Source organism: Kitasatospora albolonga, assembly GCA_002082585.1.
GTDB classification, from domain to species: domain Bacteria; phylum Actinomycetota; class Actinomycetes; order Streptomycetales; family Streptomycetaceae; genus Streptomyces; species Streptomyces stephensoniae.
Map to the genome: position 1 here is coordinate 3,158,797 of CP020563.1, position 56,453 is coordinate 3,215,249.

54 protein-coding genes, 1 pseudogene and 2 CRISPR repeat arrays (2 of these 57 only partly in view) are annotated in these 56,453 nt (G+C 71.4%); of the genes and pseudogenes, 25 read left to right on the forward strand and 30 right to left on the reverse strand.

From position 1 onward, the window contains the following. Positions 1-660 carry the 3' portion of an NADPH-dependent ferric siderophore reductase gene (locus B7C62_13625; protein ID ARF73192.1) on the forward strand. Its footprint begins 69 nt before the window's first position, so 660 of the gene's 729 nt are visible here — the last part of the coding sequence; its start codon lies off the left edge, out of view; it ends in the stop codon at positions 658-660. A 57-nt stretch (positions 661-717) separates the two neighbouring features. On the opposite strand, the gene B7C62_13630 is transcribed toward B7C62_13625, so the two are convergent. From B7C62_13630 to B7C62_13660, 7 genes are all read right to left on the reverse strand, one after another. Then, positions 718-1,086 carry a hypothetical protein gene (locus B7C62_13630; protein ARF77147.1) on the reverse strand — a complete coding sequence of 123 codons (369 nt, stop codon included), beginning with the start codon at positions 1,084-1,086 and terminating at the stop codon, positions 718-720. A 401-nt stretch (positions 1,087-1,487) separates the two neighbouring features. Then, positions 1,488-2,369: a hypothetical protein gene (locus B7C62_13635; GenBank protein ID ARF73193.1), complete on the reverse strand. Its 882-nt coding sequence runs from the start codon at positions 2,367-2,369 to the stop codon at positions 1,488-1,490. Between the two features lie 536 nt (positions 2,370-2,905). After that, a complete protein-coding gene (locus tag B7C62_13640) occupies positions 2,906-4,372 on the reverse strand; it encodes an aldehyde dehydrogenase (protein ID ARF73194.1) in 1,467 nt (488 codons plus the stop codon). After that, entirely contained in the window at positions 4,369-6,108 is a 1,740-nt protein-coding gene (locus B7C62_13645; GenBank protein ID ARF73195.1) for an aminoacylase, read from the reverse strand. The genes B7C62_13640 and B7C62_13645 overlap by 4 nt, the downstream gene beginning before the upstream one ends. A gap of 236 nt (positions 6,109-6,344) precedes the next feature. Beyond that, positions 6,345-7,478, reverse strand: a complete 1,134-nt coding sequence (locus B7C62_13650; GenBank protein ID ARF73196.1) for a luciferase — start codon at positions 7,476-7,478, stop codon at positions 6,345-6,347. A gap of 147 nt (positions 7,479-7,625) precedes the next feature. Beyond that, positions 7,626-8,423 (reverse strand): short-chain dehydrogenase, encoded by a 798-nt coding sequence (locus tag B7C62_13655; GenBank protein ARF73197.1) that lies wholly within the window; start codon positions 8,421-8,423, stop codon positions 7,626-7,628. 13 nt (positions 8,424-8,436) lie between these two features. Continuing rightward, positions 8,437-9,384 carry an LLM class F420-dependent oxidoreductase gene (locus B7C62_13660; protein ID ARF77148.1) on the reverse strand — a complete coding sequence of 316 codons (948 nt, stop codon included), beginning with the start codon at positions 9,382-9,384 and terminating at the stop codon, positions 8,437-8,439. Positions 9,385-9,788: 404 nt separating this feature from the next. Between B7C62_13660 and B7C62_13665 the strand changes: the two genes are divergently transcribed. Next, positions 9,789-11,150, forward strand: coding sequence for a peptidase (locus tag B7C62_13665; protein ARF73198.1), 1,362 nt, complete (start codon positions 9,789-9,791; stop codon positions 11,148-11,150). A 137-nt stretch (positions 11,151-11,287) separates the two neighbouring features. Here the strand turns inward: B7C62_13665 and B7C62_13670 are convergent, their stop codons facing one another. Together B7C62_13670 and B7C62_13675 are read right to left on the reverse strand one after the other, a co-directional pair. After that, the gene (locus B7C62_13670) at positions 11,288-11,497 is read right to left on the reverse strand and encodes a hypothetical protein (GenBank protein ARF73199.1); all 210 of its coding nucleotides are present in this window, start codon (positions 11,495-11,497) and stop codon (positions 11,288-11,290) included. 32 nt (positions 11,498-11,529) lie between these two features. Then, a complete protein-coding gene (locus B7C62_13675) occupies positions 11,530-12,135 on the reverse strand; it encodes a TetR family transcriptional regulator (protein ID ARF73200.1) in 606 nt (201 codons plus the stop codon). 149 nt (positions 12,136-12,284) lie between these two features. On the opposite strand from B7C62_13675, the gene B7C62_13680 reads away from it, so the two are divergent. Both B7C62_13680 and B7C62_13685 read left to right on the forward strand, forming a co-directional pair. Next, positions 12,285-12,923 (forward strand): NADPH-dependent FMN reductase, encoded by a 639-nt coding sequence (locus B7C62_13680; GenBank protein ID ARF73201.1) that lies wholly within the window; start codon positions 12,285-12,287, stop codon positions 12,921-12,923. Next, complete coding sequence (locus B7C62_13685) at positions 12,920-14,017, forward strand: 2-nitropropane dioxygenase (GenBank protein ARF73202.1); 1,098 nt, start codon at positions 12,920-12,922, stop codon at positions 14,015-14,017. The genes B7C62_13680 and B7C62_13685 overlap by 4 nt, the downstream gene beginning before the upstream one ends. 68 nt (positions 14,018-14,085) lie before the next feature. Here the strand turns inward: B7C62_13685 and B7C62_13690 are convergent, their stop codons facing one another. Further along, a complete protein-coding gene (locus B7C62_13690; protein ARF73203.1) occupies positions 14,086-15,066 on the reverse strand; it encodes a hypothetical protein in 981 nt (326 codons plus the stop codon). Positions 15,067-15,111: 45 nt separating this feature from the next. Here B7C62_13690 and B7C62_13695 point away from each other — a divergent pair, with 45 nt between their 5' ends. Together B7C62_13695 and B7C62_13700 are read left to right on the forward strand one after the other, a co-directional pair. Then, entirely contained in the window at positions 15,112-15,549 is a 438-nt protein-coding gene (locus tag B7C62_13695) for a hypothetical protein (protein ID ARF73204.1), read from the forward strand. A 98-nt stretch (positions 15,550-15,647) separates the two neighbouring features. Beyond that, complete coding sequence (locus B7C62_13700) at positions 15,648-16,298, forward strand: gamma-butyrolactone-binding protein (GenBank protein ID ARF73205.1); 651 nt, start codon at positions 15,648-15,650, stop codon at positions 16,296-16,298. On the opposite strand, the gene B7C62_13705 is transcribed toward B7C62_13700, so the two are convergent. Then, positions 16,234-17,466 (reverse strand): hypothetical protein, encoded by a 1,233-nt coding sequence (locus B7C62_13705; GenBank protein ARF73206.1) that lies wholly within the window; start codon positions 17,464-17,466, stop codon positions 16,234-16,236. The two genes, B7C62_13700 and B7C62_13705, sit on opposite strands and share 65 nt — an antisense overlap. Before the next feature lie 146 nt (positions 17,467-17,612). On the opposite strand from B7C62_13705, the gene B7C62_13710 reads away from it, so the two are divergent. Genes B7C62_13710 through B7C62_13720 form a run of 3 tightly spaced genes read left to right on the forward strand, consistent with a single transcriptional unit; the run spans position 17,613 to position 18,949 of the window. Then, positions 17,613-18,089 carry a hypothetical protein gene (locus B7C62_13710; protein ID ARF73207.1) on the forward strand — a complete coding sequence of 159 codons (477 nt, stop codon included), beginning with the start codon at positions 17,613-17,615 and terminating at the stop codon, positions 18,087-18,089. A 7-nt stretch (positions 18,090-18,096) separates the two neighbouring features. Then, complete coding sequence (locus B7C62_13715) at positions 18,097-18,594, forward strand: hypothetical protein (GenBank protein ID ARF73208.1); 498 nt, start codon at positions 18,097-18,099, stop codon at positions 18,592-18,594. Between the two features lie 52 nt (positions 18,595-18,646). After that, positions 18,647-18,949 carry a hypothetical protein gene (locus tag B7C62_13720; protein ID ARF73209.1) on the forward strand — a complete coding sequence of 101 codons (303 nt, stop codon included), beginning with the start codon at positions 18,647-18,649 and terminating at the stop codon, positions 18,947-18,949. An 89-nt stretch (positions 18,950-19,038) separates the two neighbouring features. On the opposite strand, the gene B7C62_13725 is transcribed toward B7C62_13720, so the two are convergent. Continuing rightward, positions 19,039-19,371, reverse strand: a complete 333-nt coding sequence (locus tag B7C62_13725) for a hypothetical protein (GenBank protein ID ARF73210.1) — start codon at positions 19,369-19,371, stop codon at positions 19,039-19,041. Positions 19,372-19,704: 333 nt separating this feature from the next. On the opposite strand from B7C62_13725, the gene B7C62_13730 reads away from it, so the two are divergent. The 6 genes from B7C62_13730 (at position 19,705) to B7C62_13755 (ending at position 23,536) form a co-directional block, all read left to right on the forward strand. Next, complete coding sequence (locus B7C62_13730) at positions 19,705-20,271, forward strand: RNA polymerase (GenBank protein ARF77149.1); 567 nt, start codon at positions 19,705-19,707, stop codon at positions 20,269-20,271. Beyond that, complete coding sequence (locus tag B7C62_13735) at positions 20,205-21,158, forward strand: hypothetical protein (GenBank protein ARF77150.1); 954 nt, start codon at positions 20,205-20,207, stop codon at positions 21,156-21,158. The genes B7C62_13730 and B7C62_13735 overlap by 67 nt, the downstream gene beginning before the upstream one ends. A gap of 396 nt (positions 21,159-21,554) precedes the next feature. Then, positions 21,555-21,782, forward strand: a complete 228-nt coding sequence (locus B7C62_13740) for an antitoxin (GenBank protein ID ARF73211.1) — start codon at positions 21,555-21,557, stop codon at positions 21,780-21,782. Beyond that, on the forward strand, positions 21,779-22,207 hold the full coding sequence (locus B7C62_13745) for a VapC toxin family PIN domain ribonuclease (protein ID ARF73212.1): 429 nt from the start codon (positions 21,779-21,781) through the stop codon (positions 22,205-22,207). The genes B7C62_13740 and B7C62_13745 overlap by 4 nt, the downstream gene beginning before the upstream one ends. Before the next feature lie 151 nt (positions 22,208-22,358). Beyond that, positions 22,359-23,018 (forward strand): pyridoxamine 5'-phosphate oxidase, encoded by a 660-nt coding sequence (locus tag B7C62_13750; GenBank protein ID ARF73213.1) that lies wholly within the window; start codon positions 22,359-22,361, stop codon positions 23,016-23,018. 89 nt (positions 23,019-23,107) lie between these two features. Continuing rightward, on the forward strand, positions 23,108-23,536 hold the full coding sequence (locus B7C62_13755) for a hypothetical protein (protein ARF73214.1): 429 nt from the start codon (positions 23,108-23,110) through the stop codon (positions 23,534-23,536). A gap of 62 nt (positions 23,537-23,598) precedes the next feature. Here B7C62_13755 and B7C62_13760 read toward each other — a convergent pair whose 3' ends face one another. After that, positions 23,599-23,823, reverse strand: a complete 225-nt coding sequence (locus B7C62_13760) for a DUF397 domain-containing protein (GenBank protein ARF73215.1) — start codon at positions 23,821-23,823, stop codon at positions 23,599-23,601. Between the two features lie 209 nt (positions 23,824-24,032). On the opposite strand from B7C62_13760, the gene B7C62_13765 reads away from it, so the two are divergent. Beyond that, a complete protein-coding gene (locus B7C62_13765; GenBank protein ID ARF77151.1) occupies positions 24,033-24,410 on the forward strand; it encodes a hypothetical protein in 378 nt (125 codons plus the stop codon). A gap of 116 nt (positions 24,411-24,526) precedes the next feature. Here the strand turns inward: B7C62_13765 and B7C62_13770 are convergent, their stop codons facing one another. Together B7C62_13770 and B7C62_13775 are read right to left on the reverse strand one after the other, a co-directional pair. Next, positions 24,527-24,748, reverse strand: coding sequence for a DUF397 domain-containing protein (locus B7C62_13770; GenBank protein ARF73216.1), 222 nt, complete (start codon positions 24,746-24,748; stop codon positions 24,527-24,529). Further along, positions 24,745-25,599 carry a transcriptional regulator gene (locus B7C62_13775; GenBank protein ID ARF73217.1) on the reverse strand — a complete coding sequence of 285 codons (855 nt, stop codon included), beginning with the start codon at positions 25,597-25,599 and terminating at the stop codon, positions 24,745-24,747. Before B7C62_13775 ends, B7C62_13770 begins: the two co-directional genes overlap by 4 nt. 194 nt (positions 25,600-25,793) lie before the next feature. On the opposite strand from B7C62_13775, the gene B7C62_13780 reads away from it, so the two are divergent. The 3 genes from B7C62_13780 to B7C62_13790 all read left to right on the forward strand — a co-directional run bounded on the left by B7C62_13780 (position 25,794) and on the right by B7C62_13790 (position 27,084). After that, positions 25,794-26,210 (forward strand): ATP-binding protein, encoded by a 417-nt coding sequence (locus tag B7C62_13780; protein ARF73218.1) that lies wholly within the window; start codon positions 25,794-25,796, stop codon positions 26,208-26,210. A gap of 143 nt (positions 26,211-26,353) precedes the next feature. Further along, positions 26,354-26,578, forward strand: a complete 225-nt coding sequence (locus B7C62_13785; GenBank protein ID ARF77152.1) for a hypothetical protein — start codon at positions 26,354-26,356, stop codon at positions 26,576-26,578. Continuing rightward, complete coding sequence (locus B7C62_13790; GenBank protein ID ARF73219.1) at positions 26,575-27,084, forward strand: hypothetical protein; 510 nt, start codon at positions 26,575-26,577, stop codon at positions 27,082-27,084. Before B7C62_13785 ends, B7C62_13790 begins: the two co-directional genes overlap by 4 nt. A 93-nt stretch (positions 27,085-27,177) precedes the next feature. Here B7C62_13790 and B7C62_13795 read toward each other — a convergent pair whose 3' ends face one another. Both B7C62_13795 and B7C62_13800 read right to left on the reverse strand, forming a co-directional pair. Beyond that, positions 27,178-28,032 (reverse strand): peptidase M23, encoded by an 855-nt coding sequence (locus tag B7C62_13795; GenBank protein ARF73220.1) that lies wholly within the window; start codon positions 28,030-28,032, stop codon positions 27,178-27,180. Positions 28,033-28,180: 148 nt separating this feature from the next. After that, complete coding sequence (locus B7C62_13800; protein ID ARF73221.1) at positions 28,181-28,801, reverse strand: hypothetical protein; 621 nt, start codon at positions 28,799-28,801, stop codon at positions 28,181-28,183. A gap of 246 nt (positions 28,802-29,047) precedes the next feature. Here B7C62_13800 and B7C62_13805 point away from each other — a divergent pair, with 246 nt between their 5' ends. Then, positions 29,048-29,707: a hypothetical protein gene (locus B7C62_13805; GenBank protein ARF73222.1), complete on the forward strand. Its 660-nt coding sequence runs from the start codon at positions 29,048-29,050 to the stop codon at positions 29,705-29,707. A 118-nt stretch (positions 29,708-29,825) separates the two neighbouring features. Here B7C62_13805 and B7C62_13810 read toward each other — a convergent pair whose 3' ends face one another. The 3 genes from B7C62_13810 to B7C62_13820 form a co-directional block, all read right to left on the reverse strand. Then, entirely contained in the window at positions 29,826-30,578 is a 753-nt protein-coding gene (locus B7C62_13810; GenBank protein ARF77153.1) for a site-specific DNA-methyltransferase, read from the reverse strand. A 270-nt stretch (positions 30,579-30,848) separates the two neighbouring features. Next, positions 30,849-31,550: direct repeats of the CRISPR family, unit length 29 nt; unit sequence GGGACCACCCCCGCGTGCGCGGGGACGAC. Positions 31,551-31,880: 330 nt separating this feature from the next. Beyond that, on the reverse strand, positions 31,881-32,912 hold the full coding sequence (locus B7C62_13815; GenBank protein ID ARF73223.1) for a MarR family transcriptional regulator: 1,032 nt from the start codon (positions 32,910-32,912) through the stop codon (positions 31,881-31,883). Positions 32,913-33,846: 934 nt separating this feature from the next. Beyond that, on the reverse strand, positions 33,847-34,638 hold the full coding sequence (locus tag B7C62_13820) for a hypothetical protein (protein ID ARF73224.1): 792 nt from the start codon (positions 34,636-34,638) through the stop codon (positions 33,847-33,849). A gap of 927 nt (positions 34,639-35,565) precedes the next feature. After that, a CRISPR array of direct repeats spans positions 35,566-36,753; the repeat unit is 29 nt; unit sequence GGGACCACCCCCGCACGCGCGGGGAGCAC. 420 nt (positions 36,754-37,173) lie between these two features. On the opposite strand from B7C62_13820, the gene B7C62_13825 reads away from it, so the two are divergent. Beyond that, a complete protein-coding gene (locus tag B7C62_13825) occupies positions 37,174-37,464 on the forward strand; it encodes a hypothetical protein (protein ARF73225.1) in 291 nt (96 codons plus the stop codon). Positions 37,465-37,472: 8 nt separating this feature from the next. Here B7C62_13825 and B7C62_13830 read toward each other — a convergent pair whose 3' ends face one another. Further along, positions 37,473-38,243 (reverse strand): IS5/IS1182 family transposase, encoded by a 771-nt coding sequence (locus B7C62_13830; GenBank protein ID ARF73226.1) that lies wholly within the window; start codon positions 38,241-38,243, stop codon positions 37,473-37,475. Positions 38,244-38,782: 539 nt separating this feature from the next. On the opposite strand from B7C62_13830, the gene B7C62_13835 reads away from it, so the two are divergent. Beyond that, a complete protein-coding gene (locus B7C62_13835; GenBank protein ARF73227.1) occupies positions 38,783-39,379 on the forward strand; it encodes a deaminase in 597 nt (198 codons plus the stop codon). A 202-nt stretch (positions 39,380-39,581) separates the two neighbouring features. Here the strand turns inward: B7C62_13835 and B7C62_13840 are convergent, their stop codons facing one another. Further along, entirely contained in the window at positions 39,582-41,510 is a 1,929-nt protein-coding gene (locus tag B7C62_13840; GenBank protein ARF73228.1) for a long-chain fatty acid--CoA ligase, read from the reverse strand. Positions 41,511-41,867: 357 nt separating this feature from the next. Between B7C62_13840 and B7C62_13845 the strand changes: the two genes are divergently transcribed. The 3 genes from B7C62_13845 to B7C62_13855 all read left to right on the forward strand — a co-directional run bounded on the left by B7C62_13845 (position 41,868) and on the right by B7C62_13855 (position 45,103). Further along, positions 41,868-43,220, forward strand: a complete 1,353-nt coding sequence (locus tag B7C62_13845) for a 3-oxoacyl-ACP reductase (GenBank protein ARF73229.1) — start codon at positions 41,868-41,870, stop codon at positions 43,218-43,220. Positions 43,221-43,225: 5 nt separating this feature from the next. Then, complete coding sequence (locus tag B7C62_13850; GenBank protein ID ARF73230.1) at positions 43,226-44,098, forward strand: hypothetical protein; 873 nt, start codon at positions 43,226-43,228, stop codon at positions 44,096-44,098. Between the two features lie 102 nt (positions 44,099-44,200). Then, positions 44,201-45,103 (forward strand): phosphotransferase, encoded by a 903-nt coding sequence (locus B7C62_13855; GenBank protein ID ARF73231.1) that lies wholly within the window; start codon positions 44,201-44,203, stop codon positions 45,101-45,103. A gap of 80 nt (positions 45,104-45,183) precedes the next feature. On the opposite strand, the gene B7C62_13860 is transcribed toward B7C62_13855, so the two are convergent. The 8 genes and pseudogenes from B7C62_13860 to B7C62_13895 form a co-directional block, all read right to left on the reverse strand. Beyond that, positions 45,184-45,837, reverse strand: coding sequence for a TetR family transcriptional regulator (locus B7C62_13860; protein ARF77154.1), 654 nt, complete (start codon positions 45,835-45,837; stop codon positions 45,184-45,186). Between the two features lie 120 nt (positions 45,838-45,957). Next, on the reverse strand, positions 45,958-48,063 hold the full coding sequence (locus B7C62_13865) for a hypothetical protein (GenBank protein ID ARF73232.1): 2,106 nt from the start codon (positions 48,061-48,063) through the stop codon (positions 45,958-45,960). Next, positions 48,060-49,517 (reverse strand): non-ribosomal peptide synthetase condensation domain protein, encoded by a 1,458-nt coding sequence (locus tag B7C62_13870; protein ARF73233.1) that lies wholly within the window; start codon positions 49,515-49,517, stop codon positions 48,060-48,062. The genes B7C62_13865 and B7C62_13870 overlap by 4 nt, the downstream gene beginning before the upstream one ends. Beyond that, the gene (locus tag B7C62_13875; GenBank protein ID ARF73234.1) at positions 49,510-49,794 is read right to left on the reverse strand and encodes a hypothetical protein; all 285 of its coding nucleotides are present in this window, start codon (positions 49,792-49,794) and stop codon (positions 49,510-49,512) included. Before B7C62_13875 ends, B7C62_13870 begins: the two co-directional genes overlap by 8 nt. Continuing rightward, on the reverse strand, positions 49,791-50,024 hold the full coding sequence (locus tag B7C62_13880) for an MbtH protein (GenBank protein ARF73235.1): 234 nt from the start codon (positions 50,022-50,024) through the stop codon (positions 49,791-49,793). The genes B7C62_13875 and B7C62_13880 overlap by 4 nt, the downstream gene beginning before the upstream one ends. Next, on the reverse strand, positions 50,021-53,161 hold the full coding sequence (locus B7C62_13885; GenBank protein ID ARF73236.1) for a non-ribosomal peptide synthetase: 3,141 nt from the start codon (positions 53,159-53,161) through the stop codon (positions 50,021-50,023). Before B7C62_13885 ends, B7C62_13880 begins: the two co-directional genes overlap by 4 nt. Further along, positions 53,158-54,708: an AMP-dependent synthetase gene (locus B7C62_13890; GenBank protein ID ARF73237.1), complete on the reverse strand. Its 1,551-nt coding sequence runs from the start codon at positions 54,706-54,708 to the stop codon at positions 53,158-53,160. The genes B7C62_13885 and B7C62_13890 overlap by 4 nt, the downstream gene beginning before the upstream one ends. A gap of 161 nt (positions 54,709-54,869) precedes the next feature. After that, positions 54,870-56,453 (reverse strand): annotated as a pseudogene (locus tag B7C62_13895) (non-ribosomal peptide synthetase) (it continues 4,119 nt past the right edge of the window).

Consider the following 56,453-nt stretch of genomic DNA (forward strand, 5'->3'; position numbering starts at 1 on the left):
GGCGCGGAGCAAGTCACCGACCGGTTCCGGCGGGTCCACCTGACCGACGGAGGGCTGCTCGCCGCGACCGGCGGGGCGCATCCGACGATGTGGGTGCGGCTCTGGTTCGAGAAGGCCGGCAAACCGCATCAGCGCGCCTACACCCTGGTGGACCCGGACCCCGAGGCCGGGACCTTCAGTCTGGAATTCGCCCTTCACGAGGGCCCCGCCTGCGACTGGGCGCGGGCCGTGAAGCCCGGTGACACGGTCGACGCGACGCTCCAGGGCACCGGCTTCACCCTGCCCGACCCGGCGCCGAAGCGGCTCTTCGTGATCGGTGACCCGGCGGCGCTCCCCGCCATCAACTCGCTGCTGGACGCGATCCCGGAGACCCCGGCGACGATCTGGTTCGAGACCTCGGACGAGGACGACCGGAAACTTCCGTTCCGGCTCGACGAGGCCCACCACACCCTCCACCACGTGGAGCGCCGCGAGGGCGGGGCGCACCTGGTGGCCGAGGTGAAGGCGGCCCTGCCGGGGCTGCTGGGGGACGACCGCTCGGACGCGTACGTCTGGGTCGCCTGCGACACATCGACCACCCGGACCCTGTCGACGTACCTCCGCAAGGAGCTGGGCCTGCCCAAGGACCGGGTGAACGCGCTGGGTTACTGGCGGCCGTAGAACCCGGAAACGGGTGAACGGGTAGGGGCCCCGGCGCGCGCCGGGGCCCCTACCCGTTCACCCGTTTCCGGACCGCAGCGACCTGCGCAGCAGGACCCCGCCGATGCCCACCAGGCTCGGGAAGCCGCCCTTCGGCATGGCGACCGTGCCCACCGCCCCGACGGCGGTCAGGACGACGCCCGCCGCGCGCTGGGCCGGGAGGTCCCCGTGCTCCTCCGCCGACCGCAGCAGCCGGCCGCCCAGCCACAGGGTGGGGGCGGCGGCCATGAACCAGAAGGCGGCGGCCCGGTCGCCCCGGTCGGGCACGGAGCCGACGACGGACCCGCGGCCGATGTCGGCGAACACATCGCGGTAGACCACCGCACCGATGGCGCCGTGGGCGATACCGACGACCTGGAGCAGGCGTCCCGCCGAAGCTCGCGTCATGGCCTCATCGTACGAGCCCCGGCCGCCCTCCCGGCCCGCCCGCCGCACTCCCGGCGCTCAGTCCTCGACCACCAGGGCCGGGGTCTCCTTCGTCAGCACCCGCCCCCGGAAGAACGCCGGACTGCGGCGCTCCATCGCGACCATCAGCACCACGCCGAGGAGCAGCAGCCCCACCCCGATGACGAAGACCGGGCCGACCCCGAAGACGTCAGCTGCGTGTCGTGGACGGATACGGCGAAGGTTCGCCAGGACGGCCAGTCGGCCTCCGCACCGTCGTACGGCTTGGTGTGCGTCCTTCAGCAGCCGGAGTGGACGCCGAGAACTCTGGAGGGAGGCGGACAGTCGGGTGGCGGTGAGCGGACAGCGAAAGTGCAGGTCGGAAGTGGATTGCTACACGGACGCTACCCGGCGAGAAATACTTGCCCGTTGAACAGGTAGTGGGGAGCGTTCTCGTCGAACCAGTCCCAGAATGAGGCGTCGCCTTCAAAGAGCCCGTCATCTGCGGAGTACCGACCGACCAGCGGTTCACCCAAAGGGTCACGACGCTCCAAGTCGAGGATGCTGTTTTCGGCGGCGGGGTCAGAACCCCCGAACGCTACATAATGGTCGTACTCGCCTTGCCGTGCCTCCTCTACCAGCACGTCCTCATCTTCGTCTGCGTACCGGTCGATGATGTGATCGCGGACCGTCTCGTCCAGCGCGTCAAAGGCCATGCCGCCTTCGATCGCATTCAATGAGGAGTGCACCACTGCGAGTTCACGGATCGAGGCGGGAACGGGCTCGCCCAGTGCCCCGAACGGCGTCTGCGGGTCGTGGCGCAGGGACGGACCGCCCCACAGCACGTCCATAAATCCGTTCTCCGCGTGTGCCGCCAGTTCGGCCAACTCCCGTGGCGGCCCGGTACGGTCGCTGTAGCGATGGAGATAGAGGTAACCGAGCCGATCTCCGTCGGTCGCACGGGTCAGCGCCAAACCGAACACCTCCGCGTGCATGACGGAAAGAAAGTTCGGGCAGTGCCGGGCAACCGGCCGCCAGACATGCTCCAACGCCTCAGACAGCCCAGCGTCACACGGCACTCCCCAGGCGTTGTCGTGAACGAAGGGGACGTCGCCGTTCCCGCCGCGCAGCAACAGTCCTCGAAGCTCACCGCCTCCGGTGTGCTGCCGCCAGCTTTCGTCATGCAGCACCAAATCTTCGATGGCGTCCTGGTCCCGCTCGGCGATGGCGGTGAGCTGTCGAAGTCCGCGGGTGTCGTAGTCGTCGCGTGATAGGCCAATACTCATAGCCGTGGACCCTAACGCAAGCGTCGACCGCCCAGCGCCGGGTGGGGGCGATGAAGAACTCCAGCTTGCTGATGGGGTGCCAGATCCGCTTGGGCATCGCGCGATCCCTCTCGTACGAGAAGCAGACCCGGCGACCTTGGCCCCAGGTCACAGCCCGCCGCCCGCCGCCCGCCGCCCGCCGCCCGGAATCAGAACAACGTCCCGCGATCGGGCATCCGGCGTGCCGGCCGACCGTGATCGATCTCAGCGCCAACCGCTGTACCGCTGTTCCCCGAGCCCGTGAGAAGGACGCTATGCGCTGCGATATCCATACGCGGATCGTGAGAATCTCACGTCTCACCCTTGGTCACATCGGTCGATTCCCGATGAACACCTCATCAATTCGAGGTCACCTGCACATGAGGGCTCGCCATGCGTGACGGTCACAGGACGGTTGCCACGTACGGCAATCGCAGCACTGTCCGTTCCATACCGTTTCACAATTTTCCCGCGCCTCTTCGACGGGGTGGCCGAACGGCCTCGGCGGCCGGGCGCCCTCAGCCGGGCCAGACGATCGCCTGCGTCTCGCTGTAGGCATGCAGCGCGTACGAGCCCACGTCCCGCCCCACGCCGCTCTTCCTGAACCCGCCGAACGGCGCCTCCATGTTCCGCCCCACCGTGTTGACGCCGACCCCGCCCGACCGCAGCCGCCGGGCGATCCGGAAGGCGCGGGCCACATCGCCGGACCAGACGTAGTCGATGAGGCCGTAGTCGCTGTCGTTGGCGAGCGCGACGCCCTCCTCCTCGTCGTCGAAGGGGACGACCACGACGACCGGCCCGAAGACCTCTTCCCGGACGACCCGCATGCCGGGGGTGCAGTCGGTGAGGAGGGTGGGGGCCACATAGAAGCCCCGGTCCGGGCGGGCGGGGCGGGCGCCGCCGGTGACGACCCGCGCGCCCTCCTTCCGGCCCAGCTCCACATACGCCTCCACGCGGTCGCGGTGGGCGGCGGAGATGACGGGGCCGACGACCGTGGCCCGGTCGGCCGGGTCGCCGACGGTGAGCGCGTTCGCGTACGCGGCCAGCGCGGCGATCAGCTCGTCCTGCCGCGACCGGTGGACCAGGACGCGGGTCGGGGCCGTACAGATCTGTCCGCTGTAGAAGGAGAAGGTGGTCCCGATGCCCGCGACCGCCGAGCCCAGGTCCGCGTCCTCCAGGACGAGCGCGGCGCCTTTCCCGCCCAGCTCCATCAGCTGCCGCTTCATCCCGCGCCCGCACACCTCCGCGATGCGCTGCCCGACGGCGGTGGAGCCGGTGAAGCTGACCATGTCGACGTCCGGGGAGTCGACGGCGGCCTCCCCCGCCTCCGCGCCCGACCCGGTGACGACGTTCACGACGCCCGGCGGAACGCCCGCCTCCGCGAGGGCGGCGGCCATCCGGTAGACGGAGAGCGGGTCCTGCGGGGCGGGCTTCACGACGACGGTGTTGCCCATCGCGAGGGCGGGCGCGATCTTGCCCGCCGGGTTGGCCCAGGGGTTGTTGTACGAGGTGACGCAGGTGACCACGCCGACCGGCTGGCGGACGGCGATCGCCCCGAAGACCCCGGCCCGCCCCATCGGCCCGGCCTCGTTGACCTGCGGCGCGATGGCCTCCTCGACGGGCTCCAGGGCGCCGCGCGCGTACCGCCGGAACCGGGCGATGCCCACCCCGACCTGCATCCCCCGGGCGGTGGAGGCGGTGGCGCCGCTCTCCCGCCGGGCGAGCTCGGCGTGGGCGGGGAAGTCGCGCCGGATGATGTCGGCCGTACGGTCCAGGATCGCGGCGCGGTCCTCGGGGCGGGTGCGCGACCAGGCCGGGAAGGCCGCCTTCGCCGCTGCCGCGGCCTCGTACACCTGGGCGCGGCTCGCCTCGGGGGCGAGGCCGACGACCTCTTCGGTGGCGGGGTCGATGACCTCGTAATGTCCGCGGGCGGGCTCCGTCCACTCGCCGCCGATGAAGAGCTTCCCGGGGCTGTGGCCGCTCACGCCGTACTCACCGTCCGGGTGTCGCGCCCCGAGCGCAGCACCGTCCCCGGCACCGCCCCCGTCACCTTGTCGTCGCGCAGGGTCTCGACCCCGTTGACGCGTACGGAGACGATCCCGATGGCCTTGGAGTCCAGGCGCGGGCTTTCCCCGGGGAGGTCGTGGACGAGGGTGGCGGGCCCGGCGTCGATCCGCTCGGGGTCGAAGAGAACCAGGTCGGCGTGGAACCCCTCCGCGATCCGGCCGCGCTCGCGCAGTCCGAAGAGGCGGGCGGGGTCGTCGGTGAGCATGCGGACGGCGGTGGTGAGGGGGACGAGCTTGCGCCCGCGCAGGCAGTCGCCGAGGAAGCGGGTGGTGTACGGGGCCCCGCACATCCGGTCCAGGTGCGCGCCCGCGTCGGAGCCGCCGAGCAGCACGTCCGGGTGCTCCCAGGTGCGGCGGCGCAGCTCCCAGGAGGCCGGGTCGTTGTCGGTGGGCATGGGCCACAGGACCGTACGCAGGTCGTCGGCGGCGCAGATCTCGACCAGGCAGTGGAAGGGGTCCTGGCCGCGTTCGGCCGCGATGTCGTTGACGACGCGCCCGGTGAGCCCTTCGTTGGCGGTGCTGTACGTGTCCCCGATGACGTACCGGCCGAAGTCCGCGAGGCGCCGGAAGACCCCGGCCTCCTTGCTGTCGGCGCGGCGGAGCAGCTCGGCGCGGGTGGCGGGGTCCCGGAGGCGTTCGATGCGCTCGGGGACGGGGAGGGCGAGGATCTCGCCCCAGCCGGGCATGAGGTTGAGGGCGCAGAAGGTGCCGAGGGACATGTTCATCGGCGTGAGGATCGGCATGGTGAGCGCGACGATCCGGCCCCCGGCCGCGCGGGCGCGTTCGCTCGGTATCAACTGGCGCGGTACGCGTTCGGGGACGGCGGCGTCGATGGTGAGCACGTTCCAGTTGAGCGGGCGCCCGGCGGCGGCGCTCATGTCGACGAAGAGGTCGATCTCCTCGTCGGAGAACTGGTCCAGACACCCGGCGACGATCGCTTCGAGCTGGGTCCCCTCGTGCTCGCCGACCGCCCGGGAGAGAGCGAGCAGCTCCTCGGGGCGGGCGTGCCGGGAGGCGACGGGCTCGCCGTCGCCGTCGGAATGGGTGGACGACTGGGTGGTGGAGAGCCCCCAGGCCCCGGCGTCCATGGCGTCGTGGAAGAGGGCGAGCATGGCGTCCAGTTGGGCGGGGGTCGGCTGCCCGCCGACCGCGTCCGGCCCCATGACGTACCGCCTGAGCGCGCAGTGCCCGACCATGAACCCGGCGTTGACGGCGATGCGCCCTTCGAGGGCGTCCAGGTACTCGCGGAAGCTGGACCAGGTCCAGTCGACGCCTTCCTCCAGGGCGGCGAGGGCCATCCCTTCCACCCGGGCCATCATCCGGCGGGTGTAGTCGGCGTCCTCGGGCCGGTCGGGGTGGAGCGGCGCGAGGGTGAACCCGCAGTTGCCGCCCGCGACGGTGGTGACGCCGTGGTTCATGGAAGGGGTGGCGTACGGGTCCCAGAAGAGCTGGGCGTCGTAGTGGGTGTGCGGGTCGACGAACCCGGGGGCGAGGACCAGCCCGTCGGCGTCCTCGCTGGTCACGGCCTCTTCGGCGACGGTGCCGGGCTCGGCGATGACGGCGATGCGGCCACCGCGGATTCCGATGTCGGCGGTGTACGCGGGCCCGCCGGTGCCGTCCACGACGGTCGCGCGGCGGATGAGGTGGTCGAGCATGACGGAGTCCCTTCTCCTGGGCTTCTTCTCCGGGGCCTTCTCCGGGTGGGACAGCCGGGGCGCGCACGCTTGGGCCGCGGTGCGCGCCCCGGCTCATCAGGACGACGGTCCGGGAGGCCGCCGCCCGGCTTCACGGCGGGGGCTCCGCCGGATTCCAGCCGACCGCACCGGCGGACAGCGCCACCAGCGGACAGCCGCACCGGCCGACAGGGGCTCCGCCCCCGTACCCCCGCTCCTCAATCGCCGGAGGGGCTCGAATTACGCATCCGCGAGGTCCGGTGGACCGGGTCCGTGTCGATCTCCGGAATCACGTGCTCCCCGATCAGCCGGATCGTCGTCATCGTGTCCTCCGGACTGATCCCGATCGGCAGCCCGAAGCTCAGCTGATCCGCCCCCGCCCGGTCCCACCGTCGGCACTGCTCCAGCACCTCGCCCGGGTCCCCGCAGATCATCAGCTCCTCCGCGATGAGGAGTTCGACGATCTCCTCGGTGTACTCCGGCAGCAGCTGCGGCCACTCCGGAATGCCTTCCGGCCGCGGAAACGTGTCGTGGTAGCGGAACAGCAGCGACTGGAGGTAGTTCAGCCCGCCGCCCACCGCGATCTCCACCGCCTTGGCGTGCGTCTCGGCGCAGATGGCCGTGGACGTCACCATCACGTTGTCGTTGACGAACGCCCCCACCGGCTCCGCGTCCTTGACCGCGTTCTTGTAGGACTCCACGACCCACTCCATGTCGGAGACCTTCTGCACGCTGAAGCCCAGCACCCCGAGCCCCTTCTTCCCCGCCATGGCGTACGAGGCCGGGGACCCGGCCGCGTACCACATGGCCGGGTGGGACGTCCCGTACGGCTTCGGCAGGATCTTGCGCGGCGGCAGCGACCAGTGCTTGCCCTGGAAGCCGACGTACTCGTCCTGGAGCCACATCTTGGGGAACTCGGCGATCGTCTCCTCCCACAGCTCCTTCGTGTGGTTCATGTCGGTGATGCCCGGCATGAACCCGAGGATCTCGTGGCTGCCCGCTCCGCGCCCGGTGCCGAACTCGAAGCGTCCTTCGGAGAGATGGTCGAGCATGGCGACCTTCTCCGCGACCTTCACCGGGTGGTTGACGGGCGCGAGCGGGTTGAAGATGCCCGAGCCGAGGTGGATGCGTTCGGTGGCGTGGGCGAGATAGCCGAGGTACACGTCGTTGGCGGAGAGGTGCGAGTACTCCTCCAGGAAGTGGTGCTCGGAGGCCCAGGCGTACTTGAAGCCGGACTTGTCCGCCTGGATGACGTACTCGGTCTCCTCGATCAGCGCCTTGTGCTCTGCCTCGGGGTCCACCTTCGCGCGCGCGGCGGGCACGTACCCCTGAACAAAGAGCCCGAATTCCACGGAGGTTCACCGTCCTCACGTAAGCCTGAAGTATTCCTGCCCGGGTCTTCCCGGAAGCTTTCTGACGCTTCGTCAGATTGCGATGCGACCGACTGTTCCACCGCCGCCGCACCCCGTCAATAGCTGACGAGCCGTCAGATATCCTGTTCAGAACGGACTCACCCCCGCCAGCCACCCCCCGTCGATGACGAACGGCTGACCCGTGATGTACGAGGAGTCCTCGGCGGTGAGGAAGAGGGCCAGCGCGGCCACCTCCTCGGGCCGCCCGATCCGCCCCATCGGCACGAGCTTGCGGTAGTACGCGTCCAGCGCCGCGTCCGACGTGCTCAGGTCGGCGTCCGGGTCCAGCCGGGCCGGGTTGCTCATCGCCGTGTCGATCGCCCCTGGGCAGATGGCGTTGACCCGCACCCCCTTGCCCGCCAGCTCCACGGCGGCCACCTTCGTGAGCCCCAGGACGGCGTGCTTGGTCGCGGCGTACGCGCCCACCAGGGGCATCCCCGTCAGACCGGTGTACGAGGAGGTGTTGACGATCGTCCCGCCGCCCGCCGCCTCGATCTCCGGCGCGACGGCCCGGATGCCGAGGAACGCGCCGGTGAGATTGACCTGGACCACCTGCTGGAACTCGGCCAGCGGGGTGTTGACCAGCTCGTTGAAGCGCAGGATGCCCGCGTTGTTGACGAGCCCGTCGATCTTCCCGAAGGCGTCCCGGGCCACCTGGACGGCCGCCGCCCACTCCTCCTCCCGCCCCACGTCCAGCCGGACGAACCGGGCCGCGTCCGCCCCGAACTCCCCCCTCAACTCCTTCTCCAGCGCCTCCCCTTGCTCCACCAGCACATCCGCGATGACCACCCGCGCCCCCTCGGCCGCGAAGAGCCGCGCCTCCTGCTCGCCCTGCCCGCGCGCCGCCCCGGTGACCAGGACGACCCGCCCGTCCAGCTTGCCCATGCCGCTCCCCCTCCTACTTGTCGAGATGCGGGGCCACGTCCGCCCCGAACGCCGCCATCTGGTCGGTCAGTTCGTCCACGCTCCGGCTGCGGAACCGCACCTGGATCTGGTGCACGCCGATGGCCGCGTACTCCCGCAGCGACTCCGCCAGCGCTTCCGGCCTCCCGGTGAGGGTCCGCCGCCCGACGGGCCACCCGGGCTCACCGACGTACAGCGGTTCGGTGATCGCACCGATCACGATCGGCTCCTCCACCCCCGCCTCCGCCCGCAGCGCGTGCACCTGGGCGATCTGCGCGGGCAGCCGGTCCCGGGGGTCGCCCTGCGGGAGCCAGCCGTCGCCCCGTACGGCGGCCCGGCGCACGGCGGCGGACGAGGAGCCGCCCACCCAGATCGGCACCTTTTCCTGTGCGGGGCGCGGCAGTTGGCCCAGCCCGCCGAAGGAGAACCGCTCCCCCGCGAACTCCGGGTACTCCTCCGGCCCGAGCGCCGCCCGCAGCGCGTCGACCGTCTCGTCGAGGACCGGGCCGCGCCCGTCGAAGTCGGCCCCGACCGCCTCGAACTCCTCCCGTACGTGCCCGGCCCCGACGCCCAGGATCAGCCGGCCGCCGCTGAGGTGGTCGAGGGTGGCGTACTGCTTGGCGGTGATCAGCGGATGGCGCAGCCCGACGACGGCGACATGGCTCAGCAGCAGGACACGTTCGGTGATCCCGGCGAGGTACGCGAGCGTGGCGACGGGGTCGTACCAGACGGTGCTCATCCCCTCCGCGAGGCGGCGCGGAATGGCGATGTGGTCGCAGCTCGCGATGTAGGCGAAGCCGGAGCGGTCGGCGGCCCGGGCGATCCGGCCGAGGTCGGCGGGGGTCGCCGCCGCCTCCCAGGGTTCGGCGTAGAGGGCGCTCTGCGACTGGATCGGGAGCTGCATCCCGTACGAGAGCGGCCCGTCGGGCGTCGGAGTGGGCAGCGGTGACGGTGGTGGTTGCGGTTCCGGGTGCGGCACGGTGGCCCCCTTCCCTTCGGTCCGGCCCGGGGCGGTCTCCGCCGCCCCGGGTCACGGCAGCCGCCATCGTCATACCTGACGGGTCATCAGACAAGGGGAGCCATGGTCTTGATCACAGGAAAAGCGCGACGAGGGAGAGCAACTGCCCCTTATCGCCCCTTGTGTCCGTTCGCGGCGGCGCCTGCCCGGCCGGTGCGCCGCCGAAAAACCGACCGCTTGTCCGGACTTTCGCCATAACATCACCCCGGGCCGCCTGCGTGTTCCACAGCGCTGACGCCCCGCACACCACCGGCGTCACACATGCCGCAGGGGTCGCGGGAAGGGCCGCCCTCATCCGTTCATTCCCCGCTCCGGACCAAAGGGCCTCTGTGAAGATTCGCCGCATTCTCGCCACGGCCGCCGCCGTCGCCGTGACGACGCCTGCCGTCGTGCTCTCCGCCACCCCCGCGTTCGCCGACACCCAGCCGGCCGGGCAGGCGCAGACCGACCCGACGCGGACGGGCCAGGCGCAGACCGACCCGACGCAGGCCGGTCAGGCACAGGCCAAACCGACGCAGGCCAAACCGACTCTCAAGGAGCTCGAAAAGGCGGCGGCCGAGGCACAGAAGGCGTACGACGACGCCGTGGCGGCCGAGAAGATCGCGTACAAGGTCCTGGAGGAGGCGCTCTCCGAGACCGCGCCCCTCACGGTGGCGGCCAAGGCCGCCCAGAAGGCCGCGGACGACGCCGCCACCGCGAAGAACACCGCTGACAAGGCGGTCACGGAGGCCAGGGCCGAGCTGGACAAGCTGACCGAGGAAGCCACCGAGGAGCAGCGGACCGCCGCGGAGAAGACCCTCACCGAGGCCGAGGCGGCGGCGAAGACGGCGGCGACGGCCAAGACCACCGCCGACGCCGAGGCCAAGAAGGCGGCCGGCCTCGCCGAGGACGCCCGGGTCGAGGCGAACAAGACGTACAACGCGGTGAAGGCGGCCGTGAAGGAGGCGCTCGACGCCAAGACGGCCGCCGACGCGGCCCTGGCCCGCGCCCGGGAGGAGGAGAACCAGGGCGGCGGCGAGTGCGTGGCCGAGCCCGGCCTCACCACGACCGTGACCGGCTTCCCCTCCTCGGTCACCGCCGGAACGAAGACCACCTTCTCGGTGCGGGTGGCCAACGGCACCGACAAGGAGATGGAGGAGGTCCTCACGTACGCGGGTATCCACGGGGCCGACAAGGGCGGCACCAAGGACACCGGGGCGTACCTGAAGCTGAAGTGGTCGACCGAGGCGTCACCGAAGTGGAAGGACGCCGACAACGACCTCTACTTCGACGCCGTCGGCGCGCTGGAGCCCGGCGCGCAGGCGGACATCAAACTGCGCCTGGACGTCGACGCCAAGGCCCCGGCCGGGCAGGGCCTCACCCTGATCACGGGCGGCTACTTCAACGAGGACGGCGCCTGCGGCTTCGCACCCGAGGACGTCGTGTACGAGTTCGACATCAAGGCAGCGGCCGACAAGCCCGCTCCCCGGCCGACCCCCACGCCCAGCGCGAGCACCCCGGCAGCAGGCTCGGGTGTCACCCCGCAGGGTTCGGGTTCGAGCGTCCCGGTCACCACCACGGGCGGCACCCTCGCCGCGACCGGCTCGTCCGACGCGACGACGCAGATCGCCCTCGCGGGCGGCGCGGCCGTACTGCTCGGCGCCGGGGCGATGTTCGCCGTACGCCGCCGCAAGGCGGGCGCGGACGCGTAGGAGGTACGCGCCCGGACAACGTACGGGCGTGACGGGAAGGGGCTCGACCGCGCACCGCGGTGGGGCCCCTTGCCTTTCTCCCCTCCCGTGCGTGCGCGCAATGCGACGTGCGGCAGTCGGTGGCTAACGGTCGACGGCTAACGGTCGACGGCGCTGCCGAGCACCACCAGCACCATGAACAGCACCAGCACCGCGATCAGACAGCCTCCGCAGCCTGAGCCCATCAACGTGTCGACGCGGTCCTTGCGGGCCTCGTAACGCACCAGCAGAGCGATGAGTCCGCCTATGAGCAGCAGTGGCACCAGGGCGTCGCCTGAGATTCCCCCGTTGAACAGCATGCCGGGCATGCTAGTGGGCGGTACGCGAGAGGCGGCAGGCCCTACGCCCGCTCCCCCGCCTGAAGCAGCAGCAAGGTGTGCGGCCACAGGGTGTCCAGGACGGTGGGGTCGTTCTTGAGCTTGGCGAGGAGGACCATCCCCTCCAGCTGGGAGATCACCGCCCGGGCCGCCTCCGTGGTGGCGCGCCCGGCAGGGATGGCGCCCTCGGCCGCCGCGGCGGCGAGCGCACCCTCCACGAGGCGGATCTGCTCGTCGAAGACCTCCTCCAGCCGGCTCCGCACATCCGGCTCCTGGGTGCTCAGCTCCAGGGCGAGGTTGCCCAGCATGCAGCCCTCGACGGCCCCCGACTCCTCCTTGGTCCGCCGCTGCACCCCCGCCATCGCGGCCAGCAACCGTTCCAGCCGCTCCAGGGCCGCGCCTTCGCCGCCCAACTCGCTTACCCAGCAGCCGCGTTGCGCTTCCCAGTAGGCGTCGACCACCGCCACGGTCAGCGCCTGCTTCGACGCGAAGAAGTGATAGAAGCTGCCCTTCCTGACGTCCGCCCTGGCGCAGATCTCGGCGACGCCGAGGCTGCCGTAGCCACGGCCGCGCATCAGCTCCTCCGCCGCGCCGACCAGTCGTTCCCTAGCGGTGCTGGTACGTCCCATGAGGGCGAGTATACGTCCGGTCAACTATCCCTCCGGCATCACTCCGGAAGGCTGGGGGTGATTTTTAGTTGACCGGTCGTCTAGAGTCGGCCACGATCGATGGCGGAACGAACCGGCCCGCCACGGACCCGACAGACCTGGGAGCACCCATGCCTGAACACACCACGCCCACCACCCCCACCCCCATCTCCGTCGCCATCGCCCACCACAGCGGTTACGGGCACACGGCCCGCCAGGCGGCGGCGGTCGCGGCGGGCGTCGACTCCGTCCCCGGGGCGGCGGCGGACCTGCGGGACGTGACCACGCTCGACGCCGACCTCTGGGCGGCCCTGGCGGCGGCCGACGCGATCATCTTCGGCTCGCCGACCTACATGGGCGCGACCTCCGCCGTCTTCCAGCAGTTCGCCGAGGCCAGCAGCGCGGTCTGGGCGGCGCGCGGCTGGCAGGACAAGCTGGCGGCGGGCTTCACCAACTCCGCGGGCCTCAACGGGAACAAGGACAACGCGCTGCTCTCCCTGGCCGTCCTCGCCGGGCAGCACGGTATGCACTGGGTCTCCCTCGGACTGCTGCCCGGCTGGATCTACACCTCCACCGGGTCCCCCGACGAACTCAACCGTCTCGGCGGCTTCCTGGGCGCCATGGCCCAGTCCCCCTCCGACCTCGGCCCGGACCGGGCACCCGGCGAGTCCGACCTCCGTACGGCCCACCACCTCGGCGCCCGGGTCGCCCGCACCGCGCTCCACCTCGCCCACGGCCGGGAGGCCGCCGCACGTCTGGCCGCGGCATGAGCGCCGGGCGGATCGCCGGGCGGATCGGCGAGCTGCTGGGGCTCCACCACCCCATCGTCCAGGGCCCGTTCGGCGGCGGCCTGTCCACCGTCGAGCTGGCGTCGGCGGTCAGCGAGGCGGGCGGCCTCGGCTCGTACGGGGCGCACATCATGACGCCCGGGGCGATCACGGAGGTGGTCGCAAAGCTGCGGGCGGCGACGGACCGGCCGTTCGCGGTGAACCTCTGGGTCCCGCAGGAGGGGGAGCGATTCTCCTTCGACGTAACGGAGTTGGCGTGGAACGCCGAGCGGCTGCGCCCGTACGCGGACGAACTGGCCGTCGACACCGGCTCCGCCGCACCGGAGCACCCCGCCTTCGACGACCAGGTGGACGCCCTGCTGGCGGCGGCGCCTCCCGTCATCAGCTTCGTGATGGGTGTGCCGCCCGTACGGGTGGTCGAGGAGGCGCGGCGGCGCGGCATCGTGCTGTTCGGCACGGCGACCACGGTGGACGAGGCCGTGGCGCTGGAGGCGGCGGGCCTGGATGCGGTCGTGGCCTCGGGCAGCGATGCGGGCGGGCACCGGGGCGCGTTCCTGCGGCCGGTGGCGGAGTCGCTGGTGGGGACGTTCTCGCTGGTGCCGCAGGTGGTGGACGCGGTGTCGGTCCCGGTGGTCGCGGCGGGCGGCATCGCCGACGCCCGGGGCGTGGCCGCCGCGCTGGCGCTGGGGGCGGACGCCGTTCAGGTCGGTACGGGGTTCCTCGCCACGGCGGAGTCCGGCGCCCCGGCCGTCCACAAGCGGGCCCTGCACAGCCCGGAGGCCCGTACGACGGTGCTCACCCGGCTCTACTCGGGCCGCCCGGCCCGGGGCATCCCGAACCGTTTCGTACGGGAGATGGCGGCGCACGAGGAGGCGGTGCCGCCGTACCCGCTCCAGAGCCTGCTGATGCAGCCGGTCCGGGTCGCGGCGGCGGCCCAGGACCGCCCGGACCTGGCGGCGCTCTGGGCGGGCCAGGCGGCACCGCTCACGCGGCCCGCGCTGTCGGCGGCGGAGTATCTGGCCGCGCTGACGGGGAAGTTGCCCGGGGTCGGCACCGTACGCGTACGGGAGGGCTGACCGAGGCACGTCCGGGGCGGGGGCCTCACTCGCCGCCACGGGCGGGGCCGCCGCCTCGGCGAGAGGGCCTAACCCGCCCCGGCGTGGCCACCCCCACGGGCGGGGCCGCCGCCCTGTACGCCGTCCGGGAGGTCCGGTTCGCGGGACCCGCGGGCCGCCGTGCCGGTGACCAGGCGGAGGCCGGGGGCGTGCAGGGGCTGCCAGCCCATGATGGTGATCCAGGCGGGACGGGGTTCCCAGCCGGGCAGGTACATGGGGCGGGTGGTGCCGTAGGAGTGGCTGCGCAGGTCGGCGGTGCTGTTCCACAGCTCCCTGACGCGGGGGTCCTCGCACACCTGGTCCACGATGGCCCGCAGCGCGGTGTTGCCCTCGGCCAGCGAACCCTGGCGGAGCTGCGCGAGGAGGAGCGGCGCCCACCGTTCCTCCCACTCCGCGCACTGCCGCCGCCCGGGGCCCTCCAGGAGCAGGTCGAGCATGATGTTGGCGCCGGGGCGGCGGACCCAGGGCCAGTTGCGCGCCGCGCGCGCGTTGTAGGCGAGGATGCCGAAGTCCGGGCCTTCCCACAGGGCCCCGCAGGGCAGGCTGTCCATCCAGTCGAGCAGCTCGTGCGGGATCTCCGGGGCGGCGGGGGTGAGCAGGGGCGGCACGGGCCGCCCCGACCACCGGTAGAGCGCCCGCGCCTCGTCGGTGTGCAGGCCGAGCAGACAGGAGATCCGGGCGATGGTGTCACTGCTCATCGGGCGCTCGCCGGACTCCAGCCGCTGGTAGTGGCGGGGGCTGACCTCCAGGAGCTGGGCCATGAGGGTCTGGGTGACCGGCCCGTCCGGGTTCCCGGCCGCCCCCTCGGGGATGTCCGCGATGCGCCGTCGTCCTCGCCACTGCCGCAGCAGGTCCGACATATCCGGGATATCCGGTGATGAATGCGGCATCCCGGACCTCCCTATCGCGGCGAAGGCTAACGTAACACCCATAACCGGCATCACGGACACGACCTGTTCTGGTCGCGACCAGGTCGGGCCCTTCCGCACCACCGGGCCGAGGAGTCCCATGGAGGAGAAAACCGACAGGCATACCTGTTTGGAGAGATTTCGGTCATGAGCTATCTCAAGCTTCCCAAGAGCCGTAAGTCAGTCCGCACCGCACGGCACTGGGCCGCTCCGCTCCTGCCCGTCGACGTACGGGAAGCGGCGGTACTGGTCCTGTCCGAGCTGGTGACCAACGCCGTCGCCGTGGGCCTGGGGGCACGCGCCCCGGACGCCATCGAGGTGGAGATCACCGTCGACACCTCCGGGCAGGTCTCCGTACATGTGACCGACCCCAGCGACCTGGCATTGCCCGCGCCCCCCTCCGACGTACCGGTCGACGACGAGTCGGGACGCGGCCTCTTCCTGCTGGACGCGCTCGCCGACGCCCACGGCTGGGTCCGGCGCGCCTCCGGGGGCAAGTGCGTGTGGGCCCTGTTCCACAGCCGGGGAGCCCTCACCGTGGAGCCGAGGCCGCCGGGCGACATCTGCCTGGAGTGCTGCGCCTGAGGACCGCGGGACCGTACGCGCCTGAAGGCGACGGCGAAGCGGCCGGTACCGGGCACGGGTAACGTCGCCGGGAGACCCCGGGAGACCGAGGAGGCACTGTGCAGGACCGCGCGGAGCAGACCGTCCGACGCATCGTGGAGGCCGCCGGTGTCGTGATCGACCGCGACGGGTACGCCGGTGCGGCGACCCCGGAGATCCAGCGCATCGCCGGGGTCAGCAGGGGAGGCTTCGCCCACCACTTCCCCACCAAGGCGGACCTGGGCGACGCGATCCTGGCCCGGCAGCACGCGTACTTCCGCCGGGTCGCCGAGCGGGCGGAGTCGGGCCCGCCGCCGGAGCTGTGGCTCCAGGCGCTCGTGGACATCAGCTTCGACTACGCGTACAGCATCATCCGCGACCCCGTCATGCGGGCCGCCGTACGGCTGTCGACCGAGCCCGGCCCGTACCAGAGCGCCGAGAGCTACGCGGCCCCGCTGAGCGCCGTCACCTCGGTCCTGGAATCCGCCCGCCGGGCCGGTGAGGTCCAGCCCCATGTGGACCCCGCGTCGGCCGCCCTGACGCTGGTGGGGTGCTTCAGCGGGGTACAGATCGTCTCCCTCGCCCTGGCCGACCGCGAGGGCCTGGACCGGCAGGTGAGCGCGATGTGGTCCGTCTGCATGCCCGGCGTCGCCCGGCCGGAGGTGTTCACCCGGCTGCGTCTGGAGCCGCCGGGGCCGGGGTATCGCGCAGATCCGCCGGGGCCGGGGTGACCCGGAGCCCCTCCGGGGCCGGGGCATCGCGCAGATCCGCCGGAGGCTGAGAATCGCCCAGATCCGCCGGGCCCCGGGCATCACGCAGACCCTCCCGGTCCCGGACATCCCGCAGATACAGCCCCGCCGCCGTGAACCCCGGCCCGAAGGCGACCGCCACCCCCGGCCCCTCCGGCGGGTCGTCGGCCAGGGTCCGGGCCAGTACGTCCAGCAGGGCCGCACCGCCCAGGTTGCCGTGGGAGAGGGATGCCCGCGCGTGCCGTCCGGCCACCTCCGCGTCCAGGCCGAGGCCGGTGAGCGTGCCCTCGATGATGCCCGGCCCACCCGGGTGCACCGCCGCCCAGCCGACCGGCCGCCCGCCCAGCCACTCCGTCAGATGGGGCAGCACCCGCCCGGGGGCCCGCTTCGCGTCCGGCCCCGAGTCGAAGGCGAGCCCGTCCCCGTCGATCACGCCCCAGTAGGCGCCGGAGCTGTCGGGCAGGACGAACTCCCAGACGTCGTCGACCACGAACCCGGCACGCGCGCCCCCCGCACCAGCCGCCCCCTCCTCCTCCGGGTCGGCCGACACCACGGCGGCCGCCGCCGAGTCCCCGAAGAGCCCGCCGTAGAGGACCGCCTGCATGTCCGGCGGCCCCGCCGAAGGGTTGTACAGGGTGCTGAGCTGCTCGGCGGCGACCACCAGGGCCCGGCCGCCACCGGATCGGCCCCGCAGGAACCGTGCCGCGTGCACCAGTGCGTGCCCGCCTCCCGAGCAGGCGGCCGTGGCCAGCCCGACCCGGGCCACGTCCGGGCGCAGCCCGAGGAGGCCCACCAGGTCGACGTCCAGACCCGGGACGGTCCAGGAGGTGGTGTGGGTGGTCACCAGCAGATCGATGTCCCCCGCGCCCAGCCCCGCCTGCTCCAGCGCGTCGGCCGCGACACCGACGGCGAGCTCCCGGGCCCCCTCGTACGCCGCCCGCGACCGCTCCCGGACCCCTTGCCGCGCGGCCGTCGCGTCCACGGGCGAGATCCAGGGCCGGTCCTCGACCCCGGTGTGCCGGAGCATCCGCAGCCAGACCTCGACCTTGGGGTGCCCGGCGTACCGCGCCCTCATGTCCGCCATCAGCTCGTCCGTACCGACCCGGTACGGAGCGGCCCGTACGACAGGACGGCCGATCACGACGTCCATGCCTTCACCCCCTTCTCCGGGGCCTTCTCGGCCTTCTCCGCCACGGTACGCGCCCCATGGAGACCGTACGGGCAAGCCAGAAATGACGGGCAGGCCCGGAACCCCTCCACCTAGAGTGAGCCCTCGGCAATTCGGCGGGGGGCGCCATGGAGATCACCGTCCAGTGGATACGGACGTCCTGGACGAAGGAGTCCCGGGGAGGGGAGGCCGCCGCACGCAGGAACGCGGCCCCGACCGGCTTCGTACTCCCGCCCACCGGAACCGCCGCCTCCGCCCACGTGATCCGCATGAACGAGCGCGACGGCTTCAAGCCCTTCGACACCCAGGAGCCCCGCAAGCGGGTCGATGTCCAACTCCGGGAAACGGACGGGCGTCTGCGGGTCTTCCCCCGGGTCCAGCCCCTGTACGCCCTGCCTCCCCGGCCACGACGCCCCCCGGCCGTACGCCTCGCCCCCGGCCAGTGGGTGCGTTGGCAGCTCAACTACCGGTTCAGCAGCGGGGCGGGAGCCCGCGACTGGTCGTACTGGCTGGACACGTTCAACATCGCTTACGGCCCGGTGGGCGCCGATGTGTTCCTGTCCACGCCCACCGTGTTCATCAACGAACAGGGACCGGTCAGATAACACCATCATGCAGATGAGCCAAGTGAACGGCCCCGGGAAGGCATCCGAGGACGCCTGGATTTTCGGCCTGGAGGAGATCCCCGCCTGGGACACGGACGAGGACGGCACACCGCACAAGGTCGCTCCCGGCTTCAGCAGGACGGTGATCAGGGCCCCCGAGAACACACCTCAGGCTCTGCTGTGGGCGGCGGAGGAGTTCGTCGCCCAGTGCGGGCCCGACGGGGCGATCTCCTCGGTCCTCCTGCAATGGCTCAGGATCGAGGCCGGGGACGAACGTCAACTGGGCGTGGAGAGCTGCATCCTGGAACGCGTCTCCGACGACCGGATTCGGCTCCACTCCCACTACGGCCAATGGGACGATCTGGCCGTCCCCATCGCGACTGTCCGGCGCATGCTCATCGACATGGCGCAGTTCCTCGTGACGGAGGCCCGCCACCCGCTGCCCGCCTGGCGTGTCAGGCGACTGGAAGAGCGGGATCGACCTCGCGGGCACCACGCCGAATAGGGCGCCACTACGCTGCTGGGGCAGGAGCCACCGGACCGAGGAAAGCAGCGCGATGGACGACGAACCGCTGTCGGACTGGGCGAAGCGCCGCGACGCGAAGATCGGCAGGCTTCGAGCCGTACCCCTCGTGCCCGGCGACGGCCCGAAGGGCTCACACCTCAACCCCGCCGCACCCCGCGCCATCCAGCGCTGGAACGGCTACGCCTGGGAACCGCACGGAACCGCCGCCGACCTGGCCGCGACCCAGCGCCTCCTGTACCCGCGCGACGAGAACCCGCCCACGGGTCCGGCCCCGCAGCCTCAGCCACTACGAGCCGGGCGGGGCAGACACCGTAAGCCCCGCCCCGGTGAATGACCCACCGTTACGACCGTACGGCGCCGGGCCCCGGTCCACGCGGGCCCGGCCCCTCCAGGTCACCGAACAGCACGGGATCTGCGCGGGTCTCAGACGCCGCTGATGCCGTTCTCGATGCCGCGGGCAGGCCGCTCGGTGACGTAGCGGTACAGGGCACCGAGTGCGACGGCCTGAACAACGGCACCGATCGGGATCATGACCAGGGCCGCAGGTCCGGCGAAGGAGAGCAGCATCGAGGACGGGGCGGTCACCAGGACGGCCCACAGGATGGCGAAGCTGGCGTCTCCGGAAGAGGCGGCGGAGATGGTGTCCACGGTGACCCACAGGCACACCGCGAGCACAACACCCAGGTAGCCCAGGGCCAGAGGGTTCACCAGGTAGTGGCGGAGGGTCTGCGGCAGCGAGCGCGAGTTCTTGGCCATGGCGGTCTCCTGGAGGTGTCGGTATACCCGGTGCGGTGCCTGTTGTGCTGACACCCTCGACCATGCCGCCCACCGGCAGCCGCCACATGAGTGCCCGTACTCACCTTCGTATCGAGGCACCAAGTCCGGGCAGCGGAACCCGACGTGACACTCGGACCACCCGTGTGCCCACCAGCAGCCGCAGAAAGCGAAACGGTCCACCGCCTCCGTCGGCGGACCGTCGTGCAAGATCGCGGCGGGTGTCGGGCTATTGATCGCGGCGTGGGCAGCGGTCATCGAAGATCCCGCAGAGTCCGAAGGGGAACCGGAGAGACGGTGCGGACACATGTCGGTGTGGAACCACTATTGAATGAGCGAGTCCAAGCGGGCGATCGGGACGCATTCGCCGAGATCTTCGACCAGCATGCGCGCCTGGTGTACGCCCACGCCGCCCGGACGACAGGTGACTGGGCCCTCGCGGAGGACGTCATGTCACTCACGTTCCTCGAAGCCTGGCGGTTGCGCGGAAAACTCCGTGACGAGGTGGCGAACGTCCGAGCGTGGCTGTTGGGCATTGCTACCAATGTGCTGCGCAACACCGCACGGACCTCGCGTCGTCACCGGGCGGCGATGTCACGGCTGCCTGCTGCGGAAGCACTCCCCGACTTCACGGACGAGTTGGTCGGACGGATGGCCGACGAGCAGCGACTGGCTGCGGCGGCCAGAGCGCTGAAGCGCCTGAACCGGAGCGAGCGTGAGGTCTTCACCCTGGTCGTATGGTCCGGTCTGGGGTACGCGGCCGCCGCCGAACGGAGCAGCAGGAGCGGTCCGAACGTGAGCAGGGAGTCCGGGTACTGGCACCGGCTCCCGTCCCGGACCCGTCACCACAGAAGCTACGCGCACGCAGGCAGCACCTGCTGAACGAGATCGACCAGCAGGCAGCTCCCCGCTCGGCGCCGAGGAGAGAGCTGCTTCGACGTCGACGCAGGGTTCTCGTCCTCGGCTCAGCGGCGGTCGCCGCCGTGACCGTAGTCGCGGTGAGTATCGGCTTCGGGGAAACCATGGCTCCGCGTGAGGTACCACCGGCATCCGCAGCCTCGGTGGACCTGCTGGAGCGGGCTGCCCTGGCCGCCGCGGCAGAGCCACTGCCGACGGCTCGGCCCGACCAGTACGCGTATGTCAAGGTCGTTGGCCATACGACGGTCCTTTCCGAGGCTGAGGGCGGGGCGATGCAGCGCCTGCGTCAGGACGCGGGCATGGAGCAGTGGACGTCCGTGGACGGCAGCAGGCGCACTCTGCAGCGCAAGGGTGGTGCGGACCAGCTGCTACCGGAGATCCCGGGCAAGGGCAGCTTGAACTCGCCCACGTACAACTTCCTGGCGGCTCTTCCGACCGATCCTGACGCCCTGCTGGAACGGATCTACGAGGACGCCGAGGCTGACCATGGAGCAGACTCAGGCTCCACCACTGGACCCGACCAGCAGGCATTCGTTGCCATCGGCGACCTTCTGCGCTCTTCGACGGCGCCTCCGGCAATCACCGCGTCCCTCTACCGCGCCGCCACCCGGATTCCCGGAGTTGTGGCCGTCCCCGATGCCGTGGACGCTGCCGGACGCCATGGAGTAGCGGTTGCACGGGTACACGACGGCGAACGTACCGAGTGGGTCTTCGACAAGAGCACTGCGCGCCTGCTGGGCGAGAGGACGGTCCTTCTGGAGGACAACGCCTGGGGTAAGGACGGAGCCGTGGTGGCCTCCGTCGCCATCCTGGACAGCGGGATCGTCAATAAGGCCGGGCGAACTCCCTGAAGCGGATGGAGGTCGCGTACTGGCCGACCTCCTGAATGGCGAAGGCGCTTGCGGCGGAGGCCGGCTGGAACTGCGCTGTGAGCTGAGGGCGCGGTCGGCGTGACGAAGAGGCTGGGATGATCCCGCTCGCTGGAACGGCTACACCTGGGGACCGTACGGAACCGCCGCCGCCCTGGCCGCGCCCCAGCGCCTCCTTTACCCGCGCGACGAAACCCCGCCCACGGCACCGACACCGGCTCCGGCACCACACCCTCAGCCACTACGAGCCGGGCGAGCAGACACCGTAAGCCCCGCCCCGGGGAATGACCCGGGCCGAGCACGGCACCGAGGGGAAGGCGTCGATATATTCGATCATGTATACTTGCATACAGGAGCGTATACATAACGGAGGGCAGCATGAGCCGTACGGTCATCGACCTCGACGACGAAGCCCTGGAAGCCGCCGCCAAGGAACTCGGCACCACGACGAAACGCGACACGATCAACACCGCGCTGCGCGAGATCGTTGACCGCAATCGACGGCTGCGCGCCCTGCACGAGCTGCAGGACCTGGCCGATGACGGCGCTCTGGACCTGGATCTCCTCCTCGACAAGCGGAACTATCGGGGTGGATCGCCCCGGTGAGCGTTGCCGACTATCTGATCGACACCTCGGCGCTCGTGCGCGTTCTCGGGCGCCGGAGCACGGAGGACTGGGAGCGCCGTATCGGTGCGGGCCTCGTCGCTCTCTGCGACCTGACCGAGCTGGAGGTGCTCTACTCCGCGCGCTCCGCCAAGGACCGCGAGAGCCTTGGGGAGCGCTTGGCACTCTTCACATGGTGCCCGATGCCGGACGGGATCTATCGGCGCGTCCGAACCGTGCAGGAACAGCTCACCGCCAAGGGCGAGCATCGCAGCGCGGGCCCCGCGGACCTGCTGCTGGCCGCGACCGCCGAGCAGTCGGGCCTGACGCTCCTGCACCACGACCATGACTTCGAGACCATCGCCCGCACCACCGGTCAGCCCACAAGGATGCTCGACCTGAGGCAGCCGCCCGCCGGAAGCGGCTAAACGGTGACCGGAGCAGCAGCGGGCCGACCGGTGGGCCCTACCGGACCGGAATCGCGCGGCAGACGCTTCGATCGGGGCGAACCGCCCCCGTACAGCAGCTCCAAGTGCCACCCGCAGAACATGCTGCACCCCTCCCCGTAGGGTCAGTGCCATGACAACATCCCTTGCCGGCAGCGCCTTCGACGCGCTCAGCCTCGACGCCCTGTCCGACCAGGAGGCGCTGCGCCGGGCCTACGGACTCCCCAGCGACGCGGCCGTACGCAAGCAGATGGCCGAACTCACGGACCAGACCCGACGGTTGATCGGCTGCGCATCACTGGTCCTGATCGCCAGCGCGGACGCCGAGGGCAACTGCGACGTCTCCCCGCGCGGCGGCCCCGCCGGGTTCGTCGCCGTCCTGGACGAACGGACGGTGGCGATACCGGACGCGACCGGCAACAAGCGGCTGGACACCCTCCAGAACGTCATCGCCACCGGCCGGGCCGGGCTGATGTTCGTCATCCCGGGGCGCACCACGACGCTCAGGGTGAACGGCCGGGCCGCCGTCTCCACCCGCCCGGAACTGCTGTCGCAGCTGACCCCGGTGGGCAAACCCCCGGCCAGCGCACTGGTGGTCGGGATCGAGGAGGTCTACCCGCACTGCCCGAAGTCGTTCCTGCGCAGCGCGGCCTGGAAGCCGGACCAGTGGCTGCCGACGGACGCCCAGCCGACCTCGGCCGAGGTGACGCTGGCCCAACTGCGGATGCCGCAGCTGACGATCGCCGACATCGAGCAGGCGGAGGCGGACTCGCTGAAGTACCGGTACGAGTAGGGGTTCTGCGGGCCGACGGGGCCGACGGCTCGTCAACCATCCCGTCTCGCATGAACGACTTCCCCCTAAGCGCCAGCGAGAGGGCCACCATGAACGACAGCCCGCCGAGAGACCTCATCTCCCTCGCGGACGACGAGGGAAACAGCGTCACGGTCAGGGTTCTGGGACGCAGCCCCACGTGGGCCTCCGGCCTGGACGCGGAGATCGCCGTCAGGACGCCTTTCGTCTCCGGCCGCCTCGACCTGCCGCTGTCCGTGGCGGACCTGAACAGCTGGGGCGACGCCCTGGACCGGCTCGACGCCGACGAGGACGTGGCCTGGCGGGAGATGAGCCGTGGCCCGTCCCTGTTCGTCCAACTCGTCGGCGAACGCGAGTGCCCCGAGGTGATCGTGGAGGACGAGGGCGGCTCCATGGTCACCGTACGGGTCCCGCTCGTACCCCCGGACGACTGGATCGCCGCTCACCGTCGGCACCTGCGCCGGGTGATGGAGCACTGGGTGCCGATGCTCACGGGGTAGGGCAGCCCGCCCACAACGGAGAAGCGCACAGCAGTGGGCTGTGCGCTTCTCGGCACGATCCGTCAGAGTGCGCCGTCCCGTACGGCGGTGACGAAGGTCTGCCACGGGGCGGGGGCGAAGATGTGCGCGCCGAGGGTGCGGTCCTTGGTGTCGCGGACCGCGTGGCGGCCGGAGGGGAGGGCGGCGTGTTCGATGCAGCCGTTGTTCGACCCGCTGTACGTGCTCTTGTGCCAGAGCGCGCTGTCAAGCGCGGACTCCCTTGTCTGAAAGGCCGGCTGCTCGGTCATGTTCCCCGTCCTCGGTGAACTCGCGCATGAACTGTCGGGTGCGCTGCCTCCCGTGGTCGAGCCCGAGACAGCGAAGAGGTGGTTCCCGACCGGCCACCGGCGAAACCCGAACACCCAGGGTGTATCGCTCAAGCGAACCAGAGCCTTCTGTAGCCGGTCACCTGCCACAGCAGCCGTCTCCCAGATCCGTTCGTGAGATCGTCGTGTCCGTGATCGAGTCCTGGGTGATCAATGACGAAAGTCCTCTACCGGTGTCGTCCGCAACGGTGTTGGAGGCTCTACGGTCGAGAATCGACAACGGCCGACTGGAGACGTGGCTGACCAGTTCGTCCGGACGATCGCTGGTCTTCGTGACGAATACGGAACGCGCGATGGTGATGCTGCTCGAAGACGAGGGTGACCCCGGCGAACATGCCGTGTCCCCCGGGGCTCAGGGATCGAGCGACGGATTCGCCCTCTCCAACGGCCAGGACGACGAGTACCCGGATGAGGACACCGTCCCCGTCATCGAGGCGTTCAGGCTCGTGGAGCAGATCGTCGGTACGGGCTCTTGGCCTGCGGACGCACGCTGGGCGGTCGATCGTTGACAGCGGCCTTCCGCCGGGTGACGGATTACTGGGTGCTGATGCTTGCGTGGCAGGGCAGGCTGCCCACGGCTGAGGAGCGCACAGTCGTGAGCCGTGCGCTCCTCAGCTGTGGTCCGTCAGAGTGCGCCATCCCGTACGGCGGTGACGAAGGTCTGCCACGGGGCGGGGGCGAAGATGTGCGCGCCGAGGGCGCGGTCCTTGGTGTCGCGGACCGCGTGGCGGCCGGAGGAGAGGGCGGCGTGCTCGACACAGTTGTTGTTCGACCCGCTGTATGTGCTCCTGTGCCAGCGCGCGCATTCAAGCTCGGTCTTCGAAACGCGAGCCGATCCCTCGATCATGATCTGCTTTCCTCGATAAGGTCGCGAATGTACTGCCGGGATGCGGTGGGCGACAGCGCGGCGGCAGTCAGTTCGTCCCATGCCTTGCTGTACGCCTGCACATCGGGATTCTGCTCCAGCAACGTACCACCGGTGATGTGCTCCAACCACACCACTTCCACCGGCGGATCGGCCTGTAGTCCGAGGATGGAGAACGACACGTACTGCTCGATCGGCAGGGCAGAGTTCAGCGGCAGCACCTGAATGGTGACGTTCGGCGACGAGCCCGCTTCCAGCAGATGGGCCAACTGCCCGGCAACGAGGTCCGGTCCACCGCCGATGCGGTGCAGAGCGGGGGCGTCGATCACGGCTCGGAGCCGGAAGCCGAGCTTGTTGTCGAGCAAAACCTTGCGCTTCATGCGGGTATCGACAAGCGCCTCCACCTGGTCGGCCGGTACCGCCTGCTCGTACAAGCGGCGCATGTACGCCTCAGTTTGGAGCAGCCCTGGAATGACCATCGGCTCGAACGTGCGGACCACCTGGGAGTCCGCCTCCAACATCAGGTAGTCCTTCAGGGCGTCGTGGAGAAACGGACCCTGCCCGCTCCACCAGTCGACCTTGTGGATCTCCTTCGCCAGCCGCTTCAGGCTGGCCCGCTGCCGCTCGTCCTCCAGCCCATACAGATTGAGTAGCGTCGTCAGGTCGAGCGGGCGGATGCCGCGCTTGCCGTTCTCGATCTGGCTGATCTTCGGCTGCCCACACTCCAGGGCTTCCGCCGCGTCCTGGACCTTGAGGCCGGCGTTCAGTCGAAGCTGTCGCAGTTCGCCGCCGAGTCGGCGGCTCCGCATCGTGGGCATGTCGCTCTGAGCCATGGCGTCATGATGAGGCCCAACTTCACTCACGAACAACACACTTCGGCAACTTGCACCCTCTCGGATGAATCCGTGAAGGAATACTTGCCTAAGCGATGCTTCTCACGGCACCATCCCTCCCGTGACCGACGGCATCCGCACGTTCACGAGCTGTCGATCTTCAGGCGCATCACTCACTTCGTTCTGGAGGAGCCATGACCATCGCCACCGAACCGGACCCGCCCGACTACCGCCAGGACCTGGTCGCCCACCCCGAGAACCTCGCGATCATGCGGCGCATCGTCAGCGCCCACGTCGACCTCTGGGGCTTCCGGGAGCTGGCCGACTCCGTCACGCTCTGCGCCCATGAGCTGCTGGCCAACGTGGACCGGCACACCGGGTCCCCGCACTGCACGATCACCTTGCGCCGCCGCCCCGACGGCGTACGGGTGACCGTGACGGACACCAACACCGAGTCGCCCACGCCGCGTGAGCCCGACTGGGCCACCGAGAGCGGGCGCGGGCTGGCGCTGATCTCCGGGATTGCGGAGCACTTCGGCACGGTCGTCCGCCGGGACAGCAAGGACGTGTGGGCCGAGATCCTCACCTCGCGTCCGGCCGCGCTGGCGTGAACTACCCACTTCCCAGGGCCTATTGGTGCCACACCGACACCGACGGCCCCGCGCTCCTCCCGCGCCTCCACCCGCTCCCGGGTGACCTCGTCACCACCGCGCCCGGACTTGCGCTGACCTGGATACGTGAATCCGTACGGTGGCTGACACCGCGCCTCGACCGTGACACCTTCCACCGGGCATGGGCCTGGCTGGGCGACCACCGAGGGGTGGAGGCGGCGGTGCGGACGCTGCGCAGGGGGCAGCCGTACGCGTACGAGCTGGACACCCCCGCCGCCCGCTGGCGCTGGACCGCCTACCCCGTCTCCGTGCTCCCGTTCCCTCTCCACCACTTACCGAACGAGCACCCCGTCAGGAGCTACGAATGACCGCGACAACCACAACGTTCTCCTCCCCCGGGGCCGCCGCCGAACTGCGTGCCGCCCTCCGCGAGGCCGGGCTGCACGTGGGGGCGGCCGACGGCGAGGGCAACGTACAGCTGGGGCCTCTGAAGGCCGCCGACGCACGGCAGTTGGCGCGGCTCGTCCGTACCGGGACCAAGCGCACGCTCAAGGCCGCCCGCGCGTTGCGGGAGATCTGCGAGGGGTACGGGGTGGACCTCCCGGAACTGCGCGTCCAGCAGGGCCGCATCACCCTGGGCGCCTGCCGGATCGACAGCGCCGTACGGCTGACGCGGCTGCTGGGCGGTTCGTCGCCGGGTCCGGAACTCCCGGACGCCGAGACCGTACGGGACCTGTTGGCGCGGGCCTTCGCGGGCGCCACGGACGGCGGGACGCTCACCGTCTCCGTACGCGAAGGGGCTTCGGACGTAGTCGAGTTGGGGGCCGTCGACGCTCGCACGGCGCGGCGGCTGATCGGGGCGCTGCGATTCTGAGGCCGCGCGGGTGCGTGGGGCCGTGGGCCGCAGGCCGTGCACGGGAAGGAAGCCGCCGCGGCCCTCCCGTGCACGGGGTCATGGGGGGTGCGGTCAGCAGTTCGGGATGACGGTGCCGTTGTTGTCGCGGGCCTCGTCGTTGCCCCAGCGGGAGAGGTAGTACGCGGAGACGTAGGCGTTGCGGCCGTTCTTGCCCGCGTACACACGGTCCAGGTCGGTGCGCAGCCACCAGTGGTTGAACTGGGTGGCCGTGCCGACGCGGGCGCCCCACACCTTGCAGTAGACGTAGTGCGTACCGGCGTTGAGAATGCCCTGCGCGTCGGCGGTGTTGGGGGCGGCGTAGCCGGTGGCGTTGGCGAAGGTGTCGACCCAGTACTTGCTGCTGCCACCGCCGCAACCGTTGTCGCTGGTCAGGTACTTGCTGTAGTACGACCCGGGATAGGGGCTGAGCGAGCGGCCGTTGATGACGATGTTCTGGCCGACTCCGTTGAGCAGTTGCTCGTAGTGGATGTGGGCACCGGAGCTGTTGCCGGTGGAGCCGGTGGTGCCGATCTGCTGGCCCTGGGCGACGCGGGCCCCGTTGGCGACGGAGAACGCGTTGAGGTGGAAGTAGTAGGTCTGCCAGCCGCCGCCGTGGTCGATGGAGATGTAGTTGCCCGCGCCGCTGGGCTGGGAGTGGCGGTAGGCGGTACCGGCGGCCGAGGCGAGGACCGGGGAACCGGCGGTAGCGCCGCCGTCGGTGCGGACGAAGTCGAGAGCACGTCTGACCTCGGCGGAGTGGTGGCTGTAGGTCCACTGCTGACCGCAGGCGTACGGGGCCTTGAAGTTGGGCGCGGCGGCTGCGGGGGACGCGGTGGCGGTGACGGCGAGCAGCCCGCCGAGGAGGGCCAGCAGGGCGAGGAGGCTCGTACGAGTACGGGTTCGGCTTCGGCTTCGGGGCGAGCGCATGGGGGGGAATCCTCCGGGTCGACAACCGGGCAGTGGGGTGCGGGGTGTACGAAGTGCCGTGGAATCTACGCGAGTTGACCGCCCACCAGGGTGCCGCACTTCGGGCCGCACGGACAGACCCCCGACCCCGCGCCCTGGGCTCCGGAGATCAGAGACGGGCGAAGAGATCGTCGAGCGGGGCGGGTACGCGGTCGGGGTCCAGGGCTTCGACGAGGACGCGTCCGTACTGGATCTTGCGCCCCTTCTTCGTACCGAAAAAGCGCCGCAACTGCTGCTGTGGGCAACGGCCTTGCTGCGCGGGCTGGCGCAGGAAGATCTGGAGCGGGCGCAGGTCGCCCTCCGCCTGGATCAGCTCTTCCACCCGTGCCACCCCGAGGGCACGGATGAGCTCCTCCTCCAGGTCGGCCGCGCAGACGAAGAACTCCTGCTCGGCCCCCGCACCGGCCCGCTCCCACCCCCGTTCGTAGAATCCGCGCTCGCGCTCGTCACACAGCCCCGTGAGGCGGAGGCCGAGACCGGAGGGCCCGAGGAGACCGGCGAAGCGGGCGACGCTCATCGCACCGCCCATCGGGAGGACGCAGACGCCCTCGGCGGCCAGGTCCCGCCCCCGCTGCTCGGCCAGCGCGTTGACGGCGGCGGCGTCGCTCGGGCCTTCGAGGAGGACGACGGTCCGTACGGGGAGCCGCTCGGCCAGCTCACGGGCGGGGCCCTCGGGCCCGCCGGCCGCCCATGCGGTGACCGCCTCGCAGAACGCCGCCATGTCAGCCATGGGGCGAGTCTCCGCCCTCGGCGACCGGGACGGTAACGAATTTACGCCGACACGCTGGCGGGAGGCATGGGCGGGGGCGGCCCTGGTACCCGCGAGGGCGAAGGGGTGGCGGCGGGCGAGGGTGCCGAGCGCATACCCGGTGCCACACGGGGTGACCGACGACGATCATTCGGTAAGCGCGGGACGCGGAGCACGCCCGGGCATCGCCCTGAGGACTCTCCACGCCTCACATGCCCGAATTGATCACTGTACGCTACACGGGTGAAGATCACTGAATGGAGGACTCTGGTAGACCAGGGTCGATACAGCAGCAGCTCCGCCTTTCAGCGAGTGGAGCAGGACATACGCGCAGCGGTGACGGATGTTGTCTGGCCGCCGGGCTCGGACCGCTTCACCATTCACCCCGAGTCGGGCAAGAAGCGCGGCGAAGGGAACGGTGTAGTTCCCATCAAGAAGAGCTTCGCCGAATCGCTGGAGCAGCGCGGCTGGGAGCTTGAAAGAAGGGCACCGAAGACTGAGGAGATCGAGCAGAAAGTCGTCAAGGGATCACGCCCGGGCGCCTTCGACGGACACCTCTCGTTCCCGGGGAACGACCCGCTCCCCTTCGCTGTCGAATGGGAGACCGGCAACATCTCCTCCAGCCACCGGGCGATCAACCGCATCGGCCTGGGAATGAAGGTCGGATATCTGTCGGGCGGAGTCCTCGTGGTCCCGAGTGCGGAACTGGCCAGATACCTGACCGATCGCATCGGAAACGCTCCTGAGCTTCTCCCGTATCACCCCCTCTGGGAGGAGTGGACGTTCCAGAAATTCGGCTACTTCGGGATCGTCACGGTGGAGCATGACGCCGAGTCCTTCGACGTCGCCCGCATCCCTAAAGGAAAAGACGGCCGCGCGGAATCCTGAACGACCAGGGGCGGGGTCACCCCGCGGCCAAGAGCGCGGTCACGCTGCGGCCCGGATCTGCACGCGCCTCTCCCGCGCCTTTGGCGCACGGCACGGCTTCGATCCGGGTCGCACCGGCCTACTTCCGCCGCCCCTTGCCCGAGTCGCCGAACCCGGGAAGCTCCACCTGATTCCCGATCCCCGTCAGGCGGTTGGTGATGGGCTCGATGTCGCCGAGCTCCACCCCAAGCCATTGCCGGTGCATCCGCTCGGCGACCGCGTAGGTGGTGCCGCTACCACCGAAAGGATCGAGCACGACGTCACCGGGCTCGCTGGCGATGCCGAGGACACGCTCGAGCAGCTTCTCGCTCAGCTCGTTCGCCTGCCGGTTCTTGGTGCCTTGATGCCTCACAGGATGGATGTCGTTCCAGACGTCCGTCAGGTTGATCCCGTCCGGGTGCAGCTTATTGCGGTGACCGCCGTAGTCCTTGATATCTTTCCCGCAGTGCCGACACACTTGAATGGGAATTCTCGGACGCGTGAACGTTTTCGGCTTACCGTTGGTGAAATACAGCAGGCTGTAATGACTGGGGTAGAGCTTCCCCTGAATCGGCAGGCTCAGCTTGATATCAATGGTGATCCAGTGACGGAAGTTCATCCCCAGGCTCTGCATATAAGCGCCGTTGCGCATGTTCCACTTGGGAATGTTGTAGAGGAAGAATGCCCCGCCGGGGGTGAGCAGGCGAAGCCCTTCCTTGATCCACGCTTCTGACCAGTTCGTGTACTCGACCTCGGCCACGGCATCCGTGAAATGTTTGCCGTAAATCTTTCCAAGATTGAACGGCGGGTCCGCAAAAACGAGATCCACGGAACCTGACGGAATGTTTCGCATCACTTCGAGGCAGTCGCCTTGGTACAAGGCGCCGAGGTCCGTCCGAAAGGCAGGCTGAGGCCCGTCGGGCAGATCCAGCGCATTCCCGACCTGCGCCGCTCCGTTGGTCTGGCCTGTCACGTTCGACTCCTTGAAGTGCTACCTACGGTTCCGCTGATGCACGGGCCCGGCAATCCATCTCTTTCCGCGCATCCGGCCCCAAGCCGACGGAACGGGGCCGGTGAGCCCCCACCGGGTCCCGCCTCCAGCATGCTCACGGGGCCGTACGCCGGAGACCACCCCCGCGTGCGCGGGGACCACCCCGAGGGTGACCTGTACACCGCCCGGGTCGGGGGACCGTCCCCTCGTGCGCGGGGACCACCATCGTCCCAGCTTTTCGCATGCGTGATGCCCGGGGCCATCCCCGCAGGATGCGGGGACCCCGCGTTCTTGCCCGTCCGGCACTTCCGGGTGCCAGGGCCACCCCCGCATGCGCGGGGACCACTGGGCCGGTGTCCCGACCAGCAGCGGCATCCAGGGACCACCCCCACGTGCGCGGGGACCACCGGGCGTGCGTGGAAAACTTCGCAATCCTCCGGAGACCATCCCCGCGTGCGCGGGGACGACATGGTTCTTGGTGAAGCCCGGACCCCAGATGAGGGACCACCCCCGCGTGCGCGGGGACGACTTGCCATGAAGAGGGCGAGGAGGGCACCAACCGGGACCACCCCCGCGTGCGCGGGGACGACACCCCGTCCGTCCTGCTCGCGGTGACGATGCCGGGACCACCCCCGCGTGCGCGGGGACGACCTTGATCCGTCGTACGTGGTGTCTTGCCAACCGGGACCACCCCCGCGTGCGCGGGGACGACAGAGGACGTTGCTGTGGTCGGCGCCGGTCAAGGGGACCACCCCCGCGTGCGCGGGGACGACTTCATTTCCCATGGGTCAAGTCCTTGCGTGAGGGGACCACCCCCGCGTGCGCGGGGACGACAGTTCGTGACCTGCGGGTTTATGCGGTCAGGGGCTCGTTTTTGCTTACTTCTTGAGAAACGGACATCTCTCCCCTATGGGGCGGGCGGGCTGGGCCGGGACCTGTGTCTGTCAGGAGTGGTGCTGCCTTCCGCTGGTTGCGGCAGGCATTTCGTTCCTTGCGGGCGAGGCTTCGTCCTCTCCGCAGGTTAGTCACTGCGCAGCGGAGGCCGGGAGCGTTCGCGGGCTTTCTGTTCGCTGTCGCGAGCTCGGTGTCCAGGGTCTCGGTCAGGGCCGCGCAGGAGGCGTTGTCAGGCTGGCTGAAGTGTGGGTCGAGCCACCGTTGTTGGTTTCAGACGGGTTTGAGGAGGTCTCGGAGGTTGGCCATATGTGCCTTGATGTCGGCGACCTCGGCGGGTGGGGGCTGGGTTTCGTTGGTGTGGGTGGTGCGGCAGGGGCGGCAGAGGCCGTCGGGGAGGGCCTCTGGTTGGCCTGGGCGGCCGCAGGTGGTGCATTCGATGAGGATGCGGTGGGTGGGGGTGGGGCGCGGGGTGCTTGTGGGGGTGGGGAGGTGGGGTGGGAGTTTGTCGGTGAGGCGGCGGCGGATGAGGCCGGCGGGGTGGTCGATCGTGGCGGGGAGTCCTGCGGTGAGGGCGTTGGTGAGGTAGTCGATGCTCACGCCCCGGGCCAGCCATTGGGTGGCCTGTGCTTCGAGGGCGGTGCAGTCGTGGGCGGAGAGGGTGAGGCGGTGGTCCTGGTGGCCGAGGCGGGCCAGGGCCAGGTAGGCGGGGGAACGGGTGGCCTCGGGGTGGTTTGGCGGTGCCGGGGGTGGCGTCGTGTCAGGGGTGGGCTCTGCGTCCGGAACCTGGGGCGAGTTGCGTTGGCGCGGTACGGCGGTGGGGGCGTCCGGGGGCTTCGGGGCGGAGGTGGGGGTGGGGGCTTGTGCCGGAGGGGGGTTCTCCGGCGGTGCGGGCAGTGGCGGCTCGGCGGTCGGGCTTCCCGGTGGTGGGGGTGGTGGCGAGGTGTCCGGTGCGGGGGTGGTGGTCTGGGCTGCCAGGTAGGTGTTCCACCACTCGTTGTCCCGTGCTGTGCGGGACCAGAAGGTGCGGAAGACCCAGCGGGTTTCGTCGCCCGCGCCGACCGGGCACCGGACCCGCCGTAAGTGCCCCGCCACCGACAGGGCCGTCAGCGCCGTCGAGATCGCCTGCTGGCCGTAGAGCGGGAGCTGCTTGGCCAGGTGTTTCACGCTCATCGCCGCGCCGTCGGGGAGGTGGTCGACGAACCCGGCCACGTACCGCTCGCGCGTCGGGAGCAGTGCGAAGTCGTGGCGCGTACGGGGCTGTTGGTCGGGGGTGGAGCGTTTGCCGTAACCGGGCTTGGCCATCGGGTACGGGGCACACGGTGCGGGTGTGTGCAGGGCAGGGCTAAGGTTCTGGGTAGCCACGGGATCGGCTTTCTGGGGTTCGATCTTGCGGTCAGACCCCGGCGTCGGTGCTTGCTACACCGTGTCGGGGTCGCTTAGTTCTTGAACCGTAAGCAGTCGTGACGCTCCGCCGCAAGCTGTCACGATTAGTCATACTTCCCCAGCCGCGGCAGGGGGAGGGAGGCAGGGGAGGTATTCCCAAACCCCCTGGTTTTCCCGCCGGTTAAAAAAGGCGCTCGAACCTCGGCGCTCGGGTCCCGACACCCGTGTCCCGGGACCCGAGCTTCGGGCCAGGACCCCGCCTCCGTACCCCGAAAGCGTGAACCGGTCGATCCCGAGGCTCGGGTCCCGAGGACCGAGGGCCGGGACCCGAGCTTCGGGCAGGAAGCGTCCCGGACCATGGTCAGGGGCGTCGATGGCCTTTACGACGAGCGCCCGTGCCTCGGCCCCGTACTCCGTACACAGCCATGGCTCGTAGCTGCTCGAACTCCTACAGGTACAGGCCGATCTCGCTGGGCCGGACGATGTTGACCTGCGCGGAGAACGGTTCGACGGAGACGAGAGCGTCGCCGTGTATGACGTCTCGGCGTGGCGGGACACTACGGTCAACTCCAGCGCCCTGCTGGGGGCCTGGCAGATCTCGCACCAGTCGCGGATGTCCCGGGCCGAGGGAGGCGTCTTCGCGTTCTCGATCCGGGACGTCTTCGCGTGGCGCCAACGGCGCTGGGCGGCAAGCTGGTTCACGGTCAGGCAGGTCGGCGTCCTGCCGGAGTTCGCGGAGCCGCCGCCCCGTAAGGCGCCTACTGGGTGGTCACGCTGTACGGTCCAGCCGCTGGGGCGCGGAGGTCCTCAAGGGCCCGCCACCAGGAAAGGGGCGAGAGCCGTGCGTCCACGGTCAGCGCACCGGCTCCTCGCCTGCTGCTTCTGCGCCGACGACGATCCAAGAGGGCCACACCTGGAGCCCGGAGTCACCGCCCGGGAGGATGTGGTGCACGCGCCACAGCCCCGTACCGTCAGGGGCCGTGGCGAGGGCGGCGCCGTCCTGGGCAAAGGTCACCTCGCTCTGCGCGGCATCAAGCACGGTCCGCCGGGAGCCGTCGAGAGCAGAAACCGCGTCCACCCGCGCGGACGCACCGGAAGCGGGCTCCGGGTCGCCCAGCACAAGGTGATCCCCGACGACGGCGCGCAGCCGGTAGGGGCCGGCATCGCCGAGTGCGGAGGGCCCGGTACCGGGTGCGGAGCCGACGCGCACCGCGCTCAGTGTGTGGTTCGGCCCCTCGTCGATGGCGAACCACCGGTCGTTGTAACGGATCTGGGCGCCGGTCGACAGCCCGGTGACGTACGGGGTGAAGGAGTAGGTGGCGAGGTCGACGAGCCCTGCCGTCGCCACGCCCTGGTACCGGTAGGCCACGGCCGCGTACCTCACGGAGCCGCCCGGCCGGACCAGGTACACGGTGGCGCCGGAGGGTATCCCCGCCACCACCCGCCCCCCGGCGGCGTTCTCGACCGGCAGCAGAGCGGAGGCGCGCCACACACGCAGTTGGCCCCCGCCGCTGTTCCCGCCGACCAGGACACTCCACCCGCTGGCGGCGCGGAAGGTCTGTCCCTTGGGCAGAGCGAACCGGGTCGCGTCCCCGCTGGACCGGTGGACCTGGGAAACGGTGGTGACGTCACCTTGGGTCGTCACTGTGCTGCGCACGTCCGCACCGCTTGACAGGTCGCTCGGCCTCGCACTGGAGAGTGGAGGTTCTATGTTCTGGTAGGAACCGGCCTGTGTGGTCGCCCCACCGTCGAGGCTGAAATCGAAGCTGTGCGAACCGGCCCACAGGTATGACACTGAAGGCACATCCGCCGCGACCCGGACGGCCGGAACGGGATGACCGTCGGCCGCCGCCCCGGGCGCGACGCCGAGTGCGGCAGCCGCGGCGACGACGAGTGCGGCGAGGGCCTTAGGGAATCTTCGCGAGTGGTTCACGTTTCCTCCGGTCGGTGTCGCGTGCAGGCACCCAGCGGTGCCCCGAAGCCACCCAACCACACGCATCGGGGAGGACGGGACGGATAAAACAGCACGACCGCCGTCGCTGCCGGGAGGGCCCAAGTCCTAGGAAAATTTGGGTACTTACTGTGGTGTGGGGCCGACCGTTTCTCTTGGCATCGCCAGCGGGAGGGACCAGACAGGTCAGGTCAGTCGGCCAACGTGTAGCGGACGACGGTGTCCTCGCACGGCCCCTCGGCGAACATCTCAGCACCTCCGGCTCACGGTCGTCCGCGGTGAGCTGCCAGGGGAGCTTGGTGGTCCTCTGCTCCCCTCCGTATCGGCACTGTGCGTCCGTCCGGGAGGCATCATCCAGATGACCGGGGCTTGGTCGGAGTCCAGTTGAACCATGTTCTCTTGTCCCTTGGCGTTGGCCTTCCGTCACTGGGGCTTGCTCTGCGAGCAGGCGTCCCATGCGGTGCTTCGAGCGTCAGTCGCTGCTTGTCCGTTCTCGTTCACGGCGACAGGCTCTGGTGCCCCAGTTGCCCCGCATGAGCCGGAGCTGCTTGGCGACGGGGCTGCCGGAGGAGCCCGCATAGCTCTGGGTGCAGTCGGCCGTGCCAAGGACCGTCGGCGCCTCGGCGCCGCCCCGCACGCGCGGGGAGCACCTTGGTACGCCATTTTTGGCGTTGATGTCCCAGGGACCGCCCCCGCACGCGCGGGGAGCACCCCAGAATGTTGCTGAGCCTGACCTTTACCGTGGGACCACCCCCGCACGCGCGGGGAGCACGGAAGAGAGCAACCGTGGGAATCCGCCTGATCGGGACCACCCCCGCACGCGCGGGGAGCACGGTCGGACGTGGCCGGACTACTGCCAGGACCGGGGACCGCCCCCGCACGCGCGGGGAGCACCAGGCCGGAGACGTCCTCGCGCAGGGACCGCAGGGACCACCCCCGCACGCGCGGGGAGCACTCCGCCGTGGCGGGCCCGCCGTCCCCGGTGATGGGACCACCCCCGCACGCGCGGGGAGCACCGGCCAGCACGACCAGCGGTGCCGGAAGCAGGGGGACCACCCCCGCACGCGCGGGGAGCACGACCCTCCGCCCTGCGCTGCGGCGAGCCCGGCGGGACCACCCCCGCACGCGCGGGGAGCACGGTTGATCCCCCCGGTTGCACCCGGGGGGCGAGGGACCACCCCCGCACGCGCGGGGAGCACCTCCTCAACGAGGTGGAGACCTTCCACCGCCGGGGACCACCCCCGCACGCGCGGGGAGCACGCACACCGGGCGCCCGCACCGCGGGACCGCCCGGGACCACCCCCGCACGCGCGGGGAGCACGGCGCCCTGATGCTCCTGGTCGCGGGACCGGTGGGACCACCCCCGCACGCGCGGGGAGCACCTCGGACCTGCGCCTTCCAGTCATCGGTGTTGGGGACCACCCCCGCACGCGCGGGGAGCACCCGGTCCGTCGCTTCCGGTCCGGTCCGCTCCGGGGACCACCCCCGCACGCGCGGGGAGCACGTGGACCGCGCCCTGATCACCGGGCTCGCCGTGGGACCACCCCCGCACGCGCGGGGAGCACCCTAGGCCCTGCGATCCAGTCGATCTTCACCGGGGACCACCCCCGCACGCGCGGGGAGCACCAGGTGACGACCCCGGCGAACCCGGCCCGGCCGGGACCACCCCCGCACGCGCGGGGAGCACTGGGCAATCGAGCTGTAATTCGAGTTCGCCCCGGGACCACCCCCGCACGCGCGGGGAGCACTCCGGCAACGTCTTCGCGGCCGTGAGCGGTTCGGGACCACCCCCGCACGCGCGGGGAGCACAGTTCGTGACCTGCGGGTTTATGTGGCGCGAGGCTCGTTTTTACTTACTTCTTGAGAAACAGACATATCCACTCTTTAGCGAAGGCAACCGCAGATACACGGTCCCGAAGCCCTCCTGCACCCCGACTGAGCAGCAACGCTCCCGCGCCCGCAAACAGCACCAGAGCCGCTGGCCCGGGGGAACCACCACCCGCTCAACGCGACAGCCGAGCCATCAGCGAGCCTACCCGGCCTGAACAACCGAAAAGGCGAGCTGACGGGAGGACGGACCGTCACGGATAGTCGACGCTAAGGGCTGTCGCGCAAAGGGTCGGTGGGGCGAAGGTCGGCTGAAGGCGCCGATGCGGGCTGGGTAGATACCGTGTAGAGGTTCATGGAGGCAGCGGTCTTGGGGGACAAGTGGGACGCAGCAGGTTGCCTGTGGAGAATGCGGGCGTCGGCGACCTCTGGCTCTTTGTCGAGCCGTACGGTGAGGACTACTGGCTGAAACCCGGGGAGGTCTTCACGGTCGCTCCGGAGGTTGAGGGCATCGATGTCTGGTTCTCTACCGCTGTCAGTCAGGAGGGCATCACTGTGTGGCTCTATGAGGACGGTGACCCAGCCAAGGTCGTCCTGGAATACACAGTGACTGACGCGGACGGCAAACGGCTGGAGTGCGGGCACCAGAGACCCCCGGAGCCGACGGGCTCCGGCGCGGCTGAGCCGGGCTGAACCCTCGCTCATCGGCTGAGTGCGAGGTTGTGCAGGCGGGCGATGCCTCTCATCGCGTGATGGACGCCGTCGCCCTTCAACCGGCAGTCTCGGAGGATCTTCCAGGTCTTCATGTGGGCGAAGGCGTGCTCGACACGGGCGCGGACCTGGCGGTGGGAAGAGTTGTGCTCTTCTTTCCAGGCCGGCAGTTCGCTCTGCCCGCGCTCACGGCAGTGCGGGATGACCAGGCCGGTGCCCCGGTAGCCGCCGTCGGCGATCACGGTGGTGCGGCCGACAGCATCCTCGTCTCCGGACAGCGCCCACGCCTTGCAGTCGTTGCGGTTGCCGGGCAACGGCCGGCCGACCACCACGACGCGCCAGGTGTCGGCGTCGATGACGACCTGGTGGTTGGTGGAGTACCGGTAGTTCTTCGATCGCTCGGCCACCGTGTGGTCGCGGGTGGGGACCAAGGTGCCGTCCGCGATGAGGACGGTGCTCTTGCGGAATCGCCTGCGGGGCTTGAGCGCGAGCAGGGGGCTGAGGTGGCCAACGATGCGGTTGGCTGCGGACTTCGAGACGCCGAACAGCGGGGCGAGCTGCCGCAGCGTCAAGTTGGTACGCCAGTAGGCCGTGACCAGCAGCACCCGGTCCTCCAGCGGCAAGCTCCACGGCCGGCCTCTGCGAACCGTGTCAGCCCCCTTTTGCCGCAGCTGTGCCACCAACGTGCCGAAGGAGCGGGGGCTGCACCCGGTGAACGGGGCTATCCAGGACGGCCGTGACGCCGTGATCACACCAGCCACGGCGGGAGCCTCACACGGTTCACGCCGTGGCTGGTGCGTTGACCGGGACGCTCGCTTCGCTGACTGCCAGCACCGTCTCGCCAAGGTGGCCCGCGAACGGGGTCTCGCCGCTCATCGGTGCCACCTCGACGCGGCCTGACTCCGCCATGTCGTATCCCGCGAAGGGGGCCGATGTCTCCACGATCATGCACCAGTCCGACCCGGTCGTGATGCGCCCGCTTGAGGGACCACCCCCGCATGCGCGGGGAGCACCAGTTCGTGACCTGCGGGTTTATGTGGCGCGAGGCTCGTTTTTACTTACTTCTTGAGAAACAGGCATATCACCCCTGGCTTTGCCCACTTCAAGTGACAGCGTTTGTCAGCTGACTCGGGCAGCAGTTGAACCCTGGCGCGTGGGCCAATGTTCACGGGATTGAACGGCACGGCGCCCGCGCCGGGTGGGCGGATGCCATGATCGCTTGGCGGCCTCGCACCTCGGCATGCCATCCGGCAGTACCGGGCCGTAGTTGCGACAGCGTGACCAACGGAAGGGACCCGGCATGCGCAGACTCGTCCACTACATCGCCACCACCCTCGATGGCTTCATCGCGGGCCCGGACGGCGGGGACCCCACCGGTCCCAACGGCTTCTGGCCCATACCGGAGGACTACATACAACACCTCGTGGCCGAGTACCCGGAGACGCTGCCCGTCCATGCCCGGCAGGCTCTGTCCGTCACGGCGGAGGGCACGCACTTCGACACCGTGCTGGAGGGGCGGCGCAGCTACGAGATCGGTCTTGCGGCCGGTATCACCGACGCCTACCCCCACCTGCGTCACCTGGTGTTTTCCCGGACCCTGACCGAGAGCCCGGACCCGGCCGTCGAATTGGTCGCCGACGACCCGGTGGCGACCGTGCGCGAACTCAAGCAGCAGGACGGCAAGGACATCTGGCTCCTGGGCGGCGCCGAACTCGCGGGCTCCCTGTACGCCGAGATCGACACGCTCATCATCAAACTCGGCCCGCTGACCATCGGCGACGGGATTCCGCTGTTCTCCCGCAAGGCTGCCTTCGACCCGCGCACCTGGACACTCGCAGACCACACCGCCCTCAAGAGCGGCGCGGTGTTCCTCACGTACACGCGCGTCGGCAGCTGAACGCTCGGACGAGCGGCGCTTGTGGAGGCCGGGCGCGGGCGCGCTCAGAGGGTCACGCAAGCGCCGCCGTGCCGCGGCGCCAAGGCCGTGGACGGCTGCAACAGAGGTGAGCAGCGCGGGGTGTTCAAGCTGGCTCGCGGACCGCGCCCTCTCCCCCGTCAGTGGAGCAAGCAATAAACCGCCGGGTGCGGCACCCACCCCCTCACCTCCGCCGGTACAACTCCTCTATCTCCGCCGTGAAGTCCCGCGCGATCGCCTCCCGCTTCAGCTTCAGCGACGGCGTCAAGTGGCCGCGTTCCTCCGTGAAGTCCACTGGCAGGACAGTGAACTTACGGATCGACTCCGCCCGCGACACCAGGCGGTTCGCCTCGTCCACCGCCTTCTGGAGCGACGTGCGCAGCTCCTCGTCGTGGACCAACTCCCTGAGCGGCACGTCCTGTTTCTTCGTCATCTGGCGCCAGTGGTGGAGGCCGTCCGGCTCCAGGGTGATCAGGGCCGTAATGTACGGGCGGTTGTCGCCGACCACCATGCACTGGCCGACCAGGGGGTGGGCGCGGAGCCAGTCCTCCAGAGGGGCGGGGGTGACGTTCTTGCCGCCCGACGTGATGATGATGTCCTTCTTGCGGCCCGTGATCGTCAGGTAGCCGTCCTCGTCCAGTGTGCCCAGGTCGCCCGTCGGGAACCAGCCGCCGTCCAGGAGGTACGGGACCGGCTCCGCGCGTTCCGTGTCCCAGTAGCCCCGGAACACCTGGCCGCCCCGCAGCAACACCTCGCCGTCCTCCGCTATGCGTACCGATGTGCCGGGGAGGGGCCAACCCACCGTGCCCAGGCGGGGTTTGAGGGGTGGGGTCACCGTGTGGGCCGCCGTCGTCTCCGTCAGGCCGTAGCCCTCGAAGATGCCGATGCCCGCGCCCTCGTAGAAGGAGGCCAGTCGGCGGCCCAGCGGGGAGCCGCCGCAGATCACGTACCGGACCCTGCCGCCCAGCGCCGCCCTGATACGGCGGTAGACCAGGGGGTCGTACAGGGCTCGGGCGGCGCGCAGGCCGAAGCCGGGGCCCGGGCCCGTACCGTGTTCGGCGGCCTCAACTGCCTTGCCGTAGCGCTGCGCTATGCGGGCCGCCCGGTCGAACGACGAGGCCCGGCCCATCTTCTCGGCCGTCGCCCGGCCCGTGTTGTAGACCTTCTCCAGTACGTACGGGATGGCGAGGAGGAAGGTCGGGCGGAAGCCCGCCAGGTCGGCCAGCAGGTCTTCCGTCTGGATGGAGGGGGCGTGGCCGAGGCGGACTCGCGCCCGCATACAGCCGATCGCCACCATCCGGCCGAAGACATGGGAGAGGGGGAGGAAGAGAAGCGTCGAAGCCGGGTCCTTCGAGACGGACTTGAAGACCGGGTGGAGGAGTTCGATCGCGTTGTCCACCTCCGCGAAGAAGTTGCCGTGGGTGATCACGCAGCCCTTCGGGCGGCCCGTCGTGCCCGAGGTGTAGATCAGGGTGGCCGGGCTCTCCGGTTCCAACGTGGCGCGGCGCGCCGACACCGCCTCGTCGGGGATGTGCCTGCCCAGCGACCTGAGGTGGGCGATCGCCCCCGTGTCGAACTGCCACAGATGCGCCAAGTCGCCCAGCTGCCTGCGTTCCTGGCTGATCAGGCGGCCCTGCGCCGTCGTCTCCACCGCGCAGGCCACCGCACCCGAGTCCTGGAGAATCCAGCGGGCCTGGAAGGCGGACGAGGTGGGGTAGATCGGGACCGTCACCAGGCCGGCCGCCCAGGACGCGAAGTCCAGCAGCGTCCACTCGTACGTCGTACGGGCCATGATCGCGATCCGGTCGCCCGCCCGCAGCCCCTCCGCCATCAGGCCCTTCGCGACCGCCAGCACCTCGGCGGCGAAGTCGGCCGCGGTCACGTCGTGCCAGGTCCCCTCGGCGTCCTTCCGGCTCAGCACCGCCTCCGCCGGGGCCTGGCGGGCGTTGTCGAACGGGATCTCCGCCAGCGAACCCCGCAGCACCTGGGGCGCGAACGGCGGTACGGAGACCTCCTGGACCCTTCCGTCCGGGCCTCTCCTCTTCGTCGGCTCCACAAGGACCGGTGCGGCCTGGGGAGTTGGGGTTACGGGGGCGGATGAAGGCGTTGACACGTGCGGCTCCTCGGTGGCGGGGGGTCGGGCGGGTCTTGTCGCCGGGTCGTCCGTCCGGCAAGCGAGCAATCAGGCGGGGAGGCAGGAGGCAGGGCGGGGAGGGAAGGGAAGGGATCACGGGGGCTCCGGTGGGCTGCCGTCCAGGTGTCACCCGGGGCGTCAACCAGGGCGTCGCGCAGGGCATCAACCGGACCGGCCGCCCTGGCCCTCAGCCAGGGCGTCAACCGGACCGCCCCCCTGGGCCTCACCCGGGTCGCCGTCGCGGACAGCCTCCGGAATCGTTCATCTCGACCAGCTCCTGACTCTTCAGTAACCTTACTCCGGAGTAAATCTACGACCGAGCAGGGAGTCAGGACAATGGCCGATCGCTATCTGCACCTCACCGGCACAGCCCCCGGCCGCTTCCTCACCCGCCGTCTCGGCCTCCCCCGGCCCACCCCCCTGCTCCGCTGGTCCCCGGAAACCCCGCGGCTCGACGGGGCGCTGCTGCACCTGACGGCGGGGGTTCCCGCGGTCGCGGGGGTCGCGGAGGTGCTGGACCGGGTCGGGCTGCCGGTGGTCGGGGGCTCCGGCCGGGCCGACCGGACCGCCGCGATCGTCCTCGACGCCACCGGGGTCGCCAGCGCCGCCGGGCTCGGGGACGTGTACGCCGCCCTGCACCCCGTCGTCCGCTCCCTCGCGCCGGGCGGGCGGGTCGTCGTCCTCGGTACGGTGCCCTCCCCCGCCGACCACCACCAGGCCGCCGCCCAGCAGGCGTTGGAGGGGTTCGTCCGGTCGCTGGCGAAGGAGATCGGGCGGGGCTCCACCGTCCAGCTCGTACGGGTTCCCGGTGGTGGCGGCGGGACAGCGGAAGCCTCCGAGTCCACCCTGCGCTTCCTGCTCTCCCCGCGCTCCGCCTACGTCAGCGGCCAGGTCATCGAGATCACCGCCGAAGCCCCCGGCCCCGGCCCCGTAGCCGACCCCCTCACCGACCCCGCCGCCCCGCTCACCGGCCGCACCGCCCTGGTCACCGGGGCCGCCCGCGGCATCGGCGCCGCCGTCGCCTCCGTGCTCGCCCGCGACGGGGCCCGGGTCATCGCCCTGGACGTGCCAGGAGTGCGCGAGGAGCTGGCACGTACCGCCGACCGGCTCGGCGCCACCGCCCTCCCGCTGGACATCACCGCGCCCGACGCCGCCGAACGCATCGCCGCCGCCGCACCGGACGGGCTCGGCGTCCTCGTCCACAACGCGGGGATCACCCGCGATCGCCGCCTCGCCAACATGCCCGCCGGTCACTGGACATCGGTCATCGAGGTCAACCTCGACAGCGTGCTCCGCACCACCGACGAGCTGCTGAAGTCCGGCGCCATCACGCGCGGCGGCCGGATCGTCGCCACCGCCTCCATCGCGGGCATCGCCGGGAACACCGGGCAGACCAACTACGCGGCGAGCAAGGCCGGGATCATCGGTCTCGTCCGTTCGCTCGGCCCGCGCGCCGCCACCGACCACGGCGTCACGGTCAACGCGGTGGCGCCCGGTTTCATCGAGACCAGGATGACGGCCGCCGTACCGCTCTTCATCCGCGAGGCGGGCCGCCGTCTGAACTCCCTTTCCCAGGGCGGCCTTCCGGTCGATGTCGCCGAGGCCGTCGCCTGGTTCGCCCGGCCCGACTCCGCCGCCGTCAACGGCCAGGTGCTGCGCGTCTGCGGCCAGAGCCTGCTGGGGGCGTGAGCGTGATGACCGGGTCCGGACTGAGCACCTCCCTCGTACGCGCGGCCGTCACCTCACCGTTCAAGCACGCCGGACGGCCGGGCGCCACCCTGCCCGCCGCCCGCCTCACCCTCCCGGCCGCCCCCACCGCGCCCGGCCCCCTCGCCGCGTACCGCTCCCTCTGCGGCTTCCCCGGCCAGGGGCCGCTCCCGGTCACGTACCCCCACGTCCTGGGCTTCCCCCTCGCCATGCGGCTGATGACCGGGCGGGGCTTCCCGCTGCCCGTCGTCGGGCTCGTCCACACATGGATCGAGATCGGCAGCCATCGGCCGGTGCAGGCCGCCGAGCCCATCGAACTGAAGGTTTACGCAGGCGAGTTGACGCCCCACCGCCGTGGCACCGAAGTCACCCTGGTGACCGAGGCGCGCGTCGGCGGGGAGCTGGTCTGGGAGTCGCGCAGCGGGTATCTGTCGCGGCACACGAAGAAAAGGCGGGAGGAGGCGAGTGTCCGACAGGGGCCCGAGCTCCCCGCCGTCGCCGAGTGGCGGCTCCCCGGCGATCTCGGGCGACGGTACGGAGCCGTCTCCGGCGACCGCAACCCGATCCACCTCCACCCGCTCACCGCCCGCCTCTTCGGCTTCCCCCGGGCCATCGCGCACGGCATGTGGACGGTGGCCCGCTGTCTGGCCGAGGCGGCCGGGCAGCACGGTGAACTCCGTACCGTACGGGCCGACTTCCGGGCTCCCGTCCTGCTGCCCGCCACCGTGACGTACGCGGCCGACCCGGCGGGAGCAGCCTTCGTCCTGCGCGGCCGGGACGGGCGTACGCACCTCGCCGGAAAAGTCACGAGGCACGACGGCCGGGGGCTGCCGTACGTCGGCCTCGCGGGTTCGCCGTAAAGGCTTGGCCCGTCGGTCGTCGGGGGCGGTTTGATGGGGGCGGCGGCGGTCACCTCGGCCGCCGGTGCCCCAGTCCCGTCCCCTTGAACCAAGGACACACGCGTGAGCATCCTTACGACGCACCGGGCTCTGCTGAGCCGTCTGCTGCCCGATGACCAGGCGGATGAACTTGCCGTGCGTCAGGGGCAGTTCCATGACGTCGTCATGGGCTCGGACCGTGTCGTGTGTCTGCCCCGCACCCCGGCGGCAGCGGGCCGTCTGCCCGAGCGGGTCGCCGCACTGCGCGCGCTCGCCCCGCTCGACCTCGGCTTCCGCACACCCGAGCCGCTGCTCCATGACAGTGCCCCCGGCGCCGACGGGACGCCGTTCCTGGTGCTCAGCCGCATTCCCGGAGAACCACTGGACGCCGACGCGCTCCGCGATGCAGATGCAGATGCAGATGCAGACGCCGATGCCCGTGCCCGGGTGGCCGAGAGCGTGGCGGCGCAGTACGCCACGGTGCTGGCCGGGCTGGACCGGGCCGGTGCCGACGGGGCCGTACGGGCGGTTCTGCCCGAGGCGGCACCCGACCGGTGGCAGCGCTTCGCGGAGAGCGTCCGCGCCGAGCTGTTCCCGCTGCTGTCCGGCCAGGGGCGTCGGCGGGCCGAGCGGGAGCTCACGGCGGTCCAGAGCCTTCCCCACCTCACCCGGGCCGTGGTGCACGGTGACCTCGGGCCCGAAAACGTCCTGTGGGAGTGGACGGACGGCCTGCCGCGCCTTTCCGGAGTACTCGACTGGGACGGCGTCGAGCTCGGCGACCCCGCCGAGGATCTCGCGGCCATCGGCGCCGGGCACGGCCGTCAACTCCTGGAGCGGGTAATCGCCCTGGGCGGCGACCGGTCGGACAGCGGGCTCACCACCCGCGTGGACGCGATCCGCGGCACGTTCGCCCTTCAGCAGGCCCTGTACGCCCTCCTCGACGGCGACGAGGAGGAGCTCGCGGACGGTCTGACGGGATACCGCTGACGGACGACGGTCGGCGGGCCTGGATTGCGGACGGCGGGCCCGGATTGCCGACGGCGGGCTGCCGCCGAAGTGCGCCGCTGTCAGGAGGTTCCGTCGTCCGCGCTCCCCCGGGAAACGTCCGCCGGAGGCTGCCAGGGACGGGCGTGCATCAGGTTCTCCAGGCCCGCCCAGGCGAAGTTCATCAAGGTCGCTGCGGCCTCCTTCGCCGAGACGTCCGAGGTGTCGTTGGCCCAGCCCGCCAGCGACTCGGCGGCGCCCACCAACGCCTGCGCGAGGCCCGCCACATCGCGGTCCGCGAGGGCAGGGTCGCGGTGCGCCTCGCGGGCTGCGGCGCCGATCAACGCCGTCACGAACGCGACGATCTCGTCACGCATCACCACGACCTCGCTGATGAACGGCTCCCCGTGCGAACGCGCCTGGCGGTGCAGGACCGCCCAGCCGTCCGGGTTCTCGGCGGTGTGCGTGAAGAACGCCCGCAGCCCCGACCAGAGTTGGCCGTCTGCGGGCAGCTCCGGGTCCACCCCGGCCCGTACCGCCGCCACCAGGGCCTGCGCCTCGCGCCGGATACAGGCGGAGAACAGGTCCTCCTTGGAGTGCAGGTAGAGGTAGACCAACGGCTTGGAGACGCCCGCCAGCTCCGCGATCTCGTCCATGGAGGCGGCCCGGTAGCCCCGCTGCCCGAACGTCTGCACCGCGGCGTCCATCATCTGCCGCTCCCGCACGGCGCGCGGCATCCGCTTGCCCCTCGCCGCGCCCGCGCCCGTCACCGCACCCACGTCCGACTTCCTCCCGACCCTGCCACCCGCACTTGCCCAGGGTACGGCGCCCCGCCCCCGGCGTCGTACGCGAAGCCCTCAGCGGGGCGGCAGCACGGGCCTCGCGCACAGCAGCAGCGGTGCGCCCGGAGCCGTCGCGTACAGCACCCCGGCATGGGCGGCGAGCGTCGTACGGGGGTGGGGCGGCGGGCCCGGCGTCCCCGCGTCGGCGAACGGGACCGGGCCGTCGGACGGGCCCACCGGGAGCCGGGTGCGCAGCCGGCCGTCGGCGGTGACCGCCCAGAGGCGGCAGTTCAGGGTCGTCAGGGCGACCGCGCCGCCCGCGTCCCCCAGCACGCGCCACGGCCCGTCCGGGGCGAGCGCGGAGAGGTAGTGCAAGGTGTCGTCGTGCGGGGTGACGGCGAAGAGTCCGGCGTCGCAGAGCGCGAGACCGGTCGTCCCCGGGGGCACCTGCCCCGCCTCCGTCCACTCCCCGGCCGCGTCCCCGGTCACCGGGCCCGGTACCGGGTCGCGGCGCAGCAGACGGCCGTCCTCCGTCGCCGCGTACAGCTCCAGCGGCAGGCCGCCCGCCGCCTCGCGTCCGGCGGCCAGCGCCCGTACGCCGGGGGCGAGACCAACCGGGCGCCACGGCAGGTTCTGGCCGGACACCTCCCGGCAGAGCAGCCTGCCCCGGGTGTCCGCGCCGAACAGCACGGACGCGCAGGCCGCGAGCGCGCGCACCTCGTCCGGCCCGCCCGCCGTGTCCCAGCCGTCGCCGGGGGCCGCGCCGCTCAGCCGGTCCAGGACGTTGCGGGTGATGCGGTCGGCGACCGGGTCGTCCGCGAGGACGCTCCCCCAGTTGATCGTCCCGGCGTTGAACACCGTGCCCGCGCCGAGCCGGAAGACGCCCATCGTGGCCTCCCCGCCCTGCCCGTACTCCCGCCAGTGCCGCAGGTCGGCGGTGGCCAGCACGACGAAGGAGCCCGGGGTGCCGTCCGTGCCCGTCGCCCGCGGAACGTCGCCGGTCCACTCCAGCGCGCAGGCGTCCGTCTCGTAGCCGAGGGCGCCGCGCGCGAAGGGTTCGCCGTCGGTCAGGCCGGTGCCCGCGAAGGCCCAGTGGTCCGCGAACCGGACCGTGTACGCCTCCTTCCCCATCACCGCCATGCCCTCGCCCCAGGCACCCGCGCCCCGGCGGAAGCTGAGGCCGGTCATCGTGTTCTCCGGGCGGTCGACGGGGGCGCTGGACCACTCGACGGTGGCGCGGCGCGGGTCGGTCGCCGTCACCGGGTCCGCGACCGCGTCCCGGTAGCAGACCATGGTGCGCCCGTAGTCCTCCAACCGCATCTGCCACCAAGCGGTGTTGGCAGCGAAGAAGGCGATGTTGCCGCCGCGCCGGGCGAAGTTCTCGACACTGTCGCGCATCTCCATCGACCAGTACTCGTCATGGCCGTTCACCACCAACAAGCTGTAGTGCGAGAGGAGTTCGTCGCCCTTGTGGAGGTCGAGACCGGAGCAGAAGTCGACCGGGTAGCCCGCGCCGGGGAGCCAGCGCAGCAGCCCCTCCTCCCAGCGCTCGGGCGGCGGGCCGCCGCCCGGCGAGGCGAAGGACACCTGGGGCGCGCGGTCGGGCTGCTCGGAGTAGTACAGGCCCTGCTGCGGCTTCCCGGCGTAGGTGTAGGCCCGCCAGGTGGCGAAGGGGATGGAGAGGAGGATGCGGGAGGCGGTGCCAGGGCGGGCGGCGCGCACGGCGAACCAGACCTCGTGTTCGGCCTCGTCGGTGGCGGGGCGGTTCTCCAGCGGTACGTCGAAGGTGGCGCGGTAGAGGGAGCTGGGCCACTCCTCGGGGACAAGGAGGGTCCAGTCGGGGGCGTGCACCGTCGCGGTGAGGCGGGTCTGCTCGCTGACGACGTCGGTGACCCTGACCCGTACGGCCGATGCTCCGGCGCCCATCAGGTGGAAGGCCAGCGCGCCGCCCTGGACGCAGGAGGTGCGGTCGGCCCAGGCCCGGAGCGGTTCGCCCGGCGGCAGCCCTTCGGTGGCCACGATCTGCCCGGTGGTCGCGAACCCTTCGGTGGCCGCGAACTGCCCGGTGGGCAGGTGCCCTTCGGTAGCCGCCGACTGCCCGGTGGACAACGGCCCTTGGGTGGCCGCTGTCCGTCCGGCGATCGCGGGCCCTTCGGTGGCCGTGGTGCCTTCAGCAGTCATGCCCGCGCCTTTCCCGCCGTCTCCAGCAGCTCCCCCACCCCGGTCAGGAGTGGTGCCCGGCCGGACGCCGAGGCGACGACCAGCTCCTCGATGCCGTACAGGTGCGCACGGATCATCTCCGGCGGCAGGTACACCGTATCGGCGGTCAACGACACCGCGAGCGCGTCACCCTCCTCGGTGATGTGCAGACAGTAGCGGCAGGCGACCCGTTCCTGGGTGGCCGGGAAGCCGAACACCGTACGGTCGCGCAGCTCCGCGAGTCCGGCGGCGGTGGGCGCCGGGCCGGGCGGGGCGGGGCGCTCGACCAGGCGCATGTCGTTGAAGCAGCAGTACGGGTGGACCTCGGCCCCGGACTCCGTCCGCAGCCGCTCCCCGAGCGCGTCCCACTCCACCGGGTCGTAAACGGCGGCCCGGTAGGCGCGCAGGGCCGCGCGGTAGGCGGTGGGCAGCAGATCGGTGAAGGTCGAGGTGTCCTGAGGGGTGCCGGTGTCCAGGACGAAGAGGCCGTCCTGCGACAGCGTGGTCACCAGGTCGCGGTGGGCGGCGGAGGTGCGGTTGCCGACGATCGGCATGACCGCCGCCGTACGGTGCCCCTGTCCGGCGGCCACCAGCACCGCCGCCGCCGTCAGCAGCACCGTGGAACCGCTGACCCGGTGGGCGGTGGCGACCGCCGCGACCGCCCTGGCCAGCGCCGGGGAGACGATCCGGCCGGTCCAGAAGCGGGGGGCGCGGGGCGCGGCGACCGGGTCGGGGAACATCGTGGCGGGGGCCGCCCGGTACCCCGCCTCCCAGTGCGCCAGGGCCGCCGCGCCCCGCCGCCTGCCCGTCTCGCCGTGCTGCTCCCGGGCCAGGTCCAGGGGGGTGGTGGCGGGCGGGCGTCCGGCCGAGCCCCGGCGGACCAGGAGGCGCAGGTCCCGTACGAGGACCTCCGCGCCGTGGCCGTCCGCCGCCAGGTGGCAGAGGGCCAGGACGGCGTGGGTGACCCGGTCCCCGACCGCCACCAGGGCGGCCCGGACCGGCCATTCGGAGGCGTAGGCGAAGCGGGTGGCGGAGAGCCGGTCCAGGAGGGCGTGTGCCGTGCGTTCGGCCTCGGCCTCGTCCGGGGCGTGGGCGAGGGTGACCGGGAGGGTGCCGGTGGCGGCGAGGTCCTGGGACGCCTCGCCGCCGTCGGAGGACAGCTCCAGCCTTGTACGCAGGGCCTCGTGACGCTCCATCAGCGCGGCGACCGCCCGGACCGCCTCCGCCACGGTCGCGGGGCGGCCCCGGTCGGCGAGCGGGAGGACGCGGCCGATGTTGAAGTAGTGGTCGTTCGGGGCGGTACGGCGGATCGCGTGCCAGATGGCACGTTGCCCCCAGGTCAGCGGCGCCCGGCCGGTACGGTCACCGCCGAACTCCACGGCGACGGTCTCCTCACCGAAGCCCGCCCTGCCCGCTTCTACGCCCCCCTCAGCCATGGCCCCCGTCGCCTCCCCCCAGCTCGGCGATCTGGTCCACCAGGCCGTCGAGGTCGTCCAGGAAGCGGAACGGGCCGTCCAGGTCCAGGACGATCCCGAACTCCTCCTCCACCGTGTCGATCAGCCGGAGGAACGCCAGCGAGGTGACCCCGAGCGCGGTCAGCGAACCGCCGCCCGCCAGGATCTCGGCCTCGGTCACCTCCCCGTCGGTCGCCCCGGAGACCAGCCCCGCGACCCGGGCGCGCAGCACGGACCGGGCTTCCGTCCCGGCCGTCACCCGTCCACCGCCGACGAGGCGGCGGAGGTGTCCGCCGCATCCGCCAGGCGGCGGCGCAGCGAGAGCGGCCGGATGTCGGGCCACACCCGGTCCACGTGTGCCATGCACTCCTCCTCCGACCCCCGGAAGCCCTCCACACGCCAGCCGACCGGCGGGGCCGTCCGGGCGGGCCAGAGCGCGTGCTGCTCCTCGTCGTTGACGACCACCTGGTACACCGTCGCGTCACTCATCGCCGCTCTTCTCTCTCTTCCGTACTGCTTGCCGCACTGCTTGCTGTCTGCTGGAGTCCGTTCACCGCGTCCGACACACCGGCGAGCGTGGGGGTGTCGAAGAAGACGTCGAGCGGGACCTCGACGCCGAGCCGTTTCCGGATACGGGCCGCGATGGCGGTGATCGTCAACGAGTGGCCGCCGAGGTCGAACAGGTCCTCGTCGGGGCCGATGTCGTCCAGCCGCAGCACCTCCTGCCAGATCTCCCGCACCACGGCGTCGACCCCGTCCTCCGCCGTGGCCCCGGGGCCCGCGTAGGCCCCGGGGGCCTCCGGCCGGACCCTCGGCGGCTCGGGCAGCCGCGCCCGGTCGACCTTGCCGTTGGGGGTCAGGGGCAGCTCGGGCAGCGGGACCCAGACCGCCGGTACCATCGCGGCGGGCAGGACGCGGGCGAGGTGCTCGCGCAGCTCCTCGGCGGCCGGGGCCTGGGCCGGGGGCGACCCCGCCCCGACGACGTACGCCACCAGCCGGGCGCCGTCCTCGCCCGCACCTTCGCCGTCCCCGCCGTCCAGGACCACGACCGCCTGGGACACCCGGTCGTGCCCGACGAGCCGGGCCTCGATCTCCCCCAGCTCGATCCGGTGGCCGCGCAGCTTCACCTGGCTGTCGAGACGGCCCGCGAACTCCAGCCGTCCGTCCGGGAGTCGGCGCACGAGGTCGCCGGTCCGGTAGAGCCGGGAGCCGGGCGGGCCCCAGGGGTCGGGGACGAAGCGCTGGGCGGTGAGCCCGGGGCGCCCCCGGTAGCCGTGGGCCACGCCCGTACCGCCGAGGTGGAGTTCGCCGGGGATGAAGTCGGGTACGGGCGTGCCGTGTTCGTCGAGGACGTACGCCCGGGTCGCGGCCAGCGGGCGGCCGATCGTGACGGGGGTGCCGGTGGTGAGGTGGGCCAGGGTGGACCACACGGTGGTCTCGGTGGGGCCGTAGACGTTGACCAACCGTCCGCAGGCTGCGCCGAGTTCGTCCGCCAGCGGCCCCGGCAGCGCCTCGCCGCCCGCGATGGCCACCAGCCCCGGGTGGTGGAGCCCGGCGGCCAGCATCAGCCGCCAACTGCTCGGCGTGGCCTGGACATGGGTGACTTCGTGGGTGTCGATCAGCTTGACCAGGGCGGAGCCGTCGCGCTGCTGCTCCTCCGGTACGAGAACGACGCGCGCCCCGGTCGTCAGGGGCAGCAGCAGCTCCACCGTGGAGATGTCGAAGGAGAGCGAGGTGAGCCCGAGCCACCGGTCCCCGGGGTCCGCCCCGATGTGGTCCGCCATGGTCGCCAGCAGGTTGGCCAGCGCGCGGTGCGGGATCTCCACGCCCTTGGGGCGCCCGGTGGAGCCCGAGGTGTAGATGACGTACGCGGGGTCCCCGGCGGCCGGACCGGAGGCGCGGGAACCTCCCGGCACCGGCCCCTCCCCCGCGTCGGGGGCCAGGACGGTCAGGCCCGCCGGAAGACCCTCCGGCGCCGGGCCCTCCACCACGAGCGCCGCGAGGCCCGCGTCCGACCGTACGAACTCCAGCCGCTCGGCCGGATAGCCGGGGTCCAGGGGCACATGGGCCGCCCCGGCCGTCAGCACGCCCAGTACGGAGACCAGTTCGCCCACGGACCGGGTGACCTGCACGCCCACCAGGTCCCCGGCACCGAGCCCGGCGGCGGCCAGCCGGTCCGCGAACACCCGGACGTGAGCGTCGAGTTCGCCGTACGACAGCTCCGCGCCCTCCGCCGTCACCACCGCCACGGCGTCCGGGTCCGCCGCCACCCGGTCCGCGAACATCGACACCACCGTGGCATCGCCCGGGCAGGCGGCCGGCAGGTCGTTGCCCGTACGCAGGGCCGCTTCCAGCTCGTCGGCCGCCAGCAGCGGCAGAGCGGCGAGCGGGGTCTCGGTGGCTCCCGGCGCGGTCAGTACGGCGTCGAGCAGCGTACGGAAGTGGCCGATGATCCGGGCGGGCGCACCGGGCTCGAAGGCATCGTCGCGGTACTGGAACGAGCCCGCCAACCCGCCCGGCCCGTCCACCAGTTGGAGGTGGGCCAGGTTGCGTACGGTGTGGGTGAAGCCGATCCAGTCGGTGTACGTGCCCGGCGCCCGCTCCTCCTCCCACCCGGTGCGGCGGCGGTAGCTGACCGAGAGCGGGGCGATGGCCGTACGGGGGGTGAGGCCGCCGACCGCCCGGCCGAGCGGGACGGACCGGTGGCCGTAGACCGCCCGGAGCTCGGAACGGACCTCCCGGGCGAAGTCCGCGAAGGGGCGGTCCGGGTCCGGGTGGCTGAAGAGCGGCAGCTCGTTGACGTACAGCCCGATGCGTTCGGGGCCGCCGGGGAGCCGGGTCGACAGTTCGAGGGCGGTGGCGGGCGCCTGGTTGCCGTAACGGAAGAGGAGCGTGTGCCAGAGGGCGACGAGGAGCTCGAACCGGGTGGTGCCGAGGGCCTCGGCGGTGTCGGTGAGGCGGGCGTCCAGCGCGGGCCCGAGGGTGAAGGGGTGGGCGGCGCCGGGCGCGGGGGCGGTGGTGTCCCGTACGGAGGCGGACAGGCCCGGGAGGAGGGGGGCCGCCGGGTCGTGCCAGCGCTCCGCCCAGAACTCCCGTGCCCGGGAAACTTCTTGGGCGTCCGGCTCGGCGGTGCCGACCGGCGTGGTCGCGGGCCCGGGGTGGGTGTCGACGCCGAGGAGCAGCGCGAGCAGCACGTCCTTCGAGGTGCCGTCGAAGACCAGGTGGTGGACGACGACATGCAGCACCTGGGGCCCGTCCCCGGCCGTCACCAGCGCGAACCGTACGAGCGGGCCGCCGGTCAGGTCGAACGGCCGGGTGCTCTCCTCCGCGAGCAGGGCGTCCACCTCGTCCGGGGCGCAGAACAGCCTGCGCAGTACGGGGGCGGGGCCGGTCGCCGGGGCGAGCGCGGGCCCGTCCGGGTCGATCCGGGAGCAGAGCACCGGCTGCCGGGCGAGGACGCGGGCGCACCGGGCGTCGAGCACCTCCGGTCCGGGCGGGGTGGTGAACCGGACGGTGAGCGCGAGGTGGTGGGCGGCACCGGGGGTGAGGACCTGTTCGGTGACCCACATGCCGTGCTGGGCCGGGGTGAGCGGGAGGGAGGGGCGGGAGGGAAGGGGTGTGGTCATCGCGGGGCCTCGTCGTCCAGGAGCAGGCGCAGCTCGCGCTTGAGGATCTTGCCGCCCTCGTTGCGCGGCAGGGTGGGGCGGAACAGCAGGCGGGCGGGGAGTTCGTGGGCGGCCAGCCGGTCGAGCAGGAAGGTCCGCAGCGCGGGTACGGTCAGCTCGCCGCGCACCACGACCGCGGCGGCGACGACCGACCCCAGCACAGGGTGCGGGATGCCGAACGCGGCGGCGTCCACCACCTGGGGATGGGCGTGCAGCGCGTCCTCCACCTGAAGCGTGGAGACCTTGTACGCACCGGACTTGACCACGTCCCGCTCCCGGTCGAGCAGGTGCAGATACCCCTCCTCGTCCAGCATCCCGAGGTCCCCCATCCGCACCCACCGGCCCTGGAAAACCCCGCCACCGGCGTCCGCCGCCTCCCCGGCCGGGCCGAGGTAGGCGCGCGGGGCGGCCGGGGAGCGGAGCCAGACCTCTCCGGCCTCGCCGGGCGGCAGCGGGGTGCCGTCGGCGGTGGTGATGCGCAGGTCGCTCAGGGAGGCGGGGCGGCCCGGGGAGTCGGGGCGGTCGGGGTCGAAGAGCAGGGTGACCTGGGCGGGGGCGGCCTCGGTGGAGGTGTAGTAGTTGACGATCTGGGCGCGGTCGAAGGCGCGGGCCAGGCCGAGCGCGACCGGCTGCGGCAGGGCGGCGGCGGTCGAGCCGACGAGCCGGACGCTGTCGGTGGCGTACCGGCGGGCGGAGCCGGAGTTCAGCAGCTCGATGGCCATGGACGGGACGAGGAAGACGCTGCCGACCGCGTACTCCTCGACGAGCCGGGCGAACCGTCCCGGGGTGAACTGCGGTGCGGCCACGGCGGTGGCGGCCGAGTCGAGCGCGTTGACCAGCATGGTCTGCCCGGCGTTGGTGCCGACGGGGAAGGCATGCAGGAAGTGGCGGGAGTGGCGCAGCGGGCGGCGGCGCTCGTCGAGCGTGCAGCCGTGCGCCAGGTTGGCGTGGGTGGCGGTGACGCCCTTGGGGGTGCCGGTGGTGCCGGAGGTGTAGAGGATCTGGGCGGTGGCGGTGGGGTCCGGGGCGCGCGGCACCGCCGTACGGGCCGCGCCCTCCGCCTCGACCTCCTCCTCCGTGGCCGCCCACACCCCGTCCGGCAGTACTCCGGGCGGCAGCGGTGCGCCGCCGGCCGGGTGGAGGACGCCCGACGCCCCGCTGTCGGCGAGGACATGGGCGGCGACGGCGGGGGCCTGCCGGTCCGAGAGCGGTACAGCCACCAGCCCGGCGCGCAGGACACCGCAGTACGCGACGGCGTACGCGGTCCAGTCCCCGCTGCCGTACCGGAGCACGATCCGCGCCCCCGGCTCCAGCCCCCGGGCCAGCAGCCCGGCGGCCAGGGCCATGGCCCGTCCGTACCAGGCGCCGAAGGTCAGCGTGTGCGGCCCGCAGATCAGCGCGGCACGCTCCGGTTCGGCGCCCGCGCGGTGGGCGAGCAGGGCGGGCAGGGTGCCGGGCCCGCCGATACGGACGGGGGGCGCCGGGGAGCGGTGGGGGGCGGTGGTCATCGGGCTGCCCCTACGGTGCGGGTGGAGTCCTGGTCGTCCTGGGTGTCGGTACCGGTGCCGGGTCCGTCGGGGCCGGTCCCGGCCTCGTCGGTACGGGTGTGGCTCCGGTCGTCCCCGGCCTCGTCGGTACGGGCGTGGCTCCGGCCGTCCCCGGTCTCGGCGGCCTTCTTCGCACGGGCCGCCTTCAAACGGCGTTCGCGCTCCTGGATGCCCACCAGGTCGTCCGGCAGCGCGTCCGGCACGTCCAGATCGAAGCGGGCCAGCACCCGCAGCCGCAGGCCGACCACCACCAGGCCCAGCATGGCCGCCCCGAAGAGCAGGTACATGAAGCCGATCCCGCGCCCCGGCCCCGTACCGATGAGGGCTCCGACCGTCGAGGTCAGCGAACCGCCGTCCTCGAACATCGGGCCGAAGAACGCCGAGCCCGCCGGGGCGATGATCCCGTGGCCGATCGGCAGGGTGGACCAGGCGACCAGGGTGTTCAGGGCGAACACCCGGCCGTGGAAGCGCTGCGGCACCTTGATCTGGACGATCGTCGTGTAGACGCCGTTGACCATGGAGAGCGCGCAGGACATGCCGAACGCGCCGATCCCGATGATCCACAGGTCCGCCCGGACCCCGACCAGGGCGCTGGCCACCGCGAGCAGCCCCGCGAGGCCCAGCATCCCCTGCATCCGGTTGCGCTTCGGGCCGCCCCAGAAGCCCATCGCGATCCCGCCGAGGATGGCGCCCGCGCCCCCGGCCACCGCGACCCGGGCCACCGACTCCAGCGAGTCGAAGGAGAGCACCAGCGGGGTGACGAGCAGGAAGAGCGGCGAGAGGAAGATGTTCAGCGCGGCGAACCAGAGGAGCATGGCCCGGAAGCCCCGGTTGTGCCAGGAGTAGGTGAAGCCGTGCTTGATCTCGGCGACCAGCGACTCGCGCCGCTTCCAGGGCAGGGTCCTGGGGAACTTGACGAGCATCAGCACGGTGACGGCGACGGCGTAGCCGACCACGTCGAGGATGAGGATGCCCTTCAGCCCGATGCCCGCCATCAAAGCGACGGCCGCCAGCGGGACGATGAACTGGGCGAATCCGAAGGCCATTTGGGTGATGCCGTTGGCGTGGCCGAGATACCGCTTGGGGACCAGCTGCGGTACGGAGGAGGCGTACGCGAGCCGTTGGAAGGTGAGGGCGACCGACAACATCCCGAGGAGCACGTAGATGTGCCAGGACGCGAGGTTCCCGGACAGCAGCAGGGTGAGCAGACCGGCCTGGGTGGAACCGGCGACGGCGCTGGCGGCGAGCATGACCCGGCGGCGGTCGAACCGGTCGACGACCGCTCCGGCCAGCGGGCCGACGAGGATGCCGGGGAGCATCCCGATCACGGCGTAGAGGGCGTACTTGCCCATCGAGCCGGTCTCCATGTAGATCCACACGGGCAGCGCGAACTCGGTCAGCGCGGAGCCGGTGATGGTGATCAACTGGCCGAAGGCGACGGCGAGGAACCGGGCCATGCCGGGATCGGGGCCGGGGGCAGCTGTCCCGCGGGACGCGGCCGGGGCGCTCTGCCCGTCGTACGGCACGGACTCTTCCGGCCGTACGGCATCGGCATCGGTACCGGCCCTGGCATCGGCATCCGTCCCGGCTCCGGTGCCCGGCTCCGGAACGCCCTTCCCGCTCACCCCGTGGAACCACCAGGACCCGTCCTCGGCCTCCGTCGGCAGCTCGCGGGAAGCCGTACCGGCCAGGATCGCCGGGTGCGT

Bases quoted from the DNA above. Each gene is read 5' to 3' on its own strand.
- B7C62_13675 (ARF73200.1), bottom strand. From the start codon at position 12,135: ATGGGACGTACCAGCACCGCTAGGGAACGACTGGTCGGCGCGGCGGAG.
- B7C62_13690 (ARF73203.1), bottom strand. From the start codon at position 15,066: ATGGGACTCCTCGGCCCGGTGGTGCGGAAGGGCCCGACCTGGTCGCGA.
- B7C62_13890 (ARF73237.1), bottom strand. From the start codon at position 54,708: ATGACCACCGCCCCCCACCGCTCCCCGGCGCCCCCCGTCCGTATCGGC.
- B7C62_13755 (ARF73214.1), top strand. From the start codon at position 23,108: ATGAACGACAGCCCGCCGAGAGACCTCATCTCCCTCGCGGACGACGAG.
- B7C62_13685 (ARF73202.1), top strand. From the start codon at position 12,920: ATGAGCGCCGGGCGGATCGCCGGGCGGATCGGCGAGCTGCTGGGGCTC.
- B7C62_13725 (ARF73210.1), bottom strand. From the start codon at position 19,371: ATGGCCAAGAACTCGCGCTCGCTGCCGCAGACCCTCCGCCACTACCTG.
- B7C62_13750 (ARF73213.1), top strand. From the start codon at position 22,359: ATGACAACATCCCTTGCCGGCAGCGCCTTCGACGCGCTCAGCCTCGAC.
- B7C62_13870 (ARF73233.1), bottom strand. From the start codon at position 49,517: ATGGCTGAGGGGGGCGTAGAAGCGGGCAGGGCGGGCTTCGGTGAGGAG.
- B7C62_13775 (ARF73217.1), bottom strand. From the start codon at position 25,599: ATGGCTCAGAGCGACATGCCCACGATGCGGAGCCGCCGACTCGGCGGC.
- B7C62_13795 (ARF73220.1), bottom strand. From the start codon at position 28,032: ATGCGCTCGCCCCGAAGCCGAAGCCGAACCCGTACTCGTACGAGCCTC.
- B7C62_13720 (ARF73209.1), top strand. From the start codon at position 18,647: ATGGACGACGAACCGCTGTCGGACTGGGCGAAGCGCCGCGACGCGAAG.
- B7C62_13695 (ARF73204.1), top strand. From the start codon at position 15,112: ATGAGCTATCTCAAGCTTCCCAAGAGCCGTAAGTCAGTCCGCACCGCA.
- B7C62_13845 (ARF73229.1), top strand. From the start codon at position 41,868: ATGGCCGATCGCTATCTGCACCTCACCGGCACAGCCCCCGGCCGCTTC.
- B7C62_13790 (ARF73219.1), top strand. From the start codon at position 26,575: ATGACCGCGACAACCACAACGTTCTCCTCCCCCGGGGCCGCCGCCGAA.
- B7C62_13835 (ARF73227.1), top strand. From the start codon at position 38,783: ATGCGCAGACTCGTCCACTACATCGCCACCACCCTCGATGGCTTCATC.
- B7C62_13635 (ARF73193.1), bottom strand. From the start codon at position 2,369: ATGAGTATTGGCCTATCACGCGACGACTACGACACCCGCGGACTTCGA.
- B7C62_13850 (ARF73230.1), top strand. From the start codon at position 43,226: ATGACCGGGTCCGGACTGAGCACCTCCCTCGTACGCGCGGCCGTCACC.
- B7C62_13780 (ARF73218.1), top strand. From the start codon at position 25,794: ATGACCATCGCCACCGAACCGGACCCGCCCGACTACCGCCAGGACCTG.
- B7C62_13645 (ARF73195.1), bottom strand. From the start codon at position 6,108: ATGCTCGACCACCTCATCCGCCGCGCGACCGTCGTGGACGGCACCGGC.
- B7C62_13705 (ARF73206.1), bottom strand. From the start codon at position 17,466: ATGGACGTCGTGATCGGCCGTCCTGTCGTACGGGCCGCTCCGTACCGG.
- B7C62_13885 (ARF73236.1), bottom strand. From the start codon at position 53,161: ATGACCACACCCCTTCCCTCCCGCCCCTCCCTCCCGCTCACCCCGGCC.
- B7C62_13815 (ARF73223.1), bottom strand. From the start codon at position 32,912: ATGGCCAAGCCCGGTTACGGCAAACGCTCCACCCCCGACCAACAGCCC.
- B7C62_13715 (ARF73208.1), top strand. From the start codon at position 18,097: ATGCAGATGAGCCAAGTGAACGGCCCCGGGAAGGCATCCGAGGACGCC.
- B7C62_13630 (ARF77147.1), bottom strand. From the start codon at position 1,086: ATGACGCGAGCTTCGGCGGGACGCCTGCTCCAGGTCGTCGGTATCGCC.
- B7C62_13680 (ARF73201.1), top strand. From the start codon at position 12,285: ATGCCTGAACACACCACGCCCACCACCCCCACCCCCATCTCCGTCGCC.
- B7C62_13760 (ARF73215.1), bottom strand. From the start codon at position 23,823: ATGACCGAGCAGCCGGCCTTTCAGACAAGGGAGTCCGCGCTTGACAGC.
- B7C62_13710 (ARF73207.1), top strand. From the start codon at position 17,613: ATGGAGATCACCGTCCAGTGGATACGGACGTCCTGGACGAAGGAGTCC.
- B7C62_13860 (ARF77154.1), bottom strand. From the start codon at position 45,837: ATGCCGCGCGCCGTGCGGGAGCGGCAGATGATGGACGCCGCGGTGCAG.
- B7C62_13800 (ARF73221.1), bottom strand. From the start codon at position 28,801: ATGGCTGACATGGCGGCGTTCTGCGAGGCGGTCACCGCATGGGCGGCC.
- B7C62_13770 (ARF73216.1), bottom strand. From the start codon at position 24,748: ATGATCGAGGGATCGGCTCGCGTTTCGAAGACCGAGCTTGAATGCGCG.
- B7C62_13740 (ARF73211.1), top strand. From the start codon at position 21,555: ATGAGCCGTACGGTCATCGACCTCGACGACGAAGCCCTGGAAGCCGCC.
- B7C62_13810 (ARF77153.1), bottom strand. From the start codon at position 30,578: ATGCGAAACATTCCGTCAGGTTCCGTGGATCTCGTTTTTGCGGACCCG.
- B7C62_13655 (ARF73197.1), bottom strand. From the start codon at position 8,423: ATGGGCAAGCTGGACGGGCGGGTCGTCCTGGTCACCGGGGCGGCGCGC.
- B7C62_13670 (ARF73199.1), bottom strand. From the start codon at position 11,497: ATGCCCGGCATGCTGTTCAACGGGGGAATCTCAGGCGACGCCCTGGTG.
- B7C62_13880 (ARF73235.1), bottom strand. From the start codon at position 50,024: ATGAGTGACGCGACGGTGTACCAGGTGGTCGTCAACGACGAGGAGCAG.
- B7C62_13865 (ARF73232.1), bottom strand. From the start codon at position 48,063: ATGACTGCTGAAGGCACCACGGCCACCGAAGGGCCCGCGATCGCCGGA.